The organism is Shimia biformata (assembly GCF_016888515.1).
GTDB lineage: Bacteria > Pseudomonadota > Alphaproteobacteria > Rhodobacterales > Rhodobacteraceae > Shimia_A > Shimia_A biformata.
Map to the genome: position 1 here is coordinate 5868 of NZ_JAFEJK010000002.1, position 57671 is coordinate 63538.

General features: G+C 60.5%; 51 protein-coding genes (1 of these 51 only partly in view). 26 read left to right on the forward strand and 25 right to left on the reverse strand.

From position 1 onward, the window contains the following. Together JQ863_RS15255 and JQ863_RS15260 are read left to right on the forward strand one after the other, a co-directional pair. Positions 1–1710 (forward strand): DUF7507 domain-containing protein (locus JQ863_RS15255; protein ID WP_204115192.1); only part of this gene is annotated, 1710 nt, incomplete at its 5' end. Positions 1711–2275: 565 nt separating this feature from the next. Continuing rightward, positions 2276–3694, forward strand: coding sequence for a pilus assembly protein TadG-related protein (locus tag JQ863_RS15260; protein WP_275411569.1), 1419 nt, complete (start codon positions 2276–2278; stop codon positions 3692–3694). A 54-nt stretch (positions 3695–3748) separates the two neighbouring features. Here the strand turns inward: JQ863_RS15260 and JQ863_RS15265 are convergent, their stop codons facing one another. The 12 genes from JQ863_RS15265 to JQ863_RS15320 form a co-directional block, all read right to left on the reverse strand. Beyond that, positions 3749–4222 (reverse strand): A24 family peptidase, encoded by a 474-nt coding sequence (locus JQ863_RS15265; RefSeq protein WP_204115194.1) that lies wholly within the window; start codon positions 4220–4222, stop codon positions 3749–3751. 3 nt (positions 4223–4225) lie between these two features. Continuing rightward, on the reverse strand, positions 4226–5071 hold the full coding sequence (locus JQ863_RS15270) for a helix-turn-helix transcriptional regulator (RefSeq protein ID WP_204115195.1): 846 nt from the start codon (positions 5069–5071) through the stop codon (positions 4226–4228). Between the two features lie 253 nt (positions 5072–5324). After that, positions 5325–6320 carry a type II secretion system F family protein gene (locus JQ863_RS15275; protein WP_204115196.1) on the reverse strand — a complete coding sequence of 332 codons (996 nt, stop codon included), beginning with the start codon at positions 6318–6320 and terminating at the stop codon, positions 5325–5327. Between the two features lie 11 nt (positions 6321–6331). Further along, positions 6332–7303 carry a type II secretion system F family protein gene (locus JQ863_RS15280; protein WP_204115197.1) on the reverse strand — a complete coding sequence of 324 codons (972 nt, stop codon included), beginning with the start codon at positions 7301–7303 and terminating at the stop codon, positions 6332–6334. Between the two features lie 3 nt (positions 7304–7306). Then, positions 7307–8698, reverse strand: coding sequence for a TadA family conjugal transfer-associated ATPase (locus tag JQ863_RS15285; RefSeq protein WP_204115198.1), 1392 nt, complete (start codon positions 8696–8698; stop codon positions 7307–7309). Between the two features lie 11 nt (positions 8699–8709). After that, positions 8710–9927: a CpaE/TadZ family protein gene (locus JQ863_RS15290; RefSeq protein WP_204115199.1), complete on the reverse strand. Its 1218-nt coding sequence runs from the start codon at positions 9925–9927 to the stop codon at positions 8710–8712. A gap of 16 nt (positions 9928–9943) precedes the next feature. Then, positions 9944–10603 (reverse strand): TadE/TadG family type IV pilus assembly protein, encoded by a 660-nt coding sequence (locus tag JQ863_RS15295; protein WP_239113484.1) that lies wholly within the window; start codon positions 10601–10603, stop codon positions 9944–9946. Beyond that, positions 10600–11133, reverse strand: coding sequence for a TadE/TadG family type IV pilus assembly protein (locus tag JQ863_RS15300; RefSeq protein WP_204115200.1), 534 nt, complete (start codon positions 11131–11133; stop codon positions 10600–10602). Before JQ863_RS15300 ends, JQ863_RS15295 begins: the two co-directional genes overlap by 4 nt. Beyond that, positions 11130–11951 carry a Flp pilus assembly protein CpaB gene (gene cpaB, locus JQ863_RS15305; RefSeq protein ID WP_204115201.1) on the reverse strand — a complete coding sequence of 274 codons (822 nt, stop codon included), beginning with the start codon at positions 11949–11951 and terminating at the stop codon, positions 11130–11132. The genes JQ863_RS15300 and cpaB overlap by 4 nt, the downstream gene beginning before the upstream one ends. Positions 11952–12044: 93 nt before the next feature. Next, positions 12045–12212, reverse strand: coding sequence for a Flp family type IVb pilin (locus JQ863_RS15310; RefSeq protein WP_204115202.1), 168 nt, complete (start codon positions 12210–12212; stop codon positions 12045–12047). A 122-nt stretch (positions 12213–12334) separates the two neighbouring features. After that, a complete protein-coding gene (locus JQ863_RS15315; RefSeq protein ID WP_204115203.1) occupies positions 12335–12514 on the reverse strand; it encodes a Flp family type IVb pilin in 180 nt (59 codons plus the stop codon). Positions 12515–13085: 571 nt separating this feature from the next. Then, complete coding sequence (locus JQ863_RS15320) at positions 13086–13658, reverse strand: hypothetical protein (protein WP_204115204.1); 573 nt, start codon at positions 13656–13658, stop codon at positions 13086–13088. A gap of 705 nt (positions 13659–14363) precedes the next feature. On the opposite strand from JQ863_RS15320, the gene JQ863_RS15325 reads away from it, so the two are divergent. After that, on the forward strand, positions 14364–18143 hold the full coding sequence (locus tag JQ863_RS15325) for a calcium-binding protein (protein ID WP_204115205.1): 3780 nt from the start codon (positions 14364–14366) through the stop codon (positions 18141–18143). A 31-nt stretch (positions 18144–18174) separates the two neighbouring features. On the opposite strand, the gene JQ863_RS15330 is transcribed toward JQ863_RS15325, so the two are convergent. Beyond that, positions 18175–18933, reverse strand: a complete 759-nt coding sequence (locus JQ863_RS15330; RefSeq protein ID WP_204115206.1) for an IclR family transcriptional regulator domain-containing protein — start codon at positions 18931–18933, stop codon at positions 18175–18177. Between the two features lie 107 nt (positions 18934–19040). Between JQ863_RS15330 and JQ863_RS15335 the strand changes: the two genes are divergently transcribed. The 3 genes from JQ863_RS15335 to pcaF are packed head-to-tail and all read left to right on the forward strand — an operon-like array spanning position 19041 to position 21637. Next, entirely contained in the window at positions 19041–19748 is a 708-nt protein-coding gene (locus JQ863_RS15335) for a 3-oxoacid CoA-transferase subunit A (protein ID WP_204115207.1), read from the forward strand. Then, positions 19745–20428, forward strand: a complete 684-nt coding sequence (locus JQ863_RS15340; protein ID WP_239113486.1) for a 3-oxoacid CoA-transferase subunit B — start codon at positions 19745–19747, stop codon at positions 20426–20428. The genes JQ863_RS15335 and JQ863_RS15340 overlap by 4 nt, the downstream gene beginning before the upstream one ends. 12 nt (positions 20429–20440) lie before the next feature. After that, positions 20441–21637 (forward strand): 3-oxoadipyl-CoA thiolase, encoded by a 1197-nt coding sequence (gene pcaF / locus JQ863_RS15345; protein ID WP_204115208.1) that lies wholly within the window; start codon positions 20441–20443, stop codon positions 21635–21637. A 10-nt stretch (positions 21638–21647) separates the two neighbouring features. On the opposite strand, the gene JQ863_RS15350 is transcribed toward pcaF, so the two are convergent. After that, entirely contained in the window at positions 21648–23546 is a 1899-nt protein-coding gene (locus JQ863_RS15350) for an FAD-dependent monooxygenase (protein ID WP_204115209.1), read from the reverse strand. A gap of 169 nt (positions 23547–23715) precedes the next feature. On the opposite strand from JQ863_RS15350, the gene JQ863_RS15355 reads away from it, so the two are divergent. Then, positions 23716–24135, forward strand: coding sequence for a MarR family winged helix-turn-helix transcriptional regulator (locus JQ863_RS15355; protein WP_239113488.1), 420 nt, complete (start codon positions 23716–23718; stop codon positions 24133–24135). A 2-nt stretch (positions 24136–24137) separates the two neighbouring features. Here JQ863_RS15355 and JQ863_RS15360 read toward each other — a convergent pair whose 3' ends face one another. Beyond that, positions 24138–25181 (reverse strand): substrate-binding domain-containing protein, encoded by a 1044-nt coding sequence (locus tag JQ863_RS15360; protein ID WP_204115211.1) that lies wholly within the window; start codon positions 25179–25181, stop codon positions 24138–24140. 205 nt (positions 25182–25386) lie between these two features. Here JQ863_RS15360 and JQ863_RS15365 point away from each other — a divergent pair, with 205 nt between their 5' ends. From JQ863_RS15365 to JQ863_RS15385, 5 genes are all read left to right on the forward strand, one after another. Further along, on the forward strand, positions 25387–26886 hold the full coding sequence (locus JQ863_RS15365; protein WP_204115518.1) for an ATP-binding cassette domain-containing protein: 1500 nt from the start codon (positions 25387–25389) through the stop codon (positions 26884–26886). Between the two features lies 1 nt (position 26887). Continuing rightward, the gene (locus JQ863_RS15370) at positions 26888–27907 is read left to right on the forward strand and encodes an ABC transporter permease (RefSeq protein WP_204115212.1); all 1020 of its coding nucleotides are present in this window, start codon (positions 26888–26890) and stop codon (positions 27905–27907) included. 86 nt (positions 27908–27993) lie between these two features. Then, positions 27994–28950 (forward strand): substrate-binding domain-containing protein, encoded by a 957-nt coding sequence (locus JQ863_RS15375; protein ID WP_204115213.1) that lies wholly within the window; start codon positions 27994–27996, stop codon positions 28948–28950. A gap of 77 nt (positions 28951–29027) precedes the next feature. Next, positions 29028–30083, forward strand: coding sequence for a sugar phosphate isomerase/epimerase family protein (locus tag JQ863_RS15380; RefSeq protein ID WP_204115214.1), 1056 nt, complete (start codon positions 29028–29030; stop codon positions 30081–30083). Next, positions 30083–31201: a Gfo/Idh/MocA family protein gene (locus JQ863_RS15385; protein ID WP_204115215.1), complete on the forward strand. Its 1119-nt coding sequence runs from the start codon at positions 30083–30085 to the stop codon at positions 31199–31201. Before JQ863_RS15380 ends, JQ863_RS15385 begins: the two co-directional genes overlap by 1 nt. Before the next feature lie 63 nt (positions 31202–31264). Here JQ863_RS15385 and JQ863_RS15390 read toward each other — a convergent pair whose 3' ends face one another. The 4 genes from JQ863_RS15390 to JQ863_RS15405 all read right to left on the reverse strand — a co-directional run bounded on the left by JQ863_RS15390 (position 31265) and on the right by JQ863_RS15405 (position 35973). After that, the gene (locus JQ863_RS15390) at positions 31265–31930 is read right to left on the reverse strand and encodes a D-lyxose/D-mannose family sugar isomerase (RefSeq protein WP_204115216.1); all 666 of its coding nucleotides are present in this window, start codon (positions 31928–31930) and stop codon (positions 31265–31267) included. 10 nt (positions 31931–31940) lie between these two features. Next, positions 31941–32945, reverse strand: coding sequence for a LacI family DNA-binding transcriptional regulator (locus JQ863_RS15395; RefSeq protein ID WP_204115217.1), 1005 nt, complete (start codon positions 32943–32945; stop codon positions 31941–31943). A gap of 4 nt (positions 32946–32949) precedes the next feature. After that, positions 32950–35379 carry a glycoside hydrolase family 2 protein gene (locus JQ863_RS15400; protein ID WP_204115218.1) on the reverse strand — a complete coding sequence of 810 codons (2430 nt, stop codon included), beginning with the start codon at positions 35377–35379 and terminating at the stop codon, positions 32950–32952. Positions 35380–35688: 309 nt separating this feature from the next. Next, positions 35689–35973 (reverse strand): DUF2218 domain-containing protein, encoded by a 285-nt coding sequence (locus tag JQ863_RS15405; RefSeq protein WP_204115219.1) that lies wholly within the window; start codon positions 35971–35973, stop codon positions 35689–35691. Between the two features lie 132 nt (positions 35974–36105). Here JQ863_RS15405 and JQ863_RS15410 point away from each other — a divergent pair, with 132 nt between their 5' ends. The 8 genes from JQ863_RS15410 to JQ863_RS15445 all read left to right on the forward strand — a co-directional run bounded on the left by JQ863_RS15410 (position 36106) and on the right by JQ863_RS15445 (position 42425). Next, the gene (locus tag JQ863_RS15410; RefSeq protein WP_204115220.1) at positions 36106–36993 is read left to right on the forward strand and encodes a siderophore ABC transporter substrate-binding protein; all 888 of its coding nucleotides are present in this window, start codon (positions 36106–36108) and stop codon (positions 36991–36993) included. A gap of 19 nt (positions 36994–37012) precedes the next feature. After that, positions 37013–38014 carry an ABC transporter permease gene (locus JQ863_RS15415; RefSeq protein WP_204115221.1) on the forward strand — a complete coding sequence of 334 codons (1002 nt, stop codon included), beginning with the start codon at positions 37013–37015 and terminating at the stop codon, positions 38012–38014. Further along, positions 38007–38951, forward strand: a complete 945-nt coding sequence (locus JQ863_RS15420; RefSeq protein ID WP_204115222.1) for an iron chelate uptake ABC transporter family permease subunit — start codon at positions 38007–38009, stop codon at positions 38949–38951. The genes JQ863_RS15415 and JQ863_RS15420 overlap by 8 nt, the downstream gene beginning before the upstream one ends. Next, positions 38948–39700 carry an iron ABC transporter ATP-binding protein gene (locus tag JQ863_RS15425; RefSeq protein ID WP_204115223.1) on the forward strand — a complete coding sequence of 251 codons (753 nt, stop codon included), beginning with the start codon at positions 38948–38950 and terminating at the stop codon, positions 39698–39700. The genes JQ863_RS15420 and JQ863_RS15425 overlap by 4 nt, the downstream gene beginning before the upstream one ends. A 540-nt stretch (positions 39701–40240) precedes the next feature. Then, positions 40241–40819 carry a MotA/TolQ/ExbB proton channel family protein gene (locus tag JQ863_RS19605; protein ID WP_338055534.1) on the forward strand — a complete coding sequence of 193 codons (579 nt, stop codon included), beginning with the start codon at positions 40241–40243 and terminating at the stop codon, positions 40817–40819. Between the two features lie 9 nt (positions 40820–40828). After that, on the forward strand, positions 40829–41206 hold the full coding sequence (locus JQ863_RS15435; RefSeq protein ID WP_204115225.1) for an ExbD/TolR family protein: 378 nt from the start codon (positions 40829–40831) through the stop codon (positions 41204–41206). Continuing rightward, positions 41206–41589, forward strand: a complete 384-nt coding sequence (locus JQ863_RS15440) for an ExbD/TolR family protein (RefSeq protein WP_204115226.1) — start codon at positions 41206–41208, stop codon at positions 41587–41589. The genes JQ863_RS15435 and JQ863_RS15440 overlap by 1 nt, the downstream gene beginning before the upstream one ends. Positions 41590–41594: 5 nt before the next feature. Next, complete coding sequence (locus tag JQ863_RS15445) at positions 41595–42425, forward strand: TonB family protein (RefSeq protein WP_204115227.1); 831 nt, start codon at positions 41595–41597, stop codon at positions 42423–42425. Between the two features lie 55 nt (positions 42426–42480). Here the strand turns inward: JQ863_RS15445 and JQ863_RS15450 are convergent, their stop codons facing one another. From JQ863_RS15450 to JQ863_RS15460, 3 genes are all read right to left on the reverse strand, one after another. Then, a complete protein-coding gene (locus JQ863_RS15450) occupies positions 42481–44427 on the reverse strand; it encodes a TonB-dependent receptor domain-containing protein (RefSeq protein WP_204115228.1) in 1947 nt (648 codons plus the stop codon). 272 nt (positions 44428–44699) lie between these two features. Beyond that, entirely contained in the window at positions 44700–45524 is an 825-nt protein-coding gene (locus JQ863_RS15455; protein WP_204115229.1) for an IclR family transcriptional regulator, read from the reverse strand. Positions 45525–45603: 79 nt separating this feature from the next. After that, on the reverse strand, positions 45604–47253 hold the full coding sequence (locus tag JQ863_RS15460) for a long-chain-fatty-acid--CoA ligase (protein WP_204115230.1): 1650 nt from the start codon (positions 47251–47253) through the stop codon (positions 45604–45606). Positions 47254–47527: 274 nt separating this feature from the next. Here JQ863_RS15460 and JQ863_RS15465 point away from each other — a divergent pair, with 274 nt between their 5' ends. The 5 genes from JQ863_RS15465 to JQ863_RS15485 are packed head-to-tail and all read left to right on the forward strand — an operon-like array spanning position 47528 to position 53906. Continuing rightward, positions 47528–48757, forward strand: a complete 1230-nt coding sequence (locus tag JQ863_RS15465; protein ID WP_204115231.1) for an acyl-CoA dehydrogenase family protein — start codon at positions 47528–47530, stop codon at positions 48755–48757. A gap of 4 nt (positions 48758–48761) precedes the next feature. Further along, a complete protein-coding gene (locus JQ863_RS15470) occupies positions 48762–49517 on the forward strand; it encodes an SDR family NAD(P)-dependent oxidoreductase (RefSeq protein ID WP_204115232.1) in 756 nt (251 codons plus the stop codon). A 32-nt stretch (positions 49518–49549) separates the two neighbouring features. Continuing rightward, on the forward strand, positions 49550–51643 hold the full coding sequence (locus JQ863_RS15475) for a 3-hydroxyacyl-CoA dehydrogenase NAD-binding domain-containing protein (RefSeq protein WP_204115233.1): 2094 nt from the start codon (positions 49550–49552) through the stop codon (positions 51641–51643). A gap of 3 nt (positions 51644–51646) precedes the next feature. Continuing rightward, entirely contained in the window at positions 51647–52834 is a 1188-nt protein-coding gene (locus JQ863_RS15480) for an acyl-CoA dehydrogenase family protein (RefSeq protein WP_204115234.1), read from the forward strand. Between the two features lies 1 nt (position 52835). Beyond that, a complete protein-coding gene (locus JQ863_RS15485) occupies positions 52836–53906 on the forward strand; it encodes an acyl-CoA dehydrogenase family protein (protein ID WP_204115235.1) in 1071 nt (356 codons plus the stop codon). An 82-nt stretch (positions 53907–53988) separates the two neighbouring features. Here JQ863_RS15485 and JQ863_RS15490 read toward each other — a convergent pair whose 3' ends face one another. The 3 genes from JQ863_RS15490 to JQ863_RS15500 all read right to left on the reverse strand — a co-directional run bounded on the left by JQ863_RS15490 (position 53989) and on the right by JQ863_RS15500 (position 56788). After that, positions 53989–55020 carry a phosphotransferase family protein gene (locus JQ863_RS15490; protein ID WP_204115236.1) on the reverse strand — a complete coding sequence of 344 codons (1032 nt, stop codon included), beginning with the start codon at positions 55018–55020 and terminating at the stop codon, positions 53989–53991. Between the two features lie 28 nt (positions 55021–55048). Beyond that, positions 55049–56251, reverse strand: coding sequence for an acetyl-CoA C-acyltransferase (locus JQ863_RS15495; RefSeq protein ID WP_204115237.1), 1203 nt, complete (start codon positions 56249–56251; stop codon positions 55049–55051). A 69-nt stretch (positions 56252–56320) separates the two neighbouring features. Then, positions 56321–56788: a MaoC family dehydratase gene (locus JQ863_RS15500; protein ID WP_204115238.1), complete on the reverse strand. Its 468-nt coding sequence runs from the start codon at positions 56786–56788 to the stop codon at positions 56321–56323. Positions 56789–56938: 150 nt separating this feature from the next. Between JQ863_RS15500 and JQ863_RS15505 the strand changes: the two genes are divergently transcribed. Continuing rightward, positions 56939–57671 carry the 5' portion of a branched-chain amino acid ABC transporter substrate-binding protein gene (locus JQ863_RS15505; RefSeq protein ID WP_204115239.1) on the forward strand. 500 nt of this gene lie beyond the right edge of the window, so 733 of the gene's 1233 nt are visible here — the first part of the coding sequence; its start codon is at positions 56939–56941; the stop codon falls past the right edge of the window.

Below are 57671 nucleotides of genomic sequence, written 5' to 3' on the forward strand. Positions count from 1 at the left end.
AACCCGCTGATGTCGATCGACAAGATCGTGGTTGGCGTTGACAGCACGGGCAATGGCATGGCCGATGCGGTTGGCGACGTGATCGACTACAACATCGTGGTGACCAATACCGGCAACGTGACGCTGACCGGCGTGACGGTTGTGGACCCGCTGACCGGGACGAATGTTGTGATCGGTGATATCGGGGTCGGCGAGACGGTCGAGACGGCGGCGTCCTATGCAATCACGCAGGCGGACCTGGATACGCAGGGCGGTGGCGATGGCGACATCGACAACACGGCGACGGCGGACAGCAACGAGACCGCGCCGGTCGAGGACAGCGAGGCGGTGGAGCTTGTCTACAACCCGCTGATGTCGATCGACAAGATCGTGGTTGGCGTTGACAGCACGGGCAATGGCATGGCCGATGCGGTTGGCGACGTGATCGACTACAACATCGTGGTGACCAATACCGGCAACGTGACGCTGACCGGCGTGACGGTTGTGGACCCGCTGACCGGGACGAATGTTGTGATCGGTGATATCGGGGTCGGCGAGACGGTCGAGACGGCGGCGTCCTATGCAATCACGCAGGCGGACCTGGATACGCAGGGCGGTGGCGATGGCGACATCGACAACACGGCGACGGCGGACAGCAACGAGACCGCGCCGGTCGAGGACAGCGAGGCGGTGGAGCTTGTCTACAACCCCAATATCGAAGTCGTAAAACTGGTCGATGTCGGCAGTGGGTTCTTTGATGCCAACAGCCCAACTGGACCGCAGGTCAATATCTCCGGTGGCACGGCGACATTCCGTGTGGAATTGACGAATATCGGCAATGTGTCGTTGACGGATATCACGCTGACGGACGTTGTCGACGGCGGTGGTATCATTGATCTCAGCGGCTACACACTGGTTGAATCCATGGCGCAGGATGGAATTCTTGAGGTCGGGGAAACGGCCTATCTTGAATACTCGATGCCACTCACGGCTGGCCAGCATCTGAACACCGTGTATGTCTCGACAGCCCAGGGTGCCGAGGATGATGATCCCGCGCATTACTTTGGACTGGTCAATGACGGACCCGGTGTTCGGACGCCCGGCGGTTGGGGGCATAGTTTCAAACTGTTGAGCTTCTGGGATGGTGTCGATGGCAACGAAATCGACGCCGAAAAGGATGAGTTCCCGGATGCCGAGTTGACCTATGCCGTGGATTCAAACGGAGACGGCGTTATCGATGGAAGTGACGAGGCCGGGTTGCTTCTTGGTGACTACAACCGAGATGGCCTGGCCAACGACGGACATAACATTTTCATTTCACTTGAAGACGCGTTGGACCTTGTGCGCAATGAAACCGGGGCCAAGGGCTGGAACAAGGTTGACGATTTGGGCCGTCAGGCCGTGGCAACCTGGCTGAACTACCTTGCCGGCAACAGCATCAATGACGATGAGGCCGGGCTGAGCGAGACCGACGCCGAGCACTGGATGAACACGGCCATCGATTGGCTTCTGGAAAATGCCGATGCCAACAATGACGGAAACTTCAGCATGAACGGCGCCAAGGTTCGGGCGCGCGAAGATGCGTGGTACTTTGGCGGGCAAATTCTGGATGCGCTGGACGAGTACAACAACTTCGGTACGGTCGACGGCGTGATCAACGCCCATGATGCCGATGACGTGGTATTTGTCTCGGCCCTCAGTTCGTTTGTGGATGATTTCCAGTTCGTGTGAGGCCATTGGAAAAGAGCGTCCTGCGTCGTGACGGCCTGATGGTTGGGAATTCTGCCGCTCGGGACTGTTTGGTCGGCACGCCGGGATTACGATCTGCACATGTTCGGTATTCATGCTGGTCATAGGCACTTGGGGTGCAAGCAAGGAACACACGAAGATACTGTAGTGGTTGACTTTTTGTGCTGTGCCTGTCCCCACAGTGGGCAGGTGGTCCCGTCCGTCGAGATACCTGCACTTGGCGGATCTGAGGCAGAAAACCCGTGGTTTTGGCGTGACATTACAACTCTAAGTGGAACATTTTGGCCGTTTGGACGATTTTTTCCGTCCCGCGATACGCAAGACTGGGATGAGGGGTCGGATGACCCCGCACATGCCAACTTTCGGCTGGGGGCTTCTTGGGAGGCGTGACAAAGTGAATTTGCAACGCAAGGAATTTCAGATGAACCGGCATCCTGAACGGGGTAGGACCAGACTGAACCAAGTGACGGACTGCCAGGCGCGGCAAGCCATGCCCGGTCGATGCCGTGGGTTCCTTCGCCGTTTCCGGCGCGACGAAAGTGGTGCAATGCTGCCGCTTTGGGGGGTCTCTTTCATCATTCTTTTTGGCATTGTGGCCATGTCTTTCGATCTTGGCAGGATCGGCATCACGCGGTCAGAGTTGCAGTCTTTTGCGGATAACGTCGCGCTGGCGGCGGCTGGCGAACTGGACGGTCAGGACGATGCCATCACACGTGCTACGAACGCGGCAGAACAGTTGATTGCTGACAGCCATACGTTCGGGACAAATGACAGCGTGTTAAGCGGTTCCGGCGACTTCACACTCAGGTTTCTTTCGGCACTGCCGGCCGACGATACCTTGCCAGTCAGCGCGTTTACTCAAGACCCGGCCGCCGCGATCTATGCGCATGTCGAGGTCAATAACGACTCGATACCCCTGACATTTGCAGCCGCGTTTTCCGCTTTGACGGGGCAGGCGGGGCCGGACAACACCGCCGGGGCGACCGCGATCGCCGGGTTTACACAATACGCCTGCGATGTCTCGACCATGATGTTCTGTATCCCGCCGGGCTTTGATCCCTCGGAAGAGGCCGGAAACATGATCCAGCTGCGCACAGGAAGCGGCGAATCCGGCCAATGGGGGCCGGGGAACTTCGGGTTCCTGTCGCCCCCTGCAAGCGCGACGGCGGCGGATCCATCCGGCAACTGTTCGAGCTTCAGCGAAAGTGCGCAGGAATGGTGCGTTCTGGCCGCCCAGTCGCCAGTCAGCACCTGTTTCGATCAGCGCGGCGTCGATACAAATCCTGGCCAGACGGTTGGCCGGATGGCAGCGGCACTGAATACCCGTTTTGGAATTTATGAAGGGGTCTTGAACAGCTATCGCGATTTCCCGGCCTTTGGTCCCGCCCCCAATGTCATCAGCGGCATGGAGGTTTATACCCAGGGCGGCGGCAAGACACCGCAATGCCATACGACCCAGGCGGATCCCGGCGATCCGGAATACACAGTTCCGCTGCCGGTGGATGACTGCTTCAATTCTGGCGGCTGCCCGCGTGGTCGGTTCGGGAATGGCCAGTTTGCCGCCGGATATAACGAGTATGTCAGCACCAATTACGGCACGGCACCCGCATGGTTCCCGGCCTATCCGACAACCCGCTACCAGATGTACCTGAGCGAGATCGCCAACTCGACCAACGGTGCAATCGCGGAAATGGCGGGGAAACAGGAAAACGGCGCGGCGATGTGCAATGCCACAAACCGTTCGGACGATCCTGAGCGCCGCGTGATCGTCGCCGCCGGGATCGATTGCGGCCGTTATGATGTGCGGGGCAACGCCACCGGGATACCCGTCGACAGCTGGGTCAAGGTGTTCCTGATCAAGCCTGCGGATACCGTCACGAAGGACGTCTTTGTCGAGGTCATCAGTGGCGCGCAGGGTAATGGCACCTCTGGCATCCTGCACGACGTCATTCAGCTTTATCGGTAAGAGCATGTTGGACCTGATGCGCTTGCCCCAATTGGGGGCGGGCGCCGGGGCTCGTCAGATCAGCACTAGCTGCGCGACCAGAACGCCAAGCCCGGTCAGCGCGATGGAAATGCCCATCGGGAACTTGCCGCTGTTTCTTACGCTTTCCCATTCAGCATCTTCCGCGTGCCGCGCCCGTTGCATGCCCCATGTGATCGAAACGCCGATCAGCATGGACGCGCTGAAGATATAGGGCGCGACCCACCAGAGGTCGATTGGAACAAACAGGCACAGGACCGGCAACATCTTGACGTCGCCTCCGCCCATGATGCCGAAGCACCAGATTGCGAAACAGATGGCAAAGCAAATTCCCGCTGCGAGCAGGCGCAGCGGGATTTCATCAAATGGGACAAAAACCGCGGTGGCGGCAAAGACCACAAGTGCAGCAATCGTCAGCTTGTTGGGGATCCGCAGCTCGCGCAGGTCCGACCATGCAATCAAGGCCAGCACGGGCATCAGCACCAACAAGGGGACGGTTTGCAGCGTCATACGCTAGGCGACGTGTTTCTTGGCCTTGGCAATCAAACGCGCTTCGGGTTTCGCCACGAGCTTGCAAAGCAGCTCGCCCAGGTCATGTGTCTCGGTCTTGGCATAGATGTTGCGAAGATGAGACCGGACGGTTGACTTGCAGATCTCGAGTTCCGATTGCACGCGGTTCACGGACTTGCCATGGCTGAGCAGAAGGCAGACGCGATATTCGGCGCGGCTCAGACGTGCGGGGTTCTCGACGCTCAGGATCGGAGTGGTGGGGTTGAGGTCCTTGGTCGTCGGCGCGTTTTGCAGGATGCTTTCGGTGAAAGTTCCGGGATCACGCTTGCGCCAGGAATTGGCAAGGACCTCGGCCACGTAGTTCAGCACGGCCTGCTGCCGCGACATCAGGCGATCCGAGAAATGCAGCTCGATGAAATCGAAGTGCTTTTCGGTGGTTTCCAGCGGGATCACCACCAGTTCCTTCAGCTTGCGACGATTTTGGAAGGTCTCAAGCGCCGGGTCCTCGATGTCAGGTGACATGCTTTTGAACCATGTGGACCCGGGTTTGGCTGAATCGAAATACAGTGTCAGCAGCGTGCGGGCGAAGGACTTGTTCAGCGGTGTCGGTGTCTGGCTCGTGCCGAGCATGTCGAATGCAACGACTTTTGCATGGTCGGGATGCGCCCGGGACACGCGGGAAAGCGCGACGGCCTCGGCGCCGATACCATTTGCTACTTTGTTCAATGCGTCAAAAAGAGAAGTCTTGGAATAAATGCACTCGCACCAGCGCGCGATGGCGCCGATCATGGCCAGGTCTTTTGCCCCTATTTCGGCGTGTGCTGCCCCTCGGTCATAAAAATCATTCATGGGATAACCTAACATCTACAAACCCTTGCAGGCCGACCCGTGCGTGAACAGAAAAATTGCTATGGATCGACCGCTGACATTAAGCTTACTTAACATTCTCTAAATTTGGCCACAAAAATGCCTAAATTGGCCAAATACGAATGCAAATTCAATCAAAGGTTGTAAATCTGGGCAAAATTTGTTTCGCAGACGGAAAAAGTCGCCTGAAACAATAGCTTTTGTTCGCAGTTGCCTGTCTCAAAGAGAGAATCACTCAGAACATTCTGATGTAGCGAATGACCACCGGGCCAAGCGTGATCAGCACCAGCGCGGGCAACATCAGCGACGCCAGGACCGCTGACATCTTGACCGGCAGTTTGTTGGCCATCTCCTGCGCCCGAAGTTCGCGATAGTTTCGAAGTTCAATAGCATAGGTCGCCAGGGCGTTGGACATGCTTGTGCCAAGTTGGAGCGACTGCTTGACCACATTTGCAAATGAGCGAACCGTCTCAACGCCGGTGCGGTCGGCAAGATCCTGGAGCGCCATGTGGCGGTCCCGCCCTGCCTGGATCTGGTGCTGAACGGCCAGAAACTCATGCGAGATTTCCGGCGACACTTCGGCCAGCTCATTACCGACCCGTGTCATCGCGGCATCAAACCCCTGTCCAGCCTCTACACTGATCCGCATCAGGTCCAGGGCGTTCGGGAAACCTTCTTCAATCCGGCGCATGCGATCGGCAACGCGGTTGTTCAGCCAATAGCTCGGGCCGAAGTATCCGACAGCAATCAGGATGCTGAGAATCTGGAATGTCTGCAGGTTGGTGAATGTGCCAAATGTGTCCACCAGACCAAAGGGCAACGCGACGTCCGGAGTTTTTGCCGCGGCAACGATGGCAAGGAAAATCGCCGGCAAAGCAATCCCCAGAACGATGCGCACCATGGTGTAGCCCGCCAGCGCCTTGTCCGAGGTGAACCCGGCATGCGACAGCTTGGTTTCCAGGTCCGACCGCGATTTCCCGTCGATTGGAACAAAGGGTTTCAGGATACCTTTTGCATTGGTGGGGTGACGCAGCAGGGCGCGATCCAGCCGTGCCTGACGGCGGTCGCCGGTGATGGCGGTCATGCGCCGGCCGATCGTATTTGCGCGTCCGATGCTGGTCGAGGAGGCGCTCCAGAAAATCAGGAACACACCGACAGCGACCCCAAGGAGGATCAGGTGGTTGGACTGAACGTTGAACTGTCCGACGTAGCTTTGAATGGCATCAAGCATGTCGATCCCTCCTAAACCCTGAATTCAACAAGTTTCTTGAGCGTCAGCATGGTGACCAGGGTCAGAATGACCACGGTCGCCGCCATCGGCTTGAACAACGGATCTGAAGCAACCCCGCCATAGTAAGAGGGGGTCATGTAGGACGTGAAACCAAAGATCACGAACGGCAGGGCCGACAGGAACAGCGCCGACAGTCGGCCTTCGGACGAGATCGCCCGGATCCGTTTGCGCATCGAAATCCTGTCACGCACCGTCTTTGAAAGAACCTCGATCACATTGGCCAGATCACCGCCGGTGCCGTACTGGATGCCGATGCTTGCAGACAAGTAATGCACGTCTTCCAGGTTGACGCGTTCGGCAAACTCCTGGAACGCCTCAGGCAGATCGTCGCCATAGCTGACCTGATCGAAGACGATCCCGAACTCCGTGCTGATCGGGTCGGGCATCTCTTGTGCGATAACGCCGATGGTGTTGTTCAGCGGGTGCCCCACCTTCAGGCCGCGCGACAGCATGTCCAGCGCGTCGGGAAGCTGTTTCACCAGCATGTCCGACTTCTTCTGGCTGCGCAGACGGACGAAGATAATCGGCGCGATAAACCCCAGAAGCGGCGCGCCGACGGTGGCCTGCTCCCCGCCGATGACACCGGCCAGAAGCGCCCAAAGCGCCACTGTTGCCAGCAGGCAGATTATCAGGAAACGCTCGGCAGTTGTCCGAAGCCCGGCGCGATGAATATGAGACTGAAGGTCGCCGACAATCGGAAGGCGCGACAAGATCCCGGTCTGCTGCTTGGGTTTGAGAATGCTCAGAACTTCGGGCGTTGAATATCCTTTCGCAATCAACCGCAGGCGTCTGTTCTTGGTTTCGCTGCTGGAGCGGCCGCGCCCAAGAATCTGGACCAGCCCGGAAAATGCCAGCAGAACACCAACTCCCAGGCCAACATAGACGTAAAGTTGCGGGTCAACCGTGTCGAACTGAATATTCATGCCTCAGACCTCCGTCTGCAGGAACATCGACTTGTCGATCTCTACGCCAACCGCGCGCAGTTCCTCGTCGCAGCGCGGCCGAATACCGGTAGAGGTGAATTCGCCGATGATTTTGCCGTTTTCATCTTTGCCCTTCTTGCGGAAGACAAAGATGTCCTGAAGTGTCACCACGTCGCCTTCGAGACCGGTGATTTCCGAAATGCTCATCAGGCGTCGATTGCCGTCGGCAAGGCGCGACAGCTGGATGACGAAATCCAGCCCCGACGCAACCTGGGCGCGGATTGCCGCCAGAGGCAGATCCAGGCCAGTCATCGAGACCATCTGTTCGACCCGGCCAATCGCGTCGCGCGACGAATTGGCGTGGACGGTGGTCATGGACCCGTCGTGGCCGGTGTTCATGGCCTGAAGCATGTCAAACGCCTCTGCGCCGCGCACCTCGCCGACGATGATACGATCGGGCCGCATCCTCAGGGCGTTCTTGACCAGATCCCGCTGCGCGACCGCGCCCTGGCCGGACGGGTTTGCCGGACGGGTTTCGAGGCGGACCACATGTTCCTGCTGCAGCTGAAGCTCGGCCGCGTCCTCGATGGTTACAATCCGCGAGCGGTGGTCGATCGCGGCCGAAATCGCGTTGAGCAGCGTGGTCTTACCGGAACCGGTGCCGCCTGAGATCAGGATGTTCTTGCGCGCTTCGACAAGTGCCCGAAGGAATTGGGCGGCCTGGCTGTTCAGCGCGCCACCCTGAACCAGCTTGTCCAGCGTAAGCGGCATTTTCGAGAATTTACGGATCGAAATCGACGGCCCATCAATAGCGCAGGGACGAATGATGGCATTGACCCGGCTGCCGTCGGGAAGACGGGCATCAACCCAAGGGTTGGATTCGTCGATGCGCCGGCCGATCTGGGAAACGATCTTGTCGATGATCCGCAGAACATGTTTTTCGTCACGGAACCGGGCGCCACTGAGTTCGAGCAGGCCCGACCGTTCGACATAGACCTGTTGATGGCCGTTCACGAGAATATCGTTGACCGTCGGGTCGGCCAAAAGCGGCTCCAGCGGACCAAGGCCCAGGACTTCGTCCATCAACTCATCGACGATCCGGTTAAACTGCGCCGATTTGAACGGCTTTTTCTCGGCCGTCAGGAACTCGGTGACGAGAGAGGCGATCTCGCGCCGCAGTTCGTCGGGGACGACTTTTTCGATAATGGACAGGTTCAGACGGTCCAGAAGCGCGTCATGCAACCGGCTTTTCAGGTCCAGGAAGTCCATCAGCTCCTGATCGTGGGGCACGATGGGGGGCGGCGCAGCCGCGGCGGGCTTGCGGTCCACATTCAGTGGCACGACCTGGGCGTTGCCGCTGATCTCGGCCTGACGATTTTTGAATCCCTTGAACATGGTGCTACCCCCTAGTGTGCGCTTTGAGTGGCGGACATTGTTTCAGCCATTTCGGCGCTCAATGTGGTCGCGAGTTTACCAATCGCACGCGTCAGTTTGGATCGCCGGGCTGCCTCGGACAGCGGGACACCCAAATCCAGCGCTTCGCGGCTGGCGGTTGGATCGTTTGGAAGCCAATGGGCAAGGGGCCGTTCCAGAACGGTGGCGGCTTCCTTGTGCTGCGAAGACAGCAGCATTGGCTTGTGTTCGAAGCTGACGACGATATCGATCGGCAGGCTCAGATGATCTTCGACGAAGAAGTCGATAACTTGTCGTGCCTTGCTCACGCTTGGAACAGAGCAGTCGGTGACCAGAAGCATTTTGTCGCTGAGCGCCAGAACCGGTGTGATCCATTCCACCATGGCAGGCGGCATGTCGACGACGACATAGTCGAATTTCTGCCTCAGCGACGTCAGCAAGGCCTCGATTTGCGCGGACTTCAGCGCGTTCATCGGCGCAAAGCGGTTCGGGGCGGTCAGGGCGGCCAGGCCGCTCGGGGTGACGGACAGAGCCTGTTCCAGATAGGTTTCATCGGGTACGATGCCGTCGACGGCCATCGAATACAGGGCTTCACCGGCGCCCTGGTCAAGGAAGCTGGCAACGTTTCCGAACTGAAGGTCCAGATCGACCACAACGACGGATTTCTTTGCGGTTTTGCGGAAAACACCCGAATGGCCCATCAGCCGGTCGGCCAGGTTGACCGCCAGTGTTGTCGCGCCAACACCGCCGCGGGCTTTGGCAACGCTAATGATTGAACCATGCCGGATCATCGGACCCGCTGCGTGAGTGGTGCTGGTCTCGGCGTTTTTGGCAGACAGACGGGCTAGGGCAGATGTCAGCTCCTCAGGTGTGATCGAGTCCGGCAGGACTTCGGTGACCCCGGCGTCCGTTAGGCGGCGGATCTCGGTCAGGGTCGTGTCGCCGGTAGTGATCGCGATCAGGGGTTTTTTGGTTTTCTGGTCTGCACAAAGCTGCTTGGCGGCTACAACCTCAAGATCGTCGTGGCTTGAGGCGTCGAACAGCACGAAATCATGCGTCGCCGCGATTTCCTGTGCCTGTCCATTAAGTGCGGACAGACCGCTTTCGAACCGATGCAGTTCATACTGGTCGGATGATGTCAGGATCTCCGAGAAACGCTTGCCGATTTCGGCATTGTCCGTGAGCAGGGCGATTGCATGCGGTTTGGTCATGTTCGGCTCTCCTGGGTCATCCATTGCTGCCATGGGCGAGGTCTTCGCCAGGCATGGACACGCTCATTGTGGGGAATGCGACGCTGGTGGCGATCGCGGCGGGATCTGACTGCATGGCAAGCCCGACCAACGCTCCCAGCGGGGTGACGAAATCGAACGTCAAATTCTGAAGTTCGACCGTGGTTACGGGAATATAGGGCCCGCCAAGGAAGCCGAGATCGCTGTCAAAGGAATAGGTGAAGGACAGGTTGCTGATGTCGGCATCATTGGGAAGCGTGCCGCGTACGATGGCCCAGATCTCTTGTGCCGTGGGATCGAGCGCGTCACCGCTACAGGTGATTGTGCCCGGGTTCAGGCAAATATTCGCGGCGGCGTCGCAGGTGGTGCCATATTCGGCCTCTTCGCCATCAATCAGGCCGCCACCCCGTGTGTAATGGTCGGGCACGCCGAAGCAGGCGGCGGGGCGCACAGCGGCGACACGCGCCGCGACCAGCATGGCCCGTTCACTGGTAACATAGTGAAACGCCATCCGGCCAAAGTCGATCAGCCCGAGGAAGATCAACAGGAACAGCACTACGCCAAGCGCAAATTCGACCAGCGTTGAGCCGCTTTCGTCGTCGCGGAAGCGACGCAGGGCCACGCGCAGGCGGTGGGATATGTCACGCGTCGTCATCATGATCCGTAAATCCGAGATTGGTCGGCGATCGACGTGGTGATCGTGGCCAGGGTTTGCCCGGCAAAGGTGAAGCCCCCGGCGAATGGAAATGTCACCTGAAGGTCGGCGGTGACCTCAACGATGCCCGCCGGCGAGACACGATAGGTTCCCACCACACAGGTCAGGCCCGGCGTGACCCCGGTGACCGTGATGCCGGTCGGGAACAACGAGTCGCCACTTACGCTTTCGCGTACGATGCGCTCGACGTCGGTTGTGAAACCGGCCAGGTTGCCGCCGGACGAACAGATGTTCTGAGGTGCCACGCGGGCCACATAACGGGTCGCGTCACGGACACCGGCGACGACCGTCTGATAGGACCACATCAGGCGCCCACCTTCGACCACCATCGCAAACAAGAGGATGAGGATGGGCAGCATCAGGCCGAACTCGACCAGCGCGGCCCCTTTCTGGTCCTTGGCGAAAGACCTCAGAAATGCGCGGGCGGATCCCGTCGGCTTCTGCCAGGAGATATGCGCACGGGCACGTTTCATTGCTCAAACATCCGGGTTTCGACATCCGTGCCGCGGCGAACAACAACCTTTTTCTGGGCCGGTTCTTCGACAACCGTTTCCACGGTTTCTTCCCACAGCACGTCGTCAAGGCTGATCGAGCCCAACTCGACATCTTCGGCAGTATCCAGGGTGCGCAGCAGCAAGCTGAGTGTCCCTGCCTTCTGCGCCAGGGCCAGTTTCTGACCCTCTTGCGGCGTGACTTCCAGAATGACGGATTTCGCATCACCTTGCGCGTTGCCAAATGACGCTTTTTCCGAGTCAAAGCCGATGACACGCGCGTTTTGCAGGATGGTTGCGGATCGTAGTGTTTCCAGCCGACCCTGGGTCAGCACGACATCAACGCGGTCCCCGGCGGTAATCAGCCCGCCAAACGAGGTTTGCGTGTCAGCTTTGATCGAGACCGCCCGCAGGTTCGGGCCAAGCGACTGGGTCAGAGTCACCTTCTCTCCAAACTCCGAAATCTTGGACGCAAGAACGATCTCGCCCTTTGAAATGGTGCGGATCGCGCGACGCGGTTCTTTGCCGTCAGCAGGCAAGAGCGGGCCAAAATGGTCAAATGCCCCGTCGGGCATCGCCTCTTTCGGCCAGGGCATGGACTTGATGGCGCCGTGATTGATGACATGTCCGAATTCGATGTCGCGCGTGGCGACGATGACTTCCACCAACTCGATGGTGGGCTGCTGTTCGGCCTCTACGACCGCAGCGGACGAGTTCGCCATGATTTCACGGGCGGCGTAAACCGAGCCGGTGGTCACGGCAAGCCCAGCCAGGAATGTGACGACAGCTCTCATACGCATTGTTCGAACTCCTCTGAGTTTCAAGGCCCTCAATTGCCCCAGTGCCCTGCGCGGTCATGGTCTGCGCAGTGACCTGGGCCAAGAGAGCGTGGTTCAATTCGGCATTTCCGTCCCAGCTGCATTCAGTGAGTCGCTGATCTCGCCACCCAGTGTGGTCAGTGCGGCGGTCCCCAGAGCGAGGGCCAGCGCGAGGGCAATTCCATATTCGACGAGTGTCACGCCGCTTTCATCACGCCGAAGGCGTTTCCAAATCCGTGTCATCGCAATGTTCCCGCAGGTTTTTATGTGAAATGCTCGTTCGTAATGATCGGTTTCGTCTCGCGGCCGCAGACCTGGGCCGCGAGACGCGGAGCGCCGGTAAGGTCCGGCGCAACCATGTTCGATCAGTTCGGCATTGCGGTGCCGGCGGCACCCATTGCAGCACCGATTTCACCGCTGAGGGTGGTCAGCGCAGCGGTACCCAGTCCAACGGCAAGGGCAATTGCGATACCGTATTCGACCAGGGTAACACCCTTTTCGTCGCGACGAAGACGGAGGCTCGCCATGGTAATAAGTTTCAACATTTTGCTTTCTCCTAACAGTTTCGGACCGGATGTGGTCCTGCTTGCGGCAGCTCCAAACTCGAAAGGAGCCCCAGTAACTTTATGTTAAGGAAGCTGTGGGTGGACGCGTCGTCCGAAACGTAAACTAATGCACGTATAGGGTGTATTGCTGATCGGATTGTGCCTTTTTCAAGGCTAAAACTGGCGACTTAAATGGCAGAAATCTCTGCGTTTTTCAGATTCCCGGGTGGCTTTTTCGTTGATGCGCTGCTGGGCTGGTTCAAGGATTGGTGGTCCTGTTATTTCAGGACGGCGGTCATGGTTTGCGTCAAGGCTGACCGGATCTGTCGCCTCACAGTTCCAAGTTACGCCGCTCAAAATCTCTCGCAAACTTTTTCTTCATAGGGTGAATGCGAAGGCACGTCGCGCTCGACTATGACCTGCCTTTTTCTGAGGGGATTGTGCAGATGGGCGGCGCTGAGGAGCCCGGAACGCGCTGGGCATCGCGGTGAACCTGTGTGAACAAAAGCACCCGCCCAAATTGGGGGCGGGTGCTTGGTCCGGTTTGAATTTCTGGCGGGCTGATGCCGTGTCAGCGTGTCGGTCGCGTCAGGTCCGGTGCCAGTGCAGCAAATGTGTTTGGCCTTGCCTTCGGTGATGACTGTTTCGTGGACAGCGTCGTGGTTGCTTTCTGCACCATTTTCCGGGTGTCGGCCGGGGAACAGGTGCTCAGAAACTGCGATGCATATTTGTAGTCCATGCGCAGCAACTTGTTGCTCAGGCCGCCCTTCTGGTCGATCCAGTCAATTACCCACTCAGGATAGGACTTCAACAGGTATCGCGTGCCCCACGCGTTCATATCGCTGGACGCACCATAAGCGCGATGAAACGAAAAAGAAGCCCCGCGGGAAATGCAGGTCTGGTGCTTTGGAAGCGCCAGAAACATGGTGCAGGCCGACTGGCATTTGCCTTTGAATGTGACGTGGGTGTTGTTGTGCTTGGCCGCGCTGACCCGGCGGGCATAGTTCACCACGTTGCCACCGCGATCATGCGCGATGACGATTGATTTCGGGCGCATCCGCTCAAGCGCGTCTGCTGGTGAGGGAATGGCAAGGACCGCCGTGACGACCGCAAGGGTCGAGGCAATGCACCTGGCCGCGCTCACCCCGGTATTCCGGGGAGTAAATGTCATAACCGCTCGCTTTCTTGCCCCCAGACAAGTACGTTCTACGCACCTTGTTTTCAGTGCTACGAGAACGTGAACTTCAGTTTAACGACGCCCTGTTTTGCTCATTTTTTTTGGCAAAAATTGGACGTAGCTATGGCCGAAACAGACTGTTCTCGAATCCTGTACAATCGCGAAACTAGTGGCTGGGGCGTGAAGGGCAAGGCGCCGAATCCGGTAACTTGGCGGCATTCCTCCGAATGTGGGTCGACCCCAACAAAACAAGGGAAATCTTCCGCCAATCGCGGTTCTTTGGGGGAAGATTCTCTGACATCGAGAATTACTGGAAAAAGGTTCGGCGGATACCTGCCTGCCACGATTTGAAAACCGGCGGGAAGTCGCGGACTCGCAAGTTGAAACCTGACCCGGCCGCGCCGTGTTCAGCCGCGGTCTCAATTGAATTCGGCGCGAGTGGACCTTGTCGGCGAAGGCTTGTGGGACATTCCGAACGTTGCCAGAGAAGTGGCATTGTGGAAGGATTGGCGGCAATAAGTTAACAGTTCGTAAACAGGTATCGCGTTGCAGACTGTTAGTTTTGATTGAATTTCGCGGGGTTCACCTTAGGTGGCGAACGCAAACTGACTTTGAAAAGAAATTTTGGCTTTCTGCGCCTAGGTTAGGGTAGATCGCGGGGGTAGATTTCGAATGCTGCTTTTGGCTTTGGCCCTGAATGTTCTGCTGGGCTATGCGGTCTATGACCATTTTGCAAACGACGACGCGTCCGGCGATGACCCAGAGGGTGACGGCGCTGAAGATCCGTCCGGCGGGCCCAACCCGGGCGACGGGACGTCAATTGAAGACTACATGCTAGGAGATGAGCAGGCGGGTGGGCAGGCGCCGGCAAATACCATTTCCGGTACCAGCGGCGACGATGTCCTGACGGGAACGCCAGAAGCGGACGCCATTATCGGTCGCGCCGGCAACGATCAGATTGACGGGCTGCGTGGCAACGACGTTCTCAGGGGCGGTTCGGGGGATGACACGGTTTTTGGCCGGTTCGGGCACGACACGCTTTTCGGTGGCGCGGGTGACGATCTGCTGGTGGCCGGTGGCGGCGACGATCAGATCTTTGGCGGCGCCGGCAACGATTCCGCAACCGGCGGGCGCGGCGATGATCTCTTCCTGATGGGGAATGGGAACGACACGGTCGACGGTGGCACCGGGACCGACTTCATTTTCCTGGGTCGTGGCATGGATTCCGCCTGGGGCGGTGATGGTATGGACTATATCTCCGGGCGCGAGGATGACGGAACCCGGTTCATCGACGAGCTGGGGCAGCCGGACGTCTTATATGGCGGCGATGGCAGCGACCGGCTTTGGGGCGATGATGGCGATACACTGTGGGGCGGTGATGGGATCGACAAGTTTGACATCACTGTCGACCTTGAAGGTGCCGCGCCTGTGGTCATCAAAGACTTCAACTTGAACCTGGACCAGCCCGATCTGTTCCCGGATCGCATCAACTTTGTCACCAAGGACAACGAGCTGATTGCCAAGTCGGACCTGTTCGATGCCGAGATCGACCTTGAAGATGCGCCCGAGGACGGGGGCACGTTTATCGTCTATGAAGGCAACCGGATCGCACTGATCGAGGGCTATAGCTCGGATCAGATGCTGCAACAGACCAACTGGGTCGGGAACCTGAACCCACATCTGTCGGGCCATCTGGACTTCAATGACGAACTGCTGGGAACCGACGAGCAGGATGAGTTCTTCGGCGGCCCGGGAGATGACACAATTACCGGAGGGGCTGGCGGGGTCGACATACTTGTCGGGAACGAAGGCGACGACCTTCTCGACGGTATCGATAGCCTTGAGGAGCAAGAGGTCGAGCGTGACCTGATTGTGGGCGGGGACGGCGAAGACACGCTGCGCGCCGATAACGGTGACGTCATATCGGGTCTTGCTGACCGGGACTTCTATGAAGTCGTCGTGCCGCAGGGCCACGGCGACGAACCGATTCAGGTATATTTCTTCGAAGTGTCCACCGAGGACGGCTTCCCCGAAATCCTGACGCTGCTCGACGGCAATGGCGATCCGTTGACGGCCGAAGACGTTGCGCAGAACCTTGTAATCTCGGCGTCCGAGGATGGTACGGATACGATTCTGACTTATGCAGGCCAGGAGGCCGTTGTTCTGAAAGACGTGGACATCAGGACGCTGGCGCCTGACGAGCAATGGATCGGCAATTACGATCCAGACCTCGACCAGCGGTTTTCGCCCGTTGTTGTGGCCGCAGTGCCTGAAGCCACCGTCAGTATCCAGGCGACATCCGCCGTGGGCACGGGGCAGATCATTTCGGATGAGATGTTCGGCGTGAATGCAGTCTTTTCGATCAACACCGACTATGGCACGCCGACGCCGAATTTCTCGGCCGCGTCCGAGGGGCTGGATGTGGAGTTTTTCCGCTTTCCTGCCGGACAGGGTGACACCGCGAAGCCCGATGATGTCGATGGGGTGGATTGGCTGAACATCGTGTCCATGCCGCCAAATGCCGATGGCGAACCGGACCTGCGCGACGAAGTGCGCAATATGCTGGACTGGGCGCGTGATCCCAATGGAGACGGCAATACAAGCGACGCCGTGAAAGTGTCGCTTGTGATCCCGGTCAAGGCGGTCTCGACCGAAGACTACCCGGATTTCGCTGCGGACATCACGCGCTTTGTAACACGTGTGCTGGAGGAATACCCCGATGTCGTCCATGTGTTCGAAGTGGGCAACGAATACTGGAAGATCGGCGAAACCGCCTATGCCGCGCGCACGAACCTGGCGGTGCCCGCGATCCAGGCTGGCATTGATACCGCCGGAATCCCCGAGGAAGATCACCCCGACATCCTGGTCCAGATGGCGACACCAAACGCGGGTTCAGAATACCACTCCTCGGTCGATCCACGCGGCTATACAGAGCGGCTGGTGGATGCAAACCAGCACATTATCGACGGGCTTGATGAAACAACGCGGGCGCTGATCGACGGGGTGGTGGAACACTATTACTTCTCAAAGACGGATCAGGCGTTTACGGAAGCCAATAGCGAGAAGAACTATATCAACCGTGATTTTGAAGTCTGGGAAGAGAACTTCGATCACGAACTTGACCTGCACCTGACCGAGTGGAACGTGCGGACGGGGACCATCGAACAGAACGGGATGAAGTCAGCCTCGACTCTGATCGAAATGATGGAGAACATGGCCGAGATGGGCGTCGACGCAGCCCAGATCTGGGCGGTTCAGCACAATACCACCACGGACTTGGCCGGCCCCGTCACCGAGACGCCCTTCCTGGACGAGCATGGGCGGCTGTTCAACACCGTGCGGGGGGCGACGTTTGATCTTATGTCGTCCTCGCTACCAGGGCTTGAATATGTGCAGACAGAGTTCGCCGGCGATGACGGTGCATTTGAACTGGATATGTTCACCAGCGAAGACAAGACCGTGATCTACCTGTCCTCACGCAGCATGGAGTCGCACACGGTGGATGTCGACCTTTCTGCGCTGGTGCCGGAGTTTGAGGGGGTATCGGCTGTGCGCGTAGGCTATGACACCTCCCCGGAATCGTCGGACGGATATCATTGGGTTCCCGGCGAAGGCTTGCAGCAGGCAGAGTGGGACATCATCGACGGAGAAGTCTATTACTTCAACGAACACGATGTCCGCGCGACCTTTACGGACTTGCCGGTCGACAGCAACATATTCGCGGTCGAGCTGAAGCCGTTTGAAATCGTCGAAATCACCTTCCTGCACGAAGAGGACACAGAATTGGAGCGTCCGCTTGTCCTCACCGGTACGGACGGCGCGGACAGTCTTGAAGGTGGCGGCGCAGATGATGTGCTGACCGGGCTTGGTGGGGATGACACGCTTCATGGCAACGACGGCAATGACCTGATCAACGGCGATGCCGGCAATGACGAGATGATTGGCGGCAAAGGCGATGACAGCCTGATCGGGGGCGACGGCAACGACACGCTGAACGCTTGGGCGGGCGATGACAGCCTCAAGGGGCTCGACGGCAGCGACAAGCTGACCGGTCAACAGGGCAATGATACAGTGCTTGGCAGTTCCGGGGACGATACCATTGTCGGCGGTCAGGGCAACGACAGCCTGAACGGTGGTAAGGGGCATGACATCGTCAACGGCGGTGAAGGAGCGGACACCGTCGAAGGCTGGGCCGGCATTGATATCTTTCAGTTCGAGAATGGCCACATCGCAGAAGGGGACGTCATCCTGGACTTTGAGCCCGGCCGCGACGTAATTGAGCTCAGCATGGATGGCATCACGGGGTTCGACGATCTTCAGTTCCGGGCGGCCCCGGATGGCGACGGGTTTCTGGTTCAGGTCGGAAACCACGGCGCGATCCGCGTTGCCGGGGCCTTCAATCTGGCGCAGCTGCAAAACCCCGACAATTTCTCATTCGTGCCGACTGGGTGACCGGGGAACCTGTCACCTTGGACGACAGGTATCAAAGCATCCGCCTCAACGCCGATTGAACCGTCAACAGGGCAGGCAGGTATTTCTGCGAGAGGGCGTCCAGTGGTTCGACCGAGGCCGCCATTCCGGTGTTCAGGGCGGCAACCGTCCGGCCCTTTGTGTCCAATAGCGGCACGGCGACCGACCGCAGGCCCAGTTCGATCTCTTGGTCGTTGATGGAAAAGCCCACTTCTCGGATCTCGGCCAGCTTCGCCATGATCTCATCCGGCTCCGAGAGGGACCGGGGTGTTCGCGGCGACAGGTCTGACGCTTCGATGATGGCGCGGGCGTCTGCTTCCGGCAATGCGGCCAGCAGCACCCGGCCCATCGACGTGCAATGTGCGGGTAGGGTCGAGCCGGGCATCAGCCCGATTGACATGACCCGCTTCTGCGCTGCCCGCGCGACATAGATAATCTCGGTCCCGTTCAGGATCGATACCGAACAGGATTGCCCGATCTGTTCGGTCAGTTGATCCAGCCACGGCTGCACGATTTGTGGAAGCGGCATGGCCGACTGCGCCCCCAGCCCCAGTCGAAGCGCGCGCGGTGTCAGCGAAAAGAACTTGCCGTCATGGTCGGCATAGCCCGCATGCGCCAGTGTCAGAAGGCAGCGCCGCGCAGACGCCCTGTCCATGTCTAGCCGCGTCGCAACGTCGGTGATGGTCAGCCGCGAATGGTGGGCGTCAAAGCACTCCAGAACATGCAGCCCCTTGATCAGCGACCCGATGATATCCGTAGGTTTGTTCGTCATGCGCACGTCAATGTGCGGATTGTGAACAAAAATCAATAGTTGAACAAAAGCTGTGGCAGATCGGATGGGCTGCGCCTAATGCAGTTGCGCAGAACAAGGAGATGAGCATGGACAAGGTGATCCCTTCGCTGGCAGCGGCGGTTGGTGATATCCCCGATGGTGCCTCGGTCATGATCGGGGGGTTCGGAGGCTCGGGAGCCCCGATCGAGTTGATCCACGCGCTGATCGACCATGGCGCGCGCCACCTGACGGTGATCAACAACAATGCCGGAAACGGCCATGTCGGACTGGCCGCATTGATCGAGCAGGGGCAGGTGGACAAGCTGATCTGTTCCTTTCCGCGTTCGGCGGACCCGGTTGTTTTTACCGAAGCCTACAAGTCGGGAAAGATCGAACTTGAGCTGGTCCCGCAGGGCACGCTGGGCGAGCGGATCCGTGCGGGCGGGGCAGGCATTCCGGCCTTCTATACCCCGACAAGCGTCGGCACCGAGCTTGCCGAAGGCAAGCCGACCGAAACTTTTGAAGGGCGGACATATGTGCAGGAACGCTGGCTCAAGGCGGATTTCGCACTGATCAAGGGGCAGGCGGGCGATGCGCATGGCAACCTGACCTATCGAATGGCGGCGCGCAACTTCAACCCACTGATGGCGATGGCCGCGACCACCACCATCGCGCAGGTTTCAGAAGTGGTCCCGCTGGGCGGGATCGACCCTGAACAGGTTGTGACACCGGGCATCTTCGTCAATCGCGTCATTGAAGTGCCGAACCCCCAGCAAGAAGAAGTCCTGAACCGGGCGGAGGCCACCTATCCATGACCGACATCACCGCACTCAAGCTGAGCAACGCCCAGATCGCGTGGCGCGCCGCGCAGGACATCGCGGACGGGGCCTATGTGAACCTTGGCATCGGCTTCCCTGAAATGGTGGCGAAATACCAGCCTCCGGGCCGGCAGGCGATTTTCCATACCGAGAACGGCATTCTGGACTTCGGCGAGGCGCCCAAGCCGGGTGCCGAGGATTGGGACTTGATCAACGCGGGCAAGAAAGCGGTCACCCTGCGCCCCGGGGCCAGCTTTTTCCATCATGCCGACAGCTTTGCCATGGTGCGCGGCGGGCATCTGGATGTCGCGATCCTGGGGGCCTATCAGGTGGCGCAGAACGGAGACCTGGCGAACTGGTCGACCGGGCGCGGTGGGGTTCCGGCGGTCGGCGGTGCCATGGATCTTGTGCATGGCGCCAAGCGCGTCGCGGTCCTGACCGACCACGTCACCAAGACCGGCGAACCGAAGTTGCTGTCCGCCTGCACCTTGCCCCTGACCGGGGTCGGCTGTGTGACGCGGGTCTATAGCTCGCTTGCGGTTCTCGACATCGAAGGCGGGCATTTCGTGCTGCGCGAGAAGCTGCCTGACCTGTCGCTTGACGATCTGCAAGCGGTGACAGGTGCCGAATTGAAACTGGACGGCCCTGTTGCCGACCTGGCTGTTCCCGAACTGTAATAAGAGGACAAGATGGACGCCTATATCTGCGATTACGTTCGAACCCCGATTGGCCGTTTCGGGGGTGGCTTGTCCCCGGTGCGGGCGGATGATCTTGGTGCGGTGCCAATTCGTGCCTTGATGGGGCGGCACGACATCGACTGGACCGCCGTGGACGAGGTCTATTTCGGCTGCGCAAACCAGGCGGGTGAAGACAACCGCAACGTCGGGCGCATGTCGGCGCTGCTTGCAGGGCTGCCGACCGATGTGCCCGCAACAACGATCAACCGGCTGTGCGGCTCGGGCATGGATGCGGTGATCGCGGCCGCCCGCGCGATCAAGGCGGGCGAAATCCAGCTTGCCGTCGCCGGCGGTGTGGAAAGCATGTCCCGCGCGCCTTTCGTGATGCCCAAGGCCGAAGCCGCGTTTTCCCGCGCCAATGCGGTTTATGACACCACCATCGGCTGGCGGTTCATCAACCCGGTTATGAAGGCGCAATACGGCGTCGATTCCATGCCGGAAACAGCCGAAAACGTGGCCGATGACTATCAGGTCAATCGCGCCGATCAGGATGCTTTCGCGCTGCGCTCGCAGGAACGGGCCGCTGTTGCCATGGCCTCTGGACGGCTGGCCAAGGAAATCACCCCGGTCTCGATCCCGCAGCGCAGGGGCGATCCGGTCATTGTGGACACAGACGAACACCCCCGCGCGACCACGCTGGAAAAGCTGGCCGGGCTGCGCCCGATCGTGCGCGCGGATGGCACCATCACCGCAGGCAACGCCAGCGGCGTGAACGACGGTGCGGCGGCCTTGATCGTGGCATCCGAAGCGGCGATCAAGACTCACGGTCTGCGCCCCATCGCGCGGATCATGGGCGGGGCGACCGCCGGAGTTCCTCCTCGCATCATGGGCATCGGCCCTGCGCCTGCCTCGCAGAAACTGATGACCCTGCTTGGATTGGGCCAGGCAGATTTTGACGTGATCGAACTGAACGAGGCCTTTGCCGCGCAAGGTCTGGCAACTCTGCGGGAACTGGGTATCGCCGATGACGACCCGCGCGTGAACCCGAATGGCGGGGCGATTGCGCTAGGCCATCCCCTTGGCATGTCGGGCGCACGGATCACCGGTTCGGCGGCACTTGAACTGCAACTGACCGGCGGCAAGCGTTCGCTCTCGACCATGTGCATCGGGGTTGGGCAGGGTATCGCCATCGCGCTTGAAGCGGCCTGAGCCAACCGTCCTAGATCAGGATGCGGTCGAAAAAGCCTGACAGGGCGGCGGTGTCGTCAAGCGGCAGAATATTGGCGGTGTATTGATCCGGGCGCACGATGACCATGCACCCTTGTGCCCGGTCAATCCCGCGCATGTCGAAGATGTCGCCCTGACCCTTGTGGTCGACGGCAAAGACCTTTTCGTGGTCCTGAAGCCCCAGCTTGCCCTTGGTCGGTTTCAGGGCCGCGGGCAGGCTGGCATAGTCCACCTGGTCAAAGCTCTCCTGAAACACCACGCGCAGGTCGATCAGCGTGTCAATGTCATCTCCGTCACGCCGGAATTTGACCACGGGCGAGGCAGGGTCGGTCTGCAACCAGTTCGCCAGGTCCAGGACCGGTTGATGATCCGTCCCTGCAAACGCATAGATGCGCCAACGTCCATCGGCCTCGGCGACATGACCAAGCTGCATCTGCATGGCATCCGCGACCCGAACCACAGGGGCTGAGTGGAAGCGTTTGCCGATCACCAGTCCGGCCGCCCGCGCCTGATGTGTCGGGGCGGCGATCAGGTCGGATTGGCCGTATTGCACGGCCAGCCCGCCGGTGAACTCAAGGTTCTCCTTGAACGCCTGCGCGAATCGCGGCTCGTTCCCCTTGTCCAAAGCGCTTTGTCCCGGCGGGGCCGACATGATCCGCGCCCATTCGCGGTCGGTGTCGATCAGGCGCTTTGCCTCGACCCAGCGTTCCGCCGAGTAGCTGTTGAGCAGCGTCGGCGCTGCGCGCCCGGTCAGCACATGCGCCAGTTTCCAGCCCAGGTTGAACGAGTCCTGCATCGAAACATTCATGCCCTGACCCGCTTTCGGGCTATGGGTATGGCAGGCATCTCCGGCGGTAAACACACGCGGCCTGTGCGTTGCTGCCTGATCTGCGGGCACATCGTCGAACCGATCCGTCAGCCGATGGCCAATTTCGTAGATCGACCACCAAACGACCTCTTTCACGTCGATCGTATAGGGGGACATGATGCGGTTGGCGGCGGCGATCATGTCGTCCTGCCCAAAGCCGCGTTCCGCGACACGTTCGTTATCGCGCAGCTTGTCCAGTTCGACATACATGCGGAACAGATAGCCGCCCTCGCGCGGCAGGATCAGGATATTGCCCTCGTTGGCTGACCCGATCAGGCATTTCTGGCGAATGTCGGGGAAATCGGTATTGGCAAGGATATCCATCACCCCCCAGGCCTGATGTGCGGCATCGCCATGCAACGTGCCGCCGATGGCACGCCGCACATTCGACCGCGCCCCGTCGCATCCTACCACGTAGCGGGCGCGCACCGTGCGGGTCTGTCCCCAATCCACGCCGGTATCCTCAAGCGTGACGGTGACCGGGTAGCCGTCTGCATCGGGATCAATCTGCACGTCCTTCACCGACCAGCTGTAGTCCGGTGCAAGCCGGGCAGGGGACTGCGCCATCACGTCAAGGAACAGCTGGTGCAACCGTGCCTGGTTGATCAGGATATGCGGCATCTCCGAGGAATCATCGGCCACGTCCTGTACCCGCCCGATGCGCATGATATGGGACGGTTTTGCCGGATCTGGCATCCAGAAGGCTGTCTGGTTCACCCAATAGCTTTCGCGCTTGACCGTCTCGGCAAACCCGAAAGCCTGGAACATCTCCATCGTGCGAGTATTGATGCCGTCGGCCTTGCCCTTGTTGATGTTGCAGGGGTCACGCTCGACGATCATGGTGTCGATCTGGGGGAATTGCGACAACTGCGCGGCAAGGCACAGTCCCGCCGGCCCGGTGCCCGCGATCAGCACGTCGACCTTGTCCGGCAGCGGGGCATGGGGCGACCGGTCCCGCCGGTTCGGGGCGGCATCCTTGATGTCGGGCGCCCCGCCGCGAAAGCCATCGAGGTAATATTGCATCGCCAATCCTCCTACCTTGGATGACTTAGTATCTATACATACTAAATTTCGCGATGCAATAATAATATGTATGCTTATCAATATTGCGTCTGGTCAAAAACTGGCCGATACTGACGTTAAATGCGGCGCTTATGGACGAGGATTGAGGGAATACATGAACGCAACAGGCATGGCAGGACACCTGATCCGGCGGCTGCATCAGAAGTCCACGCAGGTCTTTGCCGCCCGGATGCAAGCGGAAGGCATTGATCTGACGCCGGTTCAATTTGCCGCTTTGGATGCAATCCACGCCAATCCCGGTGTCGACCAGGCACAGGTTGCAACGCTGATTGCCTATGATCGGGCAACGATTGGCGGTGTCATCGACCGGTTGGAGAAAAAGAGCCTGATCCGGCGCGAGGTCAGCGCAAGGGACCGCCGCGCGCGGGAAGTGCGGCTGTCGCAGGCGGGGCAGGAGGTTTTTGACAGGGTGCTGCCCGTGGTCAGAGAGGTTCAGGATGAAATCCTGTCGGGACTCGATGCCGGGGACCGGGCGCTGTTCTTGCGGCTTGCCGCAGATGCGGTGCGATCAGAACCACCCGATGCGTGATCCTAGGTCTTGCCGGGCGGCTTAGCGGGCACGGGTCCGCAGCTTTCACGCACGACCAAATCGGCGTGCAGCATCTCTGTTCTCGGCGGGCGCGTGCGGTCCTCGATCTGATCGAGAAGATATCCCATGGCCAGTTCCCCAATGTGTCGGCGAGGCTGGCGAATGGTTGTCAGCGCCGGAGTGATCGACGAGGCAAAGGGAATGTCGTCGAACCCGATCACCGAAAAATCTTCGGGCACGCGATACCCACGCAGCCGCAGGGCCGAGATGATGCCGATGGCGGTGTTGTCGTTGTAACAGAAAAAGGCGGTTGGCAGGGTGTCCTTGATGAACAGGCGCTCAACTGCCGCGCGCCCGCCTTCCGAGGTACCATTGCCGTCGATGCGCCAGTCGTCCAGCGGTTCGGCGCATTCGGCCAAGCCCTGCTTGTAGCCTTCGTGCCGGAGATCGGACAGCACGTCACCCACCCCGCCCGAGACAAAGGCGATGCGGCGATGCCCCAGCGAGACAAGGAATTCGGTCGCCATTTTGGACGCGGCCACGTCATCGACGCCGACATAAGACACCTGCGCGCGGTCGATCGGGCGGCCAACGGCAACGGTCGGCGGCAGCCCCAGTGCCGACTTTCGGCCCCACCCCGCGACCGGCAGATGCCCGGTCAGCAGGATCAACCCGTCGGCCATGCCCGTCGACAGGAACCGCATGTGGTTTTCCTCGCGCGCGATGGTGCCTTCGGTATTGCCGATCAGCACGCCATAGCCGCGTTCGTTGGCCGCCTTCTCCAGCCCGATCAGGATGCCGGGAAAGTTCTGGTCGGCAATCGACGGGGCCAGCACCATCACCATCTGGCTGCGCTGCATGCGCAGGTTCTGCGCCATTGCGTTGGCGCGATACCCGGTGCGTGCAATGGCGTTGGTGACCTTCTTGCGGGTGCTGTCAGCGACCTTTTCCGGCGAGCGAATCGCGCGGCTGACCGTGGCGATGGAAACACCGGCAAGCTTGGCGACATCCTCGATCGTCGCGGGTTTTTCAGGGACCGTATCCACGCGGGTTTTGCCTGTTCGATTGCCGAAATTCGTTCTGAATTTTCAGGGCGCTAGGGTTCGTTATAGCCTGCGTTGCAAGGGTTGAAAAGGTTTACATCGGCGATGAAAAGGTTTACACGCGCCATGAAAAGGTTTACATCACCTTTCATCAACGACCCGGAAACCGGGCGACTTAGGGAGGGAAGCCGTGCCAGATGGCCAGGCCATAACGACGCCAGTATTGGCGGCGGACGGGATCAGTAAATCCTTCGGGAGCGTCCCGGTCCTGTTCAGTGTCAGCATGGATATTCGCGCCGGCGAAGTGCATGCGCTGATCGGCGAGAACGGCGCCGGAAAATCGACGCTTATGAAGATCCTGTCGGGCTTTCACCAGCCGACTTCGGGGCACATTCTTCTGGATGGCCAGAAATTCGAATTGCCTCCCAATGGCGAGACCGAAAAACTGGGCGTCGTGCTGATCCATCAGGAACTGAACCTGGCCGAGCAGATGACGGTCGAGGAAAACGTCTTTCTTGGCCGTGAGATCCGGCGGCGTGGCGTTCTGGACCGCAAGGCGATGCGCGAGATCGTTCAGGGCTACCTGTCAGATATCGGGCTGAGTATCTCACCCGGTGACCGGATTTCCGATCTGTCGATTGCCGAAAAGCAGATGGTCGAGATCGTCAAAGCCATCAGCCGTGACGCGCGCGTCCTTATCATGGATGAGCCAACGGCAGCGCTGACCGAGGCCGAGACGGAACTGTTCTTTGCCCAGATCCGCCAGTTGAAGGCCAAGGGTGTGGCAATCGTCTTCGTCTCGCACAAGCTGTCTGAGGTAAAGGAAATCTCGGACCGGGTAACCGTCCTGCGCGATGGTCAGTGGATCGCGACCCAGAAGGCCGCCGACCTGACGCCGGATGCGATGGCGCAGATGATGGTCGGGCGCGAACTGGCCGATCTATATCCGCCCATCAACGAGGTCGATGTCGACGCCGAACGCGTGCTTGAGGTCCAGAACCTTCTGGCCCCCGGCGTCGAGGGCGTGTCCTTTTATCTGAAAAAAGGCGAAGTGCTGGGTTTTTCCGGGCTGATCGGCTCGGGACGCACGGCGGTGTTCGAGGCGATTTGCGGATTGCGTCCCATCGATGGCGGTGAAATCAGGGTCGACGGAGTGCCGACCCGATTCAAATCCGTCGCCGCTGCACGTGATGCCGGGATCGTGTATCTGACCAAGGATCGCAAGGAAAAGGGCCTGCTTCTGGGGCAGAAAATGACCCCGAACCTGACCTTGTTCGCGCTGCCGCGCTTCGTGCGAAACTTCTCGATCGACCGCAAGGCCGAAACAGAGGCGCTGGATCGCGCCATCCGCCGCTTCGACATTCGTGCCCGCGACCCCAATGTCGACGTCGGTGACATGTCCGGCGGCAATCAGCAGAAACTGCTTCTGGCCAAGGTGATGGAATGCGACCCGCGCATCCTGATCATCGACGAACCGACACGCGGTATCGATGTCGGCACCAAGCAGCAGATCTATCACTTTATCGCCGCCATCGCCGCCGAAGGCGTCAGCGTCGTCGTGATCTCATCGGAAATGCCCGAGGTGATCGGCGTCAGCCACCGCGTCGCGGTGATGCGAGAGGGGCAGATCACCGGCATCCTGTCGGGCGATCACATCAACGAAAACGAAATCGTGCGCTATGCCGCAGGGTTGAAGCGGGAAGACTGACATGACCGAGGCCGCCATGACCACATCACCAAAAACCAGAAATTTCCGCATCGACTTCAAGACCGCCGGTCCGGCGATCGCGCTTCTGATCCTTTGCGTGATCGGGTTCCTGTTGAACCCCGCATTCATCAGCGAAGGCAACATCACCAACCTTCTGACCCGCTCGGCCTTTATCGGGATCATTGCAGTGGGTGCGACCTTTGTCATCACTGCCGGGGGGATCGACCTGTCGGTCGGGTCCATGGCGGCGGTGATCGCCGGGGTGATGATCATCGTCATGAACGGCGCGGTGGATACGTTTGGCACCGGGGTCACGACCGTCCTGATCGGCTGCGGCTGTTCGATCATCCTTGGGCTTGGTGCGGGCTGGGTAAACGGCGTCCTGACCACAAAGGGCAAGATCGAGGCGTTTATCGTCACACTTGGCACGATGGGCATCTATCGCTCGCTGGTGACCTATTTTGCCGACGGTGGCACGCTGTCGCTGAACTACGACATTCGTGGCACCTATCGCCCGGTCTATTACGACAGTTTCTTCGGCCTGCCGATCCCGGTCTGGGTCTTCATCGTGGTTGCGATCTGTGGCTGGCTTCTGCTGAACCGCACCGCCTTTGGCCGCTATTGCACCGCCATCGGGTCGAACGAGAGTGTGGCGCAATATTCCGCGATCAAGGTCGACCGGATCAAAACGCTGACCTTCGTGATCCAGGGGCTTTGCGTGTCGCTTGCAACCATCATCTATGTGCCGCGGCTTGGCTCTGCTTCGTCCTCGACCGGGGTGCTGTGGGAGCTTGAGGCAATCGCAGCGGTTATTATTGGCGGCACGGTGCTGAAGGGCGGTTATGGTCGCATCGGGGGCACAATTCTGGGGGCGCTGATCCTGACCACGATCGGCAATATCCTGAACTTCACCGACATGATCTCGAACTATCTGAACGGAACCATGCAGGGTCTCATCATCATCGTCGCAGTCTGGCTGCAACGGGGTGAGTGGGGCCGGACGAAACACAAGACCGAATAGCAAGTCTGAACCGAATTTCGCGGGAAATCGCGAAGGAACCGGGCCACCGGAATGGGAAGGTGCGCCCCATGAAAGGGAGGAAACCCATGAAGAAACTTGGAAAAATCAGCGCGCTGGTTGCAGCGGCAACGCTGTCGATCGCGGGCTCGGCCACGGCACAGGACAAGATCAAGATCGGCGTCAGCTATCCGACCCCGACCCACGCCTGGGCCGCCGGCATGAACTGGCATGCGGAAAAGGCCGAAGAGCGGCTTGAGGCGCTTTACCCGGATGTCGACCTGATCCTCGTGAACTCGCCGGATCCGGGCGCGCAGGCCTCGGCGCTTGAGGACCTTGTGTCGGTCCACCAGATCGATGCGCTTGTCGTGCTGCCGTTTGAATCCGAACCGCTGACCGACCCGGTTCTGAACGTCAAGAAATCCGGTGCCCTGATCACCGTGGTTGACCGTGGTCTCAGCCAGCCGGGGATCGAGGATATCTATGTCGCGGGCAACAACCCCGAACTGGGCCGCGTGTCGGCGCAATACATGAAGACCCGCCTGAACGAGGGCGACAACATCGTCGTCCTGCGCGGCATCCCGACCCTGATCGACAATGAGCGGTTTGACGCGTTCATGGCCGAGATGGAAGGCTCGGGCGTCAACATTCTGGATCACAAGCACGCCAACTGGAACCGTGATGACGGTTTCGAGGTCATGCAGGACTTCCTCAGCCGGTTCCCCGACATCGACGCGGTCTGGGCGCAGGATGATGACATCGCCATCGGTGTTGTTGCCGCGCTGAAACAGGCAGGTCGCGATGGCGACGGCATGTTCGTTGTCGGCGGTGCAGGCATGAAAGAGACCATCAAAGGCATCATGGACGGCAATGAGCTGGTCCCGGTCGATGTTCTTTATCCGCCAGCAATGATCGCCACCGCGATGGATGTCACCGTCGCCGCGTTTAAGTCGAACGGTCCCGTGGCCGGTCGCTATATCCTTGGTGCAACACTGATCACCAAAGACAATGCCGAGCAGTTCTATTTCCCGGACTCGCCGTTCTAATGTGAGCGGTAACATCGGGTAAGAACGAGGAGGGGGTTTCCCCAAAGTCCCCCTCCTCACTTTCAGGGAGAGAGACAATGAAAACGATCAAGGGGCCGGCACTGTTCCTGGCTCAGTTTGCCGGTGACGAAGCGCCGTTCAATTCGTGGGACAGCATCACCAAATGGGCCGCTGATTGCGGATACAAGGGCGTTCAGATCCCCAGCTGGGACGGGCGTCTCTTTGACCTGACCAAGGCGGCATCGTCGGCGGCCTATTGCGACGAGATAAAAGGGATTGCGGCCGACAACGGGATCGAGATCACCGAATTGTCGACCCACTTGCAGGGACAGCTTGTGGCGGTTCACCCGGCGTATGACGAGGCGTTTGACGGCTTTGCCCCCGAAGCGGTGCATGGCAATCCCAAAGCACGTCAGGCCTGGGCGGTTGAGCAGGTCAAGCTGGCGCTGACCGCATCAAAGAACCTTGGCATCACCGAACACGCGACCTTCTCGGGCGCGCTGGCGTGGCCTTATGTCTATCCTTGGCCCCAGCGTCCGGCGGGTCTGATCGAAACCGCGTTCGACGAATTGGCGCGGCGCTGGAAACCGATCCTGGATCACGCCGACAACATGGGGGTCGATGTCTGTTATGAAATCCACCCCGGCGAAGACCTGCATGACGGCATCACGTTCGAGATGTTCCTGGATCGCCTGAACGGTCACGCACGTTGCAACATGCTGTATGACCCCAGCCATTATGTGCTGCAATGTCTTGATTATCTTGACAATATCGACATCTACAAAGACCGGATCAAGATGTTCCACGTCAAGGATGCCGAGTTCAATCCAACCGGGCGTCAGGGCGTCTATTCCGGCTATCAGGGCTGGACTGACCGCGCGGGACGGTTCCGCAGCCTTGGCGACGGGCAGGTCGATTTTGGTGCGATCTTTGCGAAAATGGCGGCGAATGATTTTGATGGCTGGGCCGTGGTCGAATGGGAATGCTGCCTGAAACATCCCGAGGACGGGGCACGTGAAGGCGCGCAATTCGTCAAGGATCACATCATCCGCGTCACCGAACGCGCCTTTGACGACTTTGCCGATGGCGGCACGGATGAGGCGGCCAACCGCAGAATGCTGGGGATCGAGTGATGACGAAACCAATCAGACTGGGCATGGTCGGCGGCGGCAACGATGCCTTTATCGGCGCGGTTCACCGCATTGCCGCACGGATCGACGGACAATATGACCTTGTGGCGGGGGCCTTGTCCTCGTCCCCGGAAAAAGCGCGGGCCTCGGGGCAGGCGCTGGGGCTGGCGGCGGACCGGACCTATGACGACTACAAGTCCATGGCCATCCGCGAGGCGCGGTTGAAAGACGGGGTTGAGGCGGTGGCCATCGTCACCCCGAACCACGTGCATTTCGATGCCGCGCGAGAGTTCCTCAAGCGTGGCATCCACGTGATCTGCGACAAGCCCCTGACTTCGACACTGGCAGACGCGAAGAAATTCGTGGCGCTGACCGAAAAGTCAGATGCCAAGTTCATCCTGACCCACAACTACACCGGCTATCCGCTGGTGCGGCAGGCGCGGCAGATGGTGGCTGCCGGTGATCTGGGAGAAATCCGGGTCATTCAGGTCGAGTATCCGCAGGACTGGCTGACCGAAGAGGTCCACAACAAGCAGGCCGAATGGCGCACCGATCCCTCGCGCTCAGGCGCAGGCGGGTCGACCGGCGATATCGGCACCCATGCCTTCAACCTTGCCTGTTTCATTTCCGGTCTCACCCCGGACAGCCTGTCGGCGGATATCCAGAGCTTCGTTCCCGGCCGTCAGGTCGATGACAACGCCCATGTGATGCTGCGCTTCCAGGGCGGCGCGCGTGGCATGTTGTGGTGCAGTCAGGTTGCGCCGGGCAACGAGAACGGGTTGCGCATCCGTATCTATGGCTCGAAGGGCGGCATCGAATGGGCGCAGGAAAACCCCAACGTCATGGCCTATTCCCCGTTTGGCGAGCCGACCCGCCTGATCACCCGCGCGGGCAATGGGATGCCGCCAAGCGTCGCGCATCTGACGCGCACGCCGGGCGGCCACCCCGAAGGCTATCTGGAAGGCTTCGCCAATATCTATCTCGAAGCGGCGGCCCTGATCCGCGGCACCGGCGATGGCGCAGACTTGCCAACCGTGTATGACGGGCTCTTGGGGGTTCGGTTCGTTGACGCCTGCGTGCGCTCCTCTGCACGCAATGGCGCGTGGATCGACCTCGGCTAATCCCTGTCATCACGAGGAAAATGGCGCCCCGGCAGGTCCGGTGGCGCCATTTTTTGTGGGGCCTCAGTAGTCCGAGACTAGAAGGTGTGTCGGCGCGACATCCTCGTCAATCGACGAGAACCGCCCAATCGGCATCTCAAAGACATTGTCGGTGCGGTCGTCATTCACGGTCGAGACTTCTCGGATCAGACAATCCCCCTTTTCCGCCCAGAATGCATGCCAGACCCCTGGCAAAAGCGTGACGCTCTGACCTGGTGCCAGCCGCAAGAGACCGCCCGCGTCCAGCGTCACCTCGACCCCGTCACTGGGCACGGTGACCTTGGCGTTTCGGTCGATCGATCCGTCAGCGGCCGGCGCGAACAATTCGATGATCAATTCACCCCCTCCAGCGTTGATGATGTCTTCGGCCTTGATATTGTGGCGGTGCATCGGCGACAGCTGGTTCTGACGCGAGATCATGACCTTCTCGGCATAGAGCATGCCGCGCCCTGTGGTCAGGTCGGACAGGGTGCCATTGCGGGTGGTGAACAGGAAAAGGCCAAGTTCGTCGAATTTTCCCTGCCCGTAATCGGTGATGTCCCACCCCAGTCCGCGCGCGCGGATCGTGGCGGCGTGGTCGGCACGCATCTCATCCGGGCTCCAATAGGCAAAGGGCGGCAGGATCTGGCCAAAGCTGCGGATGAAGGCATCGCTTTCGGCGAGGATCTGGTTGACCAGAGAGCGTTTCATGACGGTCCTTTCAGTAGTTCCGCAACACGGTGCGGGCGGTGATCTGACAGTTCTTAACGGCGGCCCCGTCGATCCGTTTCATCAGCAGGTCCGCCAATTGGTAGCCTGCTTCCATGCGGGAGTAGTAAGAGGCAGATACAGGTGAGCCGACATAGGCCGCGAGGTTGGTGCCGGTGCGCATTGAAAAACCGACATCACCGGCCTTCGGCCCCAGCACCTGCTGAACCCCGGCGCGGGCCCCGAAAAACACCAGTTCATTCACGCAGACAAAGGCGTCCGCGCCCTGTGTCAGCAGGTTTCGGGCCGCTTCTGTCGCCACGGTCGGCTCAAGCCCCACATGACGCACCAATGCGGGGTCAAAGGACAAATCCGCTTCGTCCAGCGCACGGGCGTACCCGGCAAGGCGCTGCGACACAAAGGAATACCGGGCGTCCCCCTCAAGCAGCGCGATCCGGCGATAACCCCGGTCGATCATCGCCTTGGTGCCCTGATAGGCGGCGTCTTCGTTGTCGAGGTCGAAATACGCGTGGCGCGCCGCGATGTCGGTTCTCCCAAAGGTCACAAACGGGATGTCGGCCCGCATCAGGTATGCGACACGGGCGTCCTCGGGCGTGGTGTGGTCCAGGATGATCCCGTCGGCATTGCGGCCCTTCACCGCCCGTTTGATCGCCTCAAGCCCGGTTTCGTCCATCGTAACCGGCGTGGCGCGCACCGCGTAATCCGACCCGGCAAGGCGCTTGTGGATACCGTTCAACAGGCCCACCGACCCGGAGTCTCCGATCTCTTCTTCGGTGGGGAAGCTGAGGAAGGTCATAATCACAAAGGATTGGCCTGTGCGCAGCTTCACCGCGTCCAGATTGCGGACATAGCCCAACCGGTCGGCGGCCTCGTTCACACGCGCGACGGTTTCGGCTCCGATCCGGCCGCTGCCCTGCAGGGCTCGGGTGACGGTGGTCACCGAAACCCCCAACTCGTCAGCGATGGATTTCAAAGTCACATGCTTCTGTTTTGGCATGAATTTACCCCTTCAACACCTGGATTGGGGCAGGGTTGCGGGAGGGATCGGCCCCCCTGTGTCGAAGAACCCGGATGGTTCGTGAGCGCCCCGGCATCAGGGTCAAGCAATTGTCGTCGTAAACCGCCCGCCCCCCGTGATCATGGGTGACAAACAGGGCAGGGCGGTCGCTTGTCAGCGTAATCTGATCCCCGTCCCGTGACACGTCAATCTTCGGCTGACCAAGGTCATAGTCTTTCGGGCGTTTTGGCAGATACTCGTTCTCTCCGACATGCACGCCCGTCTTGTCGGTCCAGTCGAAATGCAGGAAGGCGTCATCGGCCAAGGTGCCGGGCGCAAGGCGCATGACCTCGGTCGCGCGGCCCGGCGGCAGCGCTGCGTTGGCAGGCACCAGCGCGTCGATCACCCCGGACACATGAACGGCTCGTGTGGTTATGTTCAGGGTCACGGTGTCGGCCGTGTCGTTCACGCCAAAAAGCACCACCTCGCCCGTCGCATCGTCGGGTTGTGCGGTGACCAGCACCGGAGCCAGAAACCGTCGCGCCAGATAGTGGGTGCATTTCCACGCCCCGCCATATTCCAGGCTGGACCAGCTTGCCACCGGCCAGGTGTCGTTCAACTGCCAGAAAAGTGTTCCCATGCAGCGGGGGGCGTTTGCCCGCCAGAACTCGATCGCGGTCTTCATCGCAAGACCCTGACTGACCTGGCTGAGATAGACCATGTCGTCGAACCGGTCGGGAAAGCGGAAATAGCGCTGCAGCGTTTCGACGATCCGGGCATTGCCGCCTGCGTTGCGCTGATGCACCTCCATTACGCGGGACGATACGTTGCGGTCGGCGGGGTCGGTGAAGCCTTCGATCACTTGCATCGACGGAAAGGACTGGAACCCGAATTCGGAGGCAAACCGTGGGCGCACGCTGCGGTAATGCTCGAACTCGCGGGCCGAGTGCCAGACATCCCAGAAATGCATGTCGCCCGAGGTGTCGACGTGCCAGCCGTCGCCGAAATCCAGACGACCGACCGAAGGAGAGGATGGCCAGAAGGGAACACCGGGGGCCTCATCCTCGATCGCCTCTTCCAGCGCGTGGTTCAACCGGTCATAGATCGCAAGGTATCGGTCGCGGTTGGCGCGGGTCTCATCAAACCAGCCAAGCGCGCCCACCAGTTCATTGTCGCCACACCACAGCGCAAGACAGGCAAAACGCGATAGCCGACGAATCTGTTGGCGCGCTTCGCGCCGGACGAGGTCCAGCCAGTCGCGTTGATGCGCGGGATAGCTGTTGCAGGCGAACATGAAATCCTGCCAGACCATCAGGCCCAATTCGTCGCACAATTCGTAAAACCAGTCCGCCTCGTACTGGCCGCCACCCCAGACACGGATCATGTTCATATTGGCATCCACGGCCGATTGCAGCAGGTCGCGGGTGGCCTCGGGCGTGGCCCTTTGCGGCAGGGCGTCTGCAGGAATCCAGTTCGCGCCGCGCATAAAGATATCACGGCCATTGACCCTGAAAGCAAAGCGGTTGCCGACCTCGTCAGGTGAGGTGTCCAGTGCCACGTCGCGCAGGCCCAGCTTGACGTGCCGCGCCTCGTTGCCAAGGCGAATGCCCAGGTCATAGCGATGCTGGCCCCCTGCACCGGCAGGCCACCACAGCACCGGATCGTCGATCCTGGCCGACAGGGTGATCCGGTTCTGACCCGGCCAGACCTGTTTGCCGGCGCGGATGGTCTGGCCGTCAATCTCGATTTCAGCTTCGGCGGTGGTGGCGGCATTGGCGTCAAAGAACAGTTCCACCGAAACCGTGACCGAACCATCCTGACCGTGATCCTGCCGGACCACCACGTCGTCAAGACGCAAGGGATCGCAGCGACGCAGGGTGACATCGCCATAGATGCCGATGGGCGACAGCGCGATGTTCCAGTCCCATCCGGCGTGGCACTGGGTCTTGCGCAGGAAGTTGTAATGCGCCAGCCGATTATTCTGAGCGATATAGGGGATCGGGATGTCCGACGCCGCCGCTTTTTCTGCGGCGATCCTGCTGTTTGACAGGAAATGCACCTGCAACAGGTTCTCGCCGTCGATCAAGGCGTCACTCACGTCGAAATCATACCGCAGGAACTGGTTTTCGCAGCGTCCGATCTCTTGGCCGTTCAATCGGATTGTCGCATGGGTATCGACCGATGTCAGCGTCAGCACATAACGCCCGCCAGCCAAAGGACCGACGTTGAACCGGGTCTCGGCCAGCCATTCCGATTGATGCACCCAGTCAAGGTCAGGTTCGGTGTCGCGCCAATAGGGATCGGGGATCAGCCCTTCTGCCAACAGTGCCGAGTGGACGTCGCCCGGCACCGGGAACGGAGCCACGATGTCGCTCCCCACCAGCGAAAGGGTCCAGCCATCGCTGAGGGGCAACGTTGTCGATGAAACGGTCACGAAAGCCATCCTTGAACATGTCTAAAATCGCCTCTGCACAGTCCTGGGCAGGTGCTTGTCCGTCATATTGCGCAATCGTTAAACCAGTCAAGGACAATCGATTGCGCGCCGCAATTTCGGAACCTGCTGTGGGGCATACCGACTGCCCGGGATACAACAAATGCCCCGTTCACTGCGTAATTTCTTGGAAAGTATATGGCGTGGCCTTGAAGGGGGGCAGGACGGTGTCCTTTTTCGCCCCTCTTTTATCTTCCGATCCAGCCATCTGCCCGGTTTTCAAAGAAGTCGAATTCGCCGATGACCGGGGTGTCAATCGCTCCAGGCCATCGTTTCGAAATTCTCGCGAAAGGCGAATCGGGCAAGGTGAGAATCGATAACAGACCGAGCCCGATCCACGGTTTCGGCGTCTTCCAACTCGAAACGGACGGTCAGACCGTCGGCATCGGCCGACAGGAATGCTTGCCCCATCGGAAAGCTGCAAACGCCTTCGGTTTCGCTGTATTCGACATTGATTTTATGAGAAAAATGCTTGCAAAGCTGTTGCAGGTATTTCGATCCGTTCGGGGTGGCAAATGTGCCTGTCAGCTCTTGCATTTGGGTCAATCCGTCTATTGCGTGAGTTTCAACTTCTCTCTGGACTTGCCGAAAAATCCCCCATAATCAAGTCGCAAATCACACATGCAAAGCCAGCCTTCGGGCACGCCATGCGGGAAACAGGAGTTTTCGATGTTCCGCTGGTTGGCCATTGCCATTTCGATTTTTGCGTCCTCAGCAACTGCACAATCCGTATCGGTTGAGACCCATGCCGGCGTCATTGACGCGCCGGTGGCTCCGGGCAAGGTTGTCGTCCTCGACATCCCCGCCATTGACACGCTTGCGGCGCTGGGCGTTGCTGTGGATGGGATTGTGGGACCGCTTTATGTCGACTACCTCGATCAGGCCGTCGAAGGGGCGGAAAAGGTCGGATCCCTGTTTGAACCGGATTACGAGAAAATTGCCGCGCTGCGCCCCGACCTGATCATCGCCGGGGGGCGGTCGCAAGCCGCAATACCCGACCTGTCGAAACTGGCACCAACTCTGGACATGACGATCTGGGAAGACACGGTTGGGCAGTCGCTGGCCCGGCTCTCTGCCTATGGCGCGATTTTCGGGAAAGAAACCGAAGCGGCAGAATTGAAGGACGTGTTTGAGACAAAGCTGGCCGCCGCTCGCAACGCCTCAACCGGCAAGGGCAAGGCGATGATCGTGATGACAAATGGCCCCAAGATCTCGGCCTATGGCGCGGCCGGGCGGTTTGGCTGGATCCACACTGAACTGGGGCTGGCAGAGGCAATCGACGGCATGCAGGATACGCCGCATGGCGAGGCGATCAGCTTTGAATTCATCCGCGACGCCAACCCCGACATCCTGCTTGTGATCGACCGGCAGGCCGCCATCGGTCAGCCGGGCGAGGCCGCATCGGTGACTCTGGACAATGCGCTGGTTCAGGAAACCAATGCCTGGAAATCGGGCAAAGTGATCTATCTCGACAGCGCCCGGATCTATGTCGCAGGCGGCGGCTATCAGGCATTGATCCATACGTTTGACCAGATTGCGACCGCGTTGGCGGATTGATCCTGGCTTGGGGTCTGTCATGCGGCAAGAGACCGGAACAGAAGGCAGCGACCGCATCCGGGTCGCGCGGACACGCGCGTTGCGGATCGGATTGCCTCTGCTTGCCCTTGTTTCGGTTCTGTCGCTGTTCATAGGCGTGATCGACCTTGGACCCCGCGACCTGATCCAGGATCCCGAAGCGTTGCGCCTGATTGCGCTGAGCCGCTGGCCCCGGACCGCAGCGGCGCTTATCACCGGGGCGTCGCTGGCCGTGGCGGGTACGCTGATGCAAATGCTGGTGCGCAACCGCTTTGTCGAACCGATGACAGCGGGCACCGGGCAAGGCGCGGCGCTGGGCATCCTTGCGGTCACATTTCTTCTGCCGACGGCACCGCTTTTTGCGAAAATGGCCGTCGCCTCGGCCACCGCACTGGTCAGTTCTCTTGTGTTCCTGGCCATCGTGCGCCGCCTGCCGCCAACCCAGCCTTTGCTGATCCCGCTGGTCGGGCTGGTTTATGGCGGTGTTCTGGGGGCGGTTGTGACCTTCATCGCCTACCAGGTCGACCTGTTGCAATATGTCGGCGTCTGGATGAGTGGCGAGTTCTCGGGGGTTCTGAGAGGACGCTACGAATTGCTGTGGATCGCCGCTTTGGTTGCGGGACTGGCCTATCTCGCCGCCGATCAGTTCGCCATTGTCGGGATGGGGCGGACGGTCAGCGTGAACCTTGGTCTGAACTACGGGCAGGTGGTTCTGATTGGATTGGTGGCGATCTCGGTCGTGACGGCGCTTACCGTGGTGACGATTGGGATGATCCCGTTCGTCGGCCTTGTCGTGCCCAATATCGTAGCGCGATTATGGGGTGACAACCTGCGGTTAACGCTTCCCGTCACCGCACTGATGGGGGCGGGGCTGGTTCTGGTGTCGGACATGCTGGGCCGTATCCTGCGCGCCCCTTATGAAATCCCAGTCGGCACGGTTTTTGGCATTGTCGGAGCGGCGCTATTCCTGTGGCTTCTCTACCGGGCGCCGCGTCATGGCTGAGCGCCGCCTGATTCCGACGGCGGGGCTGCTTCTGGTCGCCGCCGTTCTCTACATGACCCTTGGCGCAGGCGGGAACTGGGGCTTTGTCCTTCCGTTCAGGGGCGCGAAACTGGTGGCGCTCCTGTTGGTGGGGGTTGCAATCTCGACCTCGACCGTGCTGTTCCAGACCATCACCCGCAATCGCATCCTGACCCCGTCTATCATGGGGTTCGACGCGCTTTACGTGCTGCTTCTGACCGGGGTGGTCTATGGCTTTGGTGGGCAGGCATATCTGGACCTTCCGCCGCAGGTTCTGTTCCTGTTCAACGTCGTACTGCTGGTGGGGGCGTCGCTGCTCCTGTTCGGCACGCTCCTTGGCCGGGCGCAGGGGGACCTGATGCGCCTGATCCTGACCGGTATCATCTTTGGTACGCTGTTTTCCTCGGTCACCGGGTTCTTCCAGCGCCTGATCGACCCGAACGAATTTGCCATCGTTCAGGTCAGTTCATACGCGCGCTTCACCCGGATCGAGACCGATCTTCTGGCGATTGCCAGCCTGCTGGTTGCGGGCTGCCTGATTGTCGCATGGCGTTTGCGGCACCAGCTTGACGTGCTGGCGCTTGGTCCGAAGGCCGCAGTCAATCTGGGCGTTGATCCGCGCCGCGGACAGTTGGTGGTCCTGACATTGATTGCGGTTCTGGTGTCGGTCTCGACCGCACTGGTCGGGCCGGTGGTGTTCCTTGGCCTGCTGGTTGTCAGCCTTGCCCATCTTGTCACACCCAGCGCGCATCATGCTGTGATCCTGCCCGCAGCGGCGATGATTTCGGCCATCGTCCTGGTGGCCGGACAAACCATCATGGAACGTGTCCTGTCCCTGGCGACGCCGCTGTCTGTGGTCGTGGATTTCGTGGGCGGATTGGTGTTTCTCGGACTGCTTCTGAAAGGACTGCGCAGATGATCAGGGTGGACGGGCTTTCGTATCGGATCGGAGAGCAGCACATCCTGTCCGATATCTCTTTGGACCTGCCGCGCGGCGGCATTAGTGCCCTTGTTGGGCCAAACGGGGCGGGGAAATCGACCCTGTTGTCCTTGATCGCGCGACTGATCCCGATCCAGACCGGAAGGATCACGGTGGATGATCTGGTCGTTGGCCAGTGTGCCTCGGATATTCTGGCGCGCAAGTTGGCGATCCTGCCGCAATCCGACGACATTGCGCCCCGGTTGACCGTTCGCGAACTGATCGGTTTCGGCCGTTTTCCGCATCACAAGGGGCGGCCAGGTGTTGACGATCGCCGGAAAGTAGACGCTGCGATCGAAGCCTTTGACCTTGAGCCGCTGCAGCATCGCCCGCTGGACACCTTGTCTGGCGGTCAGAGGCAGCGGTCGCTGATCGCAATGGCTTTTGCGCAGGACACCGACTACCTGCTTTTGGACGAACCGCTGAACAATCTTGATATCGCCGCCAGCCGGTCGCTGATGGCGCGGTTGCGGGACCTGGCCGAGGTCAACAATCGCAGCATCGTTGTCGTTTTGCATGATCTCAATTTTGCCTGTGGTTATGCCGACTTTCTTGTCGCTCTGACCGCGGGTCGGATCGGGGCGATGGGGCCACCGTCGACGGTTGTGACCAGCCAGATGGTGGCAAAGGTGTTCGGTACCAAGGCCCCGGTTATCCGGGTCGGCGACAGGCCGCTGGTGCAGGTTTGAAATGGATGTCAGCAATAGTTGACAAAAATAATCAGGAAAGATAAGCCCGGATCGGAAACCACGCTGCCGAAGGCCATGGATACGGGGGAAGGCTTGATGACAAAACAAGATTTTGTGCAGGTTCGCAGCCAAACCGGGAAAGCGCGTGATTGCGCCCTGGCATTTATTGCTCTGATCGTCACGCTCGTATCGGTCGGCGGGGCAGCCGCGCAGGAGGTAGGGCAGGAGGCTGGGCAAGTGCCCCTCTCTTCGCAACCGCCCATTGCGAGTTTCGGCGCACCTGACGCGCCCCCGATGCCTTCGCCGACTATGGCTGCGCCTGCTGAAAACGTCAGCCCGACAGAGCATCACGCAGAGACCCCAGGGGAAGCCACCGCTGGCCAGGACGACGGGGCCCGGTTCCCCGACACTCCAGCCGGCACGGTGCCTGGCGAAATGCACGCCGTCCCAGTGTCTTTTTCGCAGACGGCCGCCCGGAACACGGTTGCTTTTCTGCGCAATGGGGGTCCGTCGATCTGGGCGATTTCGGCCCTGTCAGTAGTGACCTTGACCCTGATCCTTTGGAAGATCTGGCGCCTCGCCCTGGTTGGGGCCTGGTCGAAGGGGCGCGCGCTACAAGCGGTGCGCCTTTATCAGGATGGCAGCCCAACCGAGGCACTTGCCCAGGTTGCCGGTCGGCCGGGGGTGCGCTCGAAGGTGGTCAGCGCGGCAATCGGCGCCCGCCGGGATCTTGGTGATGATGACGCACGTGCCGAAACCGGACGCGTGGCGCGCAAGGAACTTGCCGAGGCCAGCACGGGGCTCCGTGCGCTTGAACTGATCGCCACGATCGCGCCGTTGCTGGGGCTTCTGGGCACGGTGCTGGGCATGATCGCCGCGTTCAAGGCCTTGCAAGAGGCTGGCTCTCGCGCGGATCCAGCACTCTTGGCCGGCGGTATCTGGGAGGCGCTTCTGACCACCGCCGCAGGCATGGCCGTGGCGATCCCGGCCTCTGTCGCGCTTAGTTGGTTCGAGGCGGTCATCGACCGGATGCGCCGCGACGTGGAAGACGCTGCAACCCGCATCTTCATTGCCCCTAAACCTCCGACCAGGCCGAAACTGGCGGCTGCGGCGGAATGAGGACCGGCAATGTTCAACCTTGTTCAGGACCGTCCAAGACGGCGACCCAGCCTGACCCCCATGATCGACGTGGTTTTTCTGCTTCTGGTCTTTTTCATGCTGGCATCGCGATTCGGTGCAGAGCAGGTTCTGCCAGTCCCGCTGGCCGGTAACGGCGGGGCTTACCAGGGGCCACCGCGCCTGATCGAGGTCTCTCCGGCCACGGTCAAGTTGAACGGGGTTGAGGTGGCTCTGGCCGAACTGCCCGCGTATGTTGCTGACCTGATGTCGGCGCCGCAGGACATGTTGATTCTGCGCGGGCGCGAGGGGGCAACATTGCAGCGGATTGTCGATGTCTCGGACGCGCTCAGGGGGGCGGGGATGACCAATCTGGTGCTGGTCGAGTGATGGATTTCGCGCCGCCTCCGAAACGTCCGCGGTCCGAGTCCATCGTGCCGATGATAAACGTCGTCTTTTTGCTTCTGATCTTTTTCCTGATGACATCGGAGCTGACCCAGCCGGCCCCGGTTGACGTGAGGCCGCCCTCGGCCGGGCAGTCCACCGACCCCTTGGCCGAGGTCAGGATCCACGTCGACACAGGCGGGCAGCTCTATTTCCAAGATTTCACCGGCGACGGGGCGCTGATTGAAGCTGCGCGGATGGCACAGGCTGATCCCCAGGTGCTTCTGACAGCGGACGCCAACATCGAGGCAACGAGACTGGCGGCCATCTTGTCGCGTCTTGCCGCGGCGGGTCTGTCGCGAGTCGAACTGGTGGTGACCGCGCGATGAGGGCCGTGGCCGAGAAAACCACCTTTGCCGCGCTTGCGCTTGCGTTGCACGTGTTGGCGATGGGGGAGGTCCTGAAAGGTGGGGCTGAAGCGGGCGGCACAGGCGGCGAGGCGCTGGTGTCCGTTCGGGCCGCAGCTGCCCAGATCGAGACGATGGTTGCCCAATGGGACCGCCCGCCAGACGCGCAACAGGTCGTCGAAATGGCCGAACCCTTGGTGCCAACGGTCGACCAGACCACACCTGACAGGGTCGCGGTGGACCTGCCCACCGCCCCTCGCGCAAATGCCCGGCTGACAACGCAAGAGGCTGCGACGTCGCCGAAACTGCCGGAAGTGGATACGCAAGCCCCGCAACCGCCCGGTGCATCGGTCGAGGAAGCACCGCAACTACCGAAACCCCAAGCCGACCCGCCAAAACCAAAGGCGCAGCCTGCAGAAAAGCCGCAATCTGCCAGCGCGGGCCGTGCGGCGCAAAAGGCGGCGGGACAGGGTGGGTCGCAAAGCGCAGGTCAAAACGGGGCATCATCGGTCAAGACCGCCTCAAAAGGGCAGCAGGACAAGGCGCTGGCGGTCTGGGGGGCAAAGGTCCGAAACCGGATCGAAAGGGCCAAACGTTACCCATCGGGCACCCGTGCGACCGGACGTGTGGTGGTCGGGTTGGTGGTGTCACGAGACGGGCGGTTGTTGTCGGTTAGCCTGCGCAAGTCCTCCGGCGACCCAAAGCTCGATCAGGCGGCGCTGGCTGCCGTGAAGCGGGCTGGCAAGTTTGCCAAGGCGCCAAAAGAATTGACCAAGACGCAATACACCTTTTCCTTGCCGATCGGCTTCGCACGTTAAGCGCCGGGCAAAACACGGGCCTCCGAAGAGGCCCGCGCAGTTTTAGCGTCTGGTTTCAGAATGTCACATTGGCGGCCAACATTATGGTGCGGCCCGGTTCGTTCAGCGGGATAGGTCGCCCCACCTGCCCGGCGGCATCGCTGCCCCGCGCGACATAGGTCTCGTCAAACAGGTTGCGCACATCCAGCCTAAGGCGAAGGTTGTCCAGTTGCGGCGGGACATATTCGACAAAGGCGTTGAACACCGCATAGGCGTCAAGGTCAGCCTCTGCATATTCGGGTGCGATCTGGGCCGTGCCCCCGACGGTCCAGCCGAAGGCCGGCTGCCATGCGGTCTCGAGCGCAAAGATATGGCCCATTGGCCGACCCAGATAATAGGCTGTCGAACTGATCGGTGCGCCTTCGGACTGAACATCCGAGAAGGTGTATTTCACACGTGCAAACCCACTATCCCAGAAATACCCAAGCGACCCATCGAAGCCTTGCGATGTCAGGTCAGTGATCTCGCCTCGTGCACCAGCGGTGGGAAGCACCGCGGCAAGATCGTCGATCTGGGTGTGAAACACCGCGCCATTGGCAACCCAGTTGCCATTGTCAAAGCGCAGACCGATGCGGGCGCTGTTGCTGCGCGAAGACGTGAACCCGGTGTAATCCCAGGGCGTGAAGAAGTTGACCAGCGCCGCCTCGCCCAGATTATAGCCGCCAAAAGTCGAAGCCACACCCGCGTTCAGCGTCAGGGTGTCTGTCAGCCGTACATCAATCGCGGCATTGCCGCTGAGACCGCTGTCGACAAACTGAGACCCGTCCGCTCCATCGAAATTCTGATGGTCGTAACGCGCCCCGTAGCTGACCGAAACCGCATCCGTCAGATCCTGCCGTGCCTGTGCAAAAAGACCGATGTTTCGAAGGCGCTCCATTCCGGTGAAGTTGAACGGCGCGTCGGTGAATCCCTCGGCGTCTTCATCGAAAAAGTCGATCCCGGCGGTTAGCGTGCCATTGCCCAGTTGAAAGGTGTTCTTGAACGTACCGCTGAGGCTTGTGTTGATGCCCTCGACTCCACCTGCGTCGGTTTCCTGTTCGTTATAGGCCAGTTGGAAGAACGGGTCGAACCAGTCGTCTGGGTTGTCCTTGGTATAGGTCAGTGCATAGGAGCTGCGCCGCGCATAGCCAGGGATCAGCACGCTGGGCCCGTTGGTCAGCCCGGCGAAATCGGGGCGCGTGAACAGCAATCCCCCAGGTCCCGCCTGCGCGGTTCTCAGCCCGGTATCCTCGGTCAGTGATGCGGACAGGGCGATGCGGTGGCCGTTCTCTGTGGTGTAGGACAGTTTGCCCATGTAATCGGTCAGATCGGGGTTGGTACCCTCCACGACGACGCCGTCGCCGTCCTTGTAGTCCTCGCCCTTGTGTCTGGTGGCACTGAACAGATAGTCCAGCCCGCCAGACTGCCCATAAAGCGCAAGATTGCCGCGCAGCCCGGCGCCATTGCTGCCTGCCATAACTGAGGCGCGCCCACCGAAGTCGTCGCCCGGTTCCAAAAGATCGCGCGCGTCCTTGGTGGTATAGGCCAGCGACCCGCCCAATCCGCCCGGTCCGGCATCCGCCGGGGCAAGCCCGGAACTGACCTCGACGGATTTCAGAAGCGCCGGGTCAATCAGGACATTGCCTGTGTGATGAAAAGCCGACTTGTTCTGGCGGGCGCCATCGATGGTGACGCTCAGCAGGCTCTCTTCGACCCCGTTGACAAAGACCTTCTTGGCAATGGCGGCACCGCCGCTTGTATTGATCGCGGATTCACCATCAAAGACCTCGGTGATGGTCGCCGGGTTGCGGCGTGCGATGTCTTCGGTTTCGATGCCGAGGTTGCCGAGGACCTGTTGGGCGTCAGCCTGTTCGATCCTGATTTCGTCCAATTGATGCGGTTCTTCTTCCGTGTCGGCCTGTGCCGCGCCTACGAAAGCAAAGGACGCGCCAAGCAGTAGCGCCCCCCGAAGCGAGATTTTCATTCCGAGTCCCTCAGTAAGTTTTTGGATTTGGCTGAAGGGATTGATAAAGACAATCAACGCCTTGGCTGCGGGTGAGGTATCAATGTTGACTAATTTACTCAATTAAATTTGAGGCCGAGAACAATCCGCTCTCGAACCTATGGCAAAAAGGCCGCAGGTGGTTTGAGAAGGTCAATGAAACGATGGTGCGAAAGGTGAAAGGGGGCCGCGTCTTTTGGAACGCGGACGGCAGACCTGCATCTCTCACGATGCGCAATCCATTGGACCCGACGCTAGATCGTGCTTTTGGTCAGCATTGATGCGAGGTCGCGCAGGCGCGGCCCGAAATCTTCGATCAGCTTTTCCTTGGGCAGGTAGTTCGATGGTCCACCAAGGTTGAATGCCATCAATGGAACGTCGCGCTGGTGGCTGCGGAAGGGCACGGCGACCGAATGCACATGCGGCTGCCAGTCGCCAAGGTTGGCGTAAAACCCGCGCGTCGCGATCTCTTCCGCGGCCTGATCGATCCCCGCTTTCAGTTCCGGCCATTTCTCGGGCCCGGCGTTTTCCTCGACTGCGGCCAGGATTTCGTCGCGTTCTTCCGGTTCGGCGGCGGCGATATAGGCCCGTCCCATCGCCGAACGCGCCAGCGAGATGCGCGACCCCACATCCAGCTGCAAAGAGATCACCCCGCGCGACCGCGCCGTGGCAAGATAGATCATGGTGTAATCGACCCGCCCGCCAAGGGCGACCTGAACCCCCTCTCCGCAATGGCTGGCCAGTTCGCGCATGTAGTTCTGGGCCGCTTCACGCACCGTCAGCCCGCTGAGGCAGGCATATCCAAGGCTCAGAACCGGCACCCCCATGCGGTAGCGTCCGGTATCGGTGTCATAGATCAGGTAACCCGATTTCAACAGTGTGTAGGTCAGCCGCGAAATGGTCGAGTTCGGCAATCCAGTGCGTTCGGACAGGTCGCCATTGCTCAGTCCGGCGTGGTCATCGGGGCGGAAGGCGCGCAGCACCTCCAGTCCACGATGCAGCGCGGTGATGAACTGCCGGTCGTCCACGCCGCCCGTGCCAGAATCCGTGTCGGTCGGAGTTTCGGTTCTCTTGCGCATGCACGTTCTCCCGGCGGGCTGGTGGGATCATATCCCGTTTGCTTTTTCCGACTGTCGGAATTTGGCTGACATTACTGCGCTATGACAAATCCTTCCAGAGGACTTTTCCCGTTGCTGATTTTGGCAGGGCGTCGGCAAAGACCACTTGTCGCGGGCATTTATAGGCGGCCATCTCGTGGCGACACCAGTCGATGATGTCCTGCTCCGAAAGTCCGCCATTTGCCCCATTGCGGCGCACAACATGGGCTTTCACGAATTCGCCGCGGCGGTCGTCCTTGGCGCCGACGACACAGGCTTCGGCAATACCGGGATGGTGCAGCATCATCGCCTCAACCTCGGCGGGCCAGACCTTGAAGCCCGAGACATTGACCATGCGTTTCACCCGGTCGACCATGTAGAAATAGCCGTCCGCGTCGCGGTAGGCGATGTCGCCGGTGCGGAAGAAGGGTTTGCCGTCGATCTCGACAAAGGCGTCTCGCGTGGCTTCCTCGTTGTTCCAGTAGCCAAGAAAGACCTGCGGTGCGTGGGTTACGATCTCGCCCGGCTCGCCAAGGTCCAGTTCATCCGTGGTGCCCGGTGCAACGATCCGGCTGTCGACGTCGAAGATGGGAACCCCAAGGCATTGGTCACGCGGCGCGTCCGGCGGGTTGATATGAAGTGCAGCCATTGTTTCTGACAGGCCATAGCCCTCAAGATAAGGACGCCCAACTCGATTTCGCAGCTTGACCGCGATGGCATCCGGCATTGCCGCGCCGCCACCACCGATCGTCTCGAGGCTTGAGAGGTCATAGCTCTCGGCCTCGGCATTGTTCAAAAGGTCAATTGCCATGGTCGCGATCGACGCCCAGTGGGTGACCTTGTAACGTTCGATCAGCTTGGCGGCGTGAACCGCATTCCAGCGGGTCAGGATTACGATGGGGCTGCCGCGCAGGATCGGCACGTTCATCGAGCTTTGCATCCCCGTCACGTGGAAAAACGGCAGGGTGGCCAGCGTGATGTTTTCCGGCGTCGTCGGTGTCCAGGTCGAGGTCGCCATGGTCGTGGTCATCACCGTGCGGTGGCTGTGGACGCAGCCCTTGGGATGGCCCGTGGTGCCGGAACTGAAGGGGATCACCGCTCGGTCGTCCGGCCCGGTCTCGCGCGGGCGCGGCGTTGAGCCAGAGGCGACGGCATCGGAAAAGCGGTAACACCCCGGCCCGGTGAACACGGTATCAGTGAGGTCAGGCAGGGGCGCGGGCAGCGGAATGTCGAAGCTGGGATCGCCCATGTCGGCATAGGCCGCGCCGATGATGTGTTGCAGAGCGCCCTCTTCCAGCAGCGGCACCGCGTTCGGGGTCAGTTCCAGCCCCGCGACCATGATGGACGCACCGGTGTTGTCGACGAGATAGCGCAACTCGCCCTTTTGGTTCATCGGGTTCACCGGGACCACCACGCCACCCGCGCGCAGGATGCCGTAGTAGGAGATGATGAATTGCGGGCTGTTCTGCATGAAAAGCAGCACCCGGTCGCCTTTCGTCAGCCCCAGGTCGGCTTGCAGGAACCCTGCCAGCGACTGGACCTTGCTCCAGATGTCGCCAAAGCTGAAATGTCTGCCCTGGAAGATGATCGCGCCGCCGTCGGGATTGGCCTTTGCGGTCTCTTCCATGTTGGCGTCGATACTGCGTTCGGGGATGGTCAGCTTGCGCGCCATCCCTTCGGGCCATGTGGTGTGCGGATGTCTGCCGCCCATGTTGTCTCCTCCTTCACGTCAGGTTGTTTCGGTCGCCCCCGGTCTCCTACTGGCAGGGCTGCCGCAGCGCGTTTCCCGATCTTTCAAATGGCGTTTCGGAACAGGTTGGCGCGGTTCAACCCACTCCAGCCCCTCCTCGCCGTATGGATGTCCTCCTCGGGTTTTGCCGTAATGGACGTCACGTCCTATTTCCGCAGGGCAAAAAAGATTTCCGCAAATATTGACTAAGTTTTCGATCAGTGCAACAGAAAGGATGCAATCGAGGAGATGAGTGATGGATTTCTTTCCCGTATCCGACCGGGCGAAAGAGCTGCGCGAAAAGCTTTTGCGCTTCATGGAGGACGAGATTTACCCAAACGAGAAGGTGTTCGAGGCGCAACATGCCGAGGGCGATCCGTGGGATGCGCCGCCGATTCTCGAAGAGTTGAAACAGAAAGCGCGGGAAGCGGGGTTGTGGAACCTTTTCCTGCCCTACGAGGACGCGCGCGAATATGGCGGGGCGGGACTGTCGAACCTCGATTATGCGACCCTGTGCGAGATCATGGGCCGCTCACCCATCGCGCCCGAAGCGTTCAACTGTTCCGCGCCCGATACCGGCAACATGGAAACCCTGTGGCTTTATGGATCGACGGCACAGAAGGACCAGTGGCTGCGCCCGCTTCTGAACGGCGAGATCCGGTCCTGTTTCTCGATGACCGAACCCGAGGTCGCGTCGTCTGACGCCACCAATATCCAGTGCGAGATTCGCCGCGACGGGGATGAATACGTGGTCAATGGCCGCAAGTGGTGGTCGTCTGGAGCCAATGCCAACGCCTGCAAACTGGCGATTGTCATGGGCAAGACCGACCCGAATGCCGCCAAGCACCAGCAACAGTCGATGATCCTTGTGCCGATGGACACGCCCGGCGTGAAGGTCGAGCGGGCGCTGACCGTCTTTGGCTATGACCACGCGCCGCACGGCCATGCCGAGATCACCTATGACAACGTCCGCGTGCCGGTTGAGAACATCCTTCTGGGCGAAGGACGCGGGTTCGAGATTGCGCAGGGACGTCTTGGGCCGGGGCGCATCCACCATTGCATGCGTCAGATCGGCGTCGCCGAACGTGCGCTGGAAGAGATGTGCAAACGGGCGCTGTCGCGCGAGGCTTTTGGCAAGACGCTGGCCGATCATGGCGTCACTCGTCACTGGATCGCCGAAAGCCGCTGTGACATCGATCAGGCCCGGCTTCTGACCATGAACGCCGCGCATATGATGGACACGGTCGGCAACAAGGTTGCGCGCAAGGAAATCGCCATGATCAAGGTTGTTGCGCCGACGATGTGTGGCCGCGTGATTGATCGTGCCATTCAGGTGCATGGCGGCATGGGTGTCTGTCAGGACAGCATGTTGCCGGGCTTCTACGCCAATTCGCGCACCCTGCGACTGGCCGATGGCCCTGACGAGGTCCACCGCGAGGCAATCGCCAAGCAGGAACTGCGCCAATACCGCAGCAACAGGGGCTGACACCATGTTCGATCTGAAAGACAAGGTCGCCGTTGTCACCGGTTCCAGCCGGGGCATTGGCCGTGCCATCGCCGAGATGTTCGCCCGCGCGGGTGCCAAGGTCGTGGTCTCAAGCCGGACCGCCGAGGCCTGCGAACCTGTGGCCGAGGCGATCCGCACCGCCGGGGGCGAGGCGCTGGTCGTGCCGTGCCATATCGGTCGCAAGGACGCGCTTCAAAACCTCGTCGACACGACGCTGGCACATTGGGGGCGGATCGACATCCTGATCTGCAACGCGGCGATCAACCCGGTCTATGGCTCGATGTCCGACCTGACGGATGAAGCTTTCGACAAGATCATGGGCACCAATGTGCGCTCGACCTGGCAACTGTGCGAAATGGTCCTGCCGCAGATGGCGGAAAACGGCGGCGGAGCGGTGGTTCTCTTGTCCTCGATCGCCGGTATCCGGGGCAATGCGGTGATCGGCGCCTATGGCATGTCCAAGGCGGCCGAGGCCGCGCTTGCCCGCAACCTTGCCGTCGAATGGGGACCCAAAAACATCCGCGTCAATGCGCTGGCGCCGGGGCTTGTGCGCACCGATTTTGCCCGCGCCCTGCTGGACGATCCCGAACGACTGGCCCGCGCCGAGAACCAGACCCCCTTGCGTCGGATCGGAGAACCCGATGATATCGCCGGAACCGCATTGTTTCTGGCGTGCGATGCTTCTGCCTATGTTACCGGGCAGACCATCGTGGCCGATGGCGGCGAACTGATCCGCTGAGACCGGGCAAGAGACTTGAAAGGACGAACCAGATGAACGACCAGACGAAACAGAGTGTCACCACCGAGATTGTCGGTGATATTGCCCTTGTTGCCATCGACAACCCGCCGGTCAACGCGCTCAGCGTGCATGTGCGTCAGGGATTGCAAAATGCCGTGGCCACGATCAATGCCGGAGGCGCGGCCAAGGTCATCGCGATCTATGCAAAGGGCCGCACCTTCATTGCCGGAGCCGATATCACCGAATTCGGCAAGCCGCCGATGCCGCCCGCGCTGCCCGATTTGCTGAACGAGGTCGAGCAGAGCGCCATTCCGGTGGTCTGCGTATTGCACGGAACTGCGCTGGGCGGTGGTCTTGAAACTGCACTGGCGGCGCATGCCCGCGTCGCGATCAAGGGCTCGCGCATTGGCCTGCCCGAGGTTCTGATCGGCCTTTTGCCCGGTGCCGGCGGCACCCAGCGCGTGCCGCGCCTTGCCGGAATTCCGGTCGCTCTGGACATGTGTCTGTCGGGCCGTCAGGTCAAGGTCGAGGAAGCGCTGACCATGGGTCTGGTCGACCGTCTGGACGAAGGCGATCCCCGCGATGTTGCCTTGCGTGCGGCGCAGGACGTGCTGAACGGCGCGCTTGAAACCCGCCGCGTTTGCGACATTGAGACTGTCGCCGACGATGAAGCGCTGGATGCCGCCCGCGCGATGGTCGCGAAGAAACACCCGAACCTTGTCTCCCCGCAGGCCTGTATCGAGGCGATCGCCGTCTCGACCGGCCCGCTTCTCGACGGGCTCAAGGTTGAACGCAAAGCCTTCATGGATTGCCTCAACACCCCGCAGCGGGCCGGGCTGATCCATGCCTTCTTTGGCGAACGCGCCGTGGCTAACGTGCCCGAGAAATCCGCCACCCCGCGCGATGTCGCTTCAATTGGCGTCATTGGCGGTGGCACGATGGGATCGGGCATCGCAACCTCGGCTTTGCTGGCTGGTATCCCGGTAACGCTGGTCGAAGTGACCGACGAGGCGCTTCAGCGCGGTGTCGCCACGATCACCGGCAACCTTGACGGCGCCGTGAAACGCGGCAAGCTCAGCGCCGAGAAACGCGACGCGACCCTTGCCAAGCTGACCCCTGCAACAGGGCTTGAGGCGCTGGGTGACGTCGATCTGGTCATCGAAGCTGTTTTCGAACAGATGGACGTGAAGAAGGAAATCTTCGGCAAGCTCGATACGATCTGCAAGCCGGGTGCGATCCTTGCGTCGAATACCTCTTATCTCGACATTGACGAAATCGCGTCGGTGACCTCTCGCCCGGCCGACGTGATCGGACTGCATTTCTTCTCGCCCGCCCATATCATGCGGCTTCTGGAAATCGTGGTTGGCGACAAGACCGCGCCCGAGGTCACCGCGACCGGCTTTGCGCTGGCCAAGCGGATGGGCAAGGTCGGCGTGCGCGCGGGGGTGTGTGATGGCTTCATCGGCAACCGCATCCTGGCGCATTATGCCAAAACCGCGGCCTATCTCGTGATGGATGGCGCCACGCCGCAACAGGTCGATCAGGCACTTGAGGATTTCGGCTTTGCGATGGGGCCGCATAAGGTTGGCGATCTGGCCGGTCTCGACATCGGCTGGATGACCCGCAAGCGCAAGGCGGCCGACATGCCGTCGAACGAACGCTACGCCGGGGATGTGGCGGACCGCATCTGTGAAAACGGCTGGTTCGGGCGCAAGACCGGGCAGGGGTATTACATCTACGAAGGCCGTGACATGCGCCCCAACCCCGAAGTCGCCAAGATCATCGAGTCCGAGCGGCAGAAGGCCGGGATCACCCCACGCAGCTTTACCGATCAGGAAATCGTCGACCGGTACCTGACCGCAATGATCGTGGAATCCGCCCGCGTGGTCGAAGACGGCATCGCCCTGCGTCCCCTCGACGTCGATATCGTGTTCCTGATGGGATATGGCTTCCCGCGGTTCCGCGGTGGCCCGCTGCATTACGCCGACACAATCGGCGCGGCGGAACTGGTCCGGCGGATCGAGGAATACGCCAAGGAAGACCCGCATTACTGGCAGGTTCCCGACCTTTTGCGCGACATGGCGCGCGATGGCCGCAGCTTTGCCGACATCAACAAGGAGGCCTGATAGATGGACCTGACCTATTCGGATGCCGAACTTGCCTTTCAGCAGGAAGTCCGCGACTTCTTCGAGGCGAACCTGCCCATGCATATCTCGGACGCGGTGCGTTCCGGCGCCGAGATGACCGGCGAGCTTTATCAGGAATACCACCGCATCCTGTCGGCCAAAGGCTGGCTGGCGACGACATGGCCCAAGGAATATGGCGGCCCCGGCTGGACCCCGGTCGAGCGCCATATCTTCGACGTCGAAAGCAGCCGTTACAACGCGCCGCGCATCGTGCCCTTTGGGTTGGCGATGCTGGGGCCGGTGATCCAGAAATTTGGCAATGACAGGCAGAAGGCCGAGGTCCTGCCAAGGATCCTGTCCGCCGAAGACTGGTGGTGTCAGGGCTATTCCGAGCCGGGGGCGGGGTCTGACCTTGCCTCGCTCAAGACCCGTGCCGACCGCGATGGCGACCACTATGTCGTCAACGGCCAGAAGACGTGGACCACGCTGGGTCAATACGCCAACAAGATTTTCTGCCTCGTGCGGACGAAGTTCGACGGCAAGCCGCAGGAAGGAATTTCGTTCCTGCTGATTGATCTGGACACACCCGGCATCGAAATGCGCCCGATCCGCCTGATCGAGGGCGGCCATGAGGTGAACGAAGTGTTCTTTACCGACGTGCGCGTTCCCGTCGAAAACCTTGTGGGTGAGGAAAATCTTGGCTGGACCATCGCCAAGTTCCTTCTGACCCATGAACGCACCGGGATCGCCGGTGTCGGCATTTCGATGCAAGCGCTGGAAGAGCTGAAGGCGCTGGGCCGCAGCGTGAAGCGCAATGGCAAGCCGCTGATCGAGGATCCGCTGTTCGCCGCCCGCGTCGCGCGGGTCGAGATTGACCTTGAGGCGATGAAGATCACCAACCTGCGGATGTTGTTCCAGGCCCAGAAACAGGGGCATCCCGGTCCCGAGACCTCGATTCTCAAGATCAAGGGCACGCAGATCAATCAGGAAATCCGCGATCTGGCCCGCCGCGCGCTTGGCCCCGTGGCCGCGCCGTTCCCGGGACATGTCACCGACGGCAACCTGGTCCTGTCACCGCCCGACAGCCAGAACAACGCCGCCCGGTATTTCAACAACCGAAAGACCTCGATCTTCGGTGGCTCGAACGAGATCCAACGCAACATTCTGACCAAGACCATGCTGGAGCTGTGAGATGAACTTTGATCTGACTGAAGACCGCCAGATGCTGGCGGACACGCTCCGCCGCTATCTGGCCGAGCAATATGACATCGAGACCCGCAACAAGCTGGCCTATGACGCGCCGTTCCACAGCGCCGAGAAATGGTCCGAAATGGCCGAGCTGGGCATCGCTGGCGCGCTGGTGACCGAGGAAAACGGCGGCTTTGGCGGACAGGGCTTTGACATCTCTGTTGTGTTCGAAGCACTGGGCCGGACCCTGTGCCCCGAACCCTTCCTTGGCGCGTTGATGGCCTCGCGGCTTCTGGGTGCGGCTGGGGCAGACCAGGAGTCGCTTGTTGACGGCTCGGTACGTTATGCCGTCGGTATCTCGGAAATCGACGCGCCCTATGACGTCGCCTTTACCGAGACGACGGCAACCGCAACCGACGGTACCTATGTCCTGAATGGCCGCAAAAGCGCGGTCTATGGCGGGCAGGTCGCGGATGTGATCCTTGTCGTGGCCAAGCTGGACGGCAAGCTGGGCGTGTTCAGCGTCAAGGCGGCGGATGCCAATGTCGTCGGCTATGCCATGATCGACGGCGCCGGGGCTGCGGAACTGGTACTGGACAACACCCCCGCCGAACTGGTCCTGACCGGGGCGGATGCCGCCATTCAGGACGCGCTGAACGCGGGGCGTCTGGCACTCTGTGCCGAGGCGGTGGGCGCGATGGAAGCGACCTATGAAATCCTTCTCGACTACCTCAAGACCCGCAAGCAGTTCGGTGTCGCCATCGGCAAGTTCCAGGTGCTGCAACACCGCACCGTGGACCTGCTGACCGAGATCGAGCAATCGCGCTCCATGGTTGTCGGGGCGGCGGCGGCGCTGGGTGATGACGACGCGGCGCTCAAGATCGCCATGGCCAAGAACCTGATCGGCCGCGCCGCGCGACAGGTGGCGGAAGAGGCGATCCAGATGCATGGCGGCATCGCAATGACGTGGGAATATGCCGTGTCGCACCTGGCCAAGCGCCTGATCATGCTGGACCATCAGTTGGGTGATACGGATCATTGCCTGACCGAAGTCATGAACAGCTACGCCGCCTGACACGGAGGCATGAGGCAAGAAAAGACCCGCGCGGCAAAAGGGCTGCGCGGGTCTTTTTTTGTTTTTGGATGATCAGCGCCGTTTACAGTTGCCCCGCCGCGTTCAAACCACCAGTGGCATAACGCGGCACGTACCGCCCGACCCGCAGCGCGCGTTCAGGGTTCGAGGCATTGCCGTCCAGTGCCCGCTTCTTCACGCCCTGCAGGATTCCGGCCATGCGAAAGAAGGTGAAGGCGACGTAGAAGCCAAGATTGTCGATCCCCGAAATCCCACGCCGGGCGCAATAGTCCTCGACGAATTGCGCGTCGGTGGGCAATCCGTGGTCGGCCCGGTCGATCCCGGCCAGCCCGCGTCCTTCGGTGCCTGCGGGCATCGACCATTGCATCAGCACGGCGGCAAGGTCGGCATATGGGTGGCCAATCGTGGACAGTTCCCAGTCCAGCACCGCAAGGCAGCGCGGTTCGGCGCTGTGAAACAGCATGTTGTCGATGCGGAAATCGCCATGCACCAGCCCGCGCTGGCCGTCTTCGGGCGGGATATTTGCGTCAAGCCACGTGATCAGCGCCTCCATCTCGGCGATGTCGTCGGTCTGGCTGTTGCGGTACTGCTTGGTCCAGCGGTCGATCTGGCGGCGATAATAATTGCCCTCGGGCCCGTAATCCGACAGACCCACCGCGTCGATATCGACGTCGTGGATTGCCGCCAGAACGCGGCCCATCTCATTGATGATGGCCCAGCGTTCGCCCTTCGATTGCTCGGGCAGGGTCGGCAGGTTGAAATTGCGCCCGGCGACATAGTCCATCACGTAGAAATCCGAGCCGATGACGCCCGGGTCCTCGCACAGTGCATACATCCGGCTGACCGGCACGTCCGACCCTGCCAGCGCTTTCTGCACCCGGAATTCGCGATCCACCGCATGGGCGGATTTCAGCAGCTTCCCCGGCGGTTTCCGACGCAAGACCAGTTGCGGCCCGTCCGTGTCCAGACGGAAGGTCGGGTTGGACTGGCCGCCGGGAAACTTGGTGGCGCTTTTGATTTCGCGGACACCGGGAACCCGCCCCCGCAGCCATTTGGCAACAGAGACGGTATCCAGCGTGGTGACGTCCTGGCTCATGCGCCCGGTTCCATCGTCTGGCCGCGCATCACAGGACTTCGAACAGGCCCGCCGCGCCCATGCCGCCGCCGACGCACATGGTGCAGACAACATAGCGGGCGCCGCGCCGCTTGCCCTCGATCAGCGCGTGACCGACCATGCGGGCGCCCGACATGCCATAGGGATGACCGATCGAGATCGCGCCGCCATTGACGTTCAGGATCTCGTCCGGGATGCCCAGTACGCGCTGCGATTGCAGTACCTGGCAGGCGAAGGCTTCGTTCAGCTCCCAGAGGCCGATATCGTCGATCTTCAGCCCGTGTGCCTCCAAAAGTTTCGGCACGGCATAGATCGGGCCTACACCCATCTCGTCGGGTTCCAGACCCGCCGCCATCACGCCGACATAGCGGCCCAGCGGTTCAAGTCCGCGTTTCTCCGCAAGCTTGGCTTCCATGATGACAGAGGCCGATGCACCGTCCGACAGTTGCGAGGCATTGCCCGCCGTGATGTGCTGGCCGACCTTGACCTTCTGGCCGTCCTTGAACACCGGCTGCAACCCTTGCAGGTTTTCAAGCGTGGTGCCGGGGCGGTTGCCCTCGTCCTTTTCCAGCGTCACGTCATGGAACGAAACCTCCTTGGTCTCGCGGTCCATCACGCCCATCGAGGTGGACATCGGCACGATCTCGTCGTCGAACTTGCCCGCTTCCTGCGCCGCTGCGGTGCGCTGTTGAGAGCGCAGCGCATAGGCGTCCTGATCCTCGCGGCTGACGCCATAGCGGTCCGCCACGATCTCGGCAGTTTCCAGCATGGTCATGTATAGTTCGGGCTTGTTCTCGGTAATCCAGGGGTCGCGGGCGCGGTCGGTGCGCATGTTCTGGTTCTGCACCAGCGAGATCGATTCGACCCCGCCGCCGATTACCACGTCCATGCCGTCATGCACGACCTGCTTCGCGGCCGTCGCAATTGCCATCATGCCGCTGGCGCATTGCCGGTCCAGCGACATGCCAGCGATGGTCACTGGCAAACCGGCGCGAACCGCCGCCTGACGGCCGATATTGCCCCCGGTCGACCCCTGCTGAAGCGCGCTGCCGATTACGCAGTCCTGAATTTCCGAGCCATCCAGCCCGGCGCGGCTGACCGCGTGGCTGACGGCATGGCCAATCAGCGCCTGCGCTTGTGTGTTGTTGAAAGCACCGCGATAGGCCTTGCCGATCGGGGTGCGTGCGGTTGAAACGATAACTGCGTCGCGCATCAGGAAATGCTCCGTTCTTTCAATTTGCAAAAGCCAGTATATGGCGGTTTTCGTCTTGTGCGATTGGCGTCAGGCCGGTTTGACGGCGTCGTGACGCAACGTATGCCACTGGGCGACAAGGGCGGGTTTTTCACTGTCCTCGATCTCGACCGTGACATTCCAGGTCAGTTTTCGGGTGCCGGGTTTCGGTTCGGCATAGTCGGCCAGCACGAACCGGCCGCGAATCCGCGACCCTGCCCGCACCGGCGATAAGAAGCGGATGTGATCCAGCCCATAGTTGACGCCGGTCCCGGTCAGGTCCGGGCGACGCACGCATTCCGCGATCATCGCCGGCAATAGCGACAGGGTCAGGAAACCATGCGCGATGGTGCCACCAAAACCGGCTTCAGCGGCGGCCTCGGGGTCGAGGTGGATAAACTGACGGTCTCCGGTCGTGTCGGCAAAGGTGTCGATCATGGGTTGGTCTACGACCACCCAGGACGACATTCCGATTTCAATGCCGACGCTGTCAGCAAGGTTTTTGACGAGTGCGATCATCTTCCGCTCCCTTCATCGGGGCGGCATCACCCCATGTATTTCGCATTGCGGAAAGTAATTCCGAAAATTGTTGACTTTCGGGAATGAACCCGTATTCACTCGGCTTGTCAATGGGTGGAAATATTTTCCGCAATTTGGAAGGAGGACCAAATGAACCTGTTCACCAAAGCGGCCCTGGCCGCGCTTGTCGGGGTTGCGCCGCTGTCGGTTCATGCCGAAGAAACCCTGAAAATCGCCTTTATCGATCCGCTGTCCGGGCCGTTCGGCCCGTCGGGCGATGCCGCGCTGCGCCACTGGCAATATGCTGCGGACGAGGTCAACAAGGGCGACGGCATCAACGGCCAGAAGGTCGAAATCGTTGCCTATGACAACAAGATCAATCCCAAGGAATCATTGGTTCAGCTGCAAAAGGCGCTGGATCAGGGCATCCGCTACATCGCGCAGGGCAACGGTTCGTCCGTGGCTTCGGCGCTGATCGATGCGATCGAGAAACACAACAAGCGCAACCCGGGCGAAGAGGTGCTTTTCCTCAACTATGCCGCCGTGGACCCGGCCTTCACAAACGAGCGCTGTTCGTTCTGGCACTTCCGTTTCGATTCGGATGCCGACATGAAAATGAACGCCGTGACCGACTGGCTGGTGGGCCAGCCGGACATCAAGAAGGTCTATATCATCGGTCAGGACTACAGCTTCGGCAAAGCCGTCGCCCATGCCGCGACCACGATGATCGCCGCCAAGCGCCCCGATATCGAGATTGTCGGCAACGAGCTGCACCCGCTGGGCAAGGTCAAGGACTTTACCCCTTACGTGCAAAAGATGATTTCGGCCGAGGCCGATGCCGTCATCACCGGGAACTGGGGCGCCGACATGGTGCTTCTGGTCA

What these genes read in the sequence shown, in the direction of transcription:
- JQ863_RS15260 (WP_275411569.1), top strand. Translation starts at nt 2,276, where the DNA reads ATGCTGCCGCTTTGGGGGGTCTCTTTCATCATTCTTTTTGGCATTGTG.
- JQ863_RS15265 (WP_204115194.1), bottom strand. Translation starts at nt 4,222, where the DNA reads ATGACGCTGCAAACCGTCCCCTTGTTGGTGCTGATGCCCGTGCTGGCC.
- JQ863_RS15270 (WP_204115195.1), bottom strand. Translation starts at nt 5,071, where the DNA reads ATGAATGATTTTTATGACCGAGGGGCAGCACACGCCGAAATAGGGGCA.
- JQ863_RS15275 (WP_204115196.1), bottom strand. Translation starts at nt 6,320, where the DNA reads ATGCTTGATGCCATTCAAAGCTACGTCGGACAGTTCAACGTTCAGTCC.
- JQ863_RS15280 (WP_204115197.1), bottom strand. Translation starts at nt 7,303, where the DNA reads ATGAATATTCAGTTCGACACGGTTGACCCGCAACTTTACGTCTATGTT.
- JQ863_RS15285 (WP_204115198.1), bottom strand. Translation starts at nt 8,698, where the DNA reads ATGTTCAAGGGATTCAAAAATCGTCAGGCCGAGATCAGCGGCAACGCC.
- JQ863_RS15290 (WP_204115199.1), bottom strand. Translation starts at nt 9,927, where the DNA reads ATGACCAAACCGCATGCAATCGCCCTGCTCACGGACAATGCCGAAATC.
- JQ863_RS15295 (WP_239113484.1), bottom strand. Translation starts at nt 10,603, where the DNA reads ATGATGACGACGCGTGACATATCCCACCGCCTGCGCGTGGCCCTGCGT.
- JQ863_RS15300 (WP_204115200.1), bottom strand. Translation starts at nt 11,133, where the DNA reads ATGAAACGTGCCCGTGCGCATATCTCCTGGCAGAAGCCGACGGGATCC.
- cpaB (WP_204115201.1), bottom strand. Translation starts at nt 11,951, where the DNA reads ATGCGTATGAGAGCTGTCGTCACATTCCTGGCTGGGCTTGCCGTGACC.
- JQ863_RS15310 (WP_204115202.1), bottom strand. Translation starts at nt 12,212, where the DNA reads ATGACACGGATTTGGAAACGCCTTCGGCGTGATGAAAGCGGCGTGACA.
- JQ863_RS15315 (WP_204115203.1), bottom strand. Translation starts at nt 12,514, where the DNA reads ATGTTGAAACTTATTACCATGGCGAGCCTCCGTCTTCGTCGCGACGAA.
- JQ863_RS15325 (WP_204115205.1), top strand. Translation starts at nt 14,364, where the DNA reads ATGCTGCTTTTGGCTTTGGCCCTGAATGTTCTGCTGGGCTATGCGGTC.
- JQ863_RS15330 (WP_204115206.1), bottom strand. Translation starts at nt 18,933, where the DNA reads ATGACGAACAAACCTACGGATATCATCGGGTCGCTGATCAAGGGGCTG.
- JQ863_RS15335 (WP_204115207.1), top strand. Translation starts at nt 19,041, where the DNA reads ATGGACAAGGTGATCCCTTCGCTGGCAGCGGCGGTTGGTGATATCCCC.
- JQ863_RS15340 (WP_239113486.1), top strand. Translation starts at nt 19,745, where the DNA reads ATGACCGACATCACCGCACTCAAGCTGAGCAACGCCCAGATCGCGTGG.
- pcaF (WP_204115208.1), top strand. Translation starts at nt 20,441, where the DNA reads ATGGACGCCTATATCTGCGATTACGTTCGAACCCCGATTGGCCGTTTC.
- JQ863_RS15350 (WP_204115209.1), bottom strand. Translation starts at nt 23,546, where the DNA reads ATGCAATATTACCTCGATGGCTTTCGCGGCGGGGCGCCCGACATCAAG.
- JQ863_RS15355 (WP_239113488.1), top strand. Translation starts at nt 23,716, where the DNA reads ATGGCAGGACACCTGATCCGGCGGCTGCATCAGAAGTCCACGCAGGTC.
- JQ863_RS15370 (WP_204115212.1), top strand. Translation starts at nt 26,888, where the DNA reads ATGACCGAGGCCGCCATGACCACATCACCAAAAACCAGAAATTTCCGC.
- JQ863_RS15375 (WP_204115213.1), top strand. Translation starts at nt 27,994, where the DNA reads ATGAAGAAACTTGGAAAAATCAGCGCGCTGGTTGCAGCGGCAACGCTG.
- JQ863_RS15380 (WP_204115214.1), top strand. Translation starts at nt 29,028, where the DNA reads ATGAAAACGATCAAGGGGCCGGCACTGTTCCTGGCTCAGTTTGCCGGT.
- JQ863_RS15385 (WP_204115215.1), top strand. Translation starts at nt 30,083, where the DNA reads ATGACGAAACCAATCAGACTGGGCATGGTCGGCGGCGGCAACGATGCC.
- JQ863_RS15390 (WP_204115216.1), bottom strand. Translation starts at nt 31,930, where the DNA reads ATGAAACGCTCTCTGGTCAACCAGATCCTCGCCGAAAGCGATGCCTTC.
- JQ863_RS15395 (WP_204115217.1), bottom strand. Translation starts at nt 32,945, where the DNA reads ATGCCAAAACAGAAGCATGTGACTTTGAAATCCATCGCTGACGAGTTG.
- JQ863_RS15405 (WP_204115219.1), bottom strand. Translation starts at nt 35,973, where the DNA reads ATGCAAGAGCTGACAGGCACATTTGCCACCCCGAACGGATCGAAATAC.
- JQ863_RS15410 (WP_204115220.1), top strand. Translation starts at nt 36,106, where the DNA reads ATGTTCCGCTGGTTGGCCATTGCCATTTCGATTTTTGCGTCCTCAGCA.
- JQ863_RS15415 (WP_204115221.1), top strand. Translation starts at nt 37,013, where the DNA reads ATGCGGCAAGAGACCGGAACAGAAGGCAGCGACCGCATCCGGGTCGCG.
- JQ863_RS15420 (WP_204115222.1), top strand. Translation starts at nt 38,007, where the DNA reads ATGGCTGAGCGCCGCCTGATTCCGACGGCGGGGCTGCTTCTGGTCGCC.
- JQ863_RS15425 (WP_204115223.1), top strand. Translation starts at nt 38,948, where the DNA reads ATGATCAGGGTGGACGGGCTTTCGTATCGGATCGGAGAGCAGCACATC.
- JQ863_RS15435 (WP_204115225.1), top strand. Translation starts at nt 40,829, where the DNA reads ATGTTCAACCTTGTTCAGGACCGTCCAAGACGGCGACCCAGCCTGACC.
- JQ863_RS15440 (WP_204115226.1), top strand. Translation starts at nt 41,206, where the DNA reads ATGGATTTCGCGCCGCCTCCGAAACGTCCGCGGTCCGAGTCCATCGTG.
- JQ863_RS15450 (WP_204115228.1), bottom strand. Translation starts at nt 44,427, where the DNA reads ATGAAAATCTCGCTTCGGGGGGCGCTACTGCTTGGCGCGTCCTTTGCT.
- JQ863_RS15455 (WP_204115229.1), bottom strand. Translation starts at nt 45,524, where the DNA reads ATGCGCAAGAGAACCGAAACTCCGACCGACACGGATTCTGGCACGGGC.
- JQ863_RS15460 (WP_204115230.1), bottom strand. Translation starts at nt 47,253, where the DNA reads ATGGGCGGCAGACATCCGCACACCACATGGCCCGAAGGGATGGCGCGC.
- JQ863_RS15465 (WP_204115231.1), top strand. Translation starts at nt 47,528, where the DNA reads ATGGATTTCTTTCCCGTATCCGACCGGGCGAAAGAGCTGCGCGAAAAG.
- JQ863_RS15470 (WP_204115232.1), top strand. Translation starts at nt 48,762, where the DNA reads ATGTTCGATCTGAAAGACAAGGTCGCCGTTGTCACCGGTTCCAGCCGG.
- JQ863_RS15475 (WP_204115233.1), top strand. Translation starts at nt 49,550, where the DNA reads ATGAACGACCAGACGAAACAGAGTGTCACCACCGAGATTGTCGGTGAT.
- JQ863_RS15480 (WP_204115234.1), top strand. Translation starts at nt 51,647, where the DNA reads ATGGACCTGACCTATTCGGATGCCGAACTTGCCTTTCAGCAGGAAGTC.
- JQ863_RS15485 (WP_204115235.1), top strand. Translation starts at nt 52,836, where the DNA reads ATGAACTTTGATCTGACTGAAGACCGCCAGATGCTGGCGGACACGCTC.
- JQ863_RS15490 (WP_204115236.1), bottom strand. Translation starts at nt 55,020, where the DNA reads ATGAGCCAGGACGTCACCACGCTGGATACCGTCTCTGTTGCCAAATGG.
- JQ863_RS15495 (WP_204115237.1), bottom strand. Translation starts at nt 56,251, where the DNA reads ATGCGCGACGCAGTTATCGTTTCAACCGCACGCACCCCGATCGGCAAG.
- JQ863_RS15500 (WP_204115238.1), bottom strand. Translation starts at nt 56,788, where the DNA reads ATGATCGCACTCGTCAAAAACCTTGCTGACAGCGTCGGCATTGAAATC.